Origin of the sequence: Pseudomonas tolaasii NCPPB 2192 (assembly GCF_002813445.1) — a bacterium.
GTDB classification, from domain to species: Bacteria; Pseudomonadota; Gammaproteobacteria; order Pseudomonadales; family Pseudomonadaceae; genus Aquipseudomonas; species Aquipseudomonas tolaasii.
This window is the reverse complement of record NZ_PHHD01000001.1, coordinates 6,351,485-6,405,462: the sequence shown is the minus strand read 5'-3', so window position 1 is coordinate 6,405,462 and position 53,978 is coordinate 6,351,485. Positions and strand designations below refer to the sequence as shown.

Sequence of the window (53,978 nt, the reverse complement as noted above, 5' to 3'; positions counted from 1 at the left end):
TGTTTGGCTTGATCTTCGCCTTGTTCAGCGCCTGCTCGCACAGCGCAACGCTGACCGAATCATAGTTGGGCTTGCCGTTGCCGCCGCGCAATACCACGTGGCCGTAGTTGTTGCCCTTGGTGGTGACGATGGACACGCCACCTTCCTGGTTGATACCCAGAAAGCGATGCGGGCTCGAGACCGATTGCAGTGCGTTGATCGCAACCGTCAGGCCGCCATCGGTACCGTTCTTGAAACCCACCGCCGAAGACAGGCCGGAGGCCATTTCGCGGTGAGTCTGGGATTCGGTGGTGCGCGCACCGATGGCCGACCAACTGATCAGGTCCTGCAGGTACTGCGGAGAGATCGGGTCGAGCGCTTCGGTCGCGGTTGGCAGGCCCATTTCGGCCAGGTCCAGTAGCAATTGACGACCGATGTGCAGGCCATCCTGAATCTTGAACGAGTCGTCCAGATACGGGTCGTTGATCAAGCCTTTCCAGCCGACCGTGGTACGCGGCTTCTCGAAATACACACGCATCACCAGGTACAGGGTGTCGGACACTTCCGCCGCCAGTACTTTCAGACGCTCGGCGTATTCGTGGGCAGCCTTGAGGTCGTGGATCGAGCATGGGCCGATCACTACGAAGAGGCGGTGGTCGGTGCCGTCGAGGATGTCACGGATGACTTCGCGGCCCTTGGTGACGGTCTGCAGGGCAGCGTCGCTCAAGGGGATTTCGCGTTTGAGCTGATCGGGCGTGATCAGGGTCTCGTTGGATTCGACGTTAAGGTCGTTGATCGGTAAATCAGCCATCGTGTTACTCGTCAGGGTCACGGGTGCCGGCCGCCAGCCATCCCCGTGCGGCGGGCACAGCATGATTTGAATGCAGGGGGGAGGAACCTTAGCGCGTAACACGGGCCGGCGACAATGGGCAAAGCCGGGTTTAATCCAGCGCCGGCTGCACAAACGTCTCATGGGCGAACTCGCCGGCATGGCGTGAAACCCACTCGCGAGCCAGGGTTTCGAGTTGCGCAGGGGTTGGCTCAGTGTGTTCATGCAGGCGGCAGTAGCGTTCGATCTGGCACACTTGTTCGCCCATCCGCGCGCCAAACAAGGCGTGTTCATCGGTAAACGAGATGCCGATGCGGTAGCCGTTTTCCACCTTGCGGCACCAGGCCACATAGCCCGGATAGCGGGCGCTGGCGCCCAGGGTCGGGATACGCAGGTCCACGGCAGTCCCCTGGCGCCACGCACGCGGGCAATTGCAGGCGACGCCGCCCAGGCCGATAGTGTGCAGGCGTTGGCGGGGAATGGCGGGAGCGGGACGTTGGATTAACTCGACAGCGACATCATCAGGGTGAGGTAAAAAACGACCCATGTACACGGACTCCGAGCACCGTCCAGTTGACGGCGGTGGCAGCAGTATAGTGAAGGAACTGGAATTGACCGACCTGGATATTGACCAGCAATTGCTGGGATTGCCAGGTATTTCGCTGCTGGTGTTCACAGGCGCAGGCTGTTCGAGTTGCCGCTGGGCACGCCAACAGTTGCCGGGCTGGCCTTTGCCGGTGGACCGCGTGTGCTGGGTCGATGCCGGGCACAATGGCGGGGCGGTCGAGCGCTACGAGATCTTTCATTTGCCCGCGTTGTTCCTCGTGTGCGAGGGTCAGTTTCTCGGGCAATTACACACGCGTCTTGTTAAAACCGACCTTACCGACGCGATTGATCACGCACTGACCCGCACACCAGAGGATTTGCCATGACCGCAGTTGCACCCCAGTCGCCACGCATTGGCATTATCGGCACCGGCGCCATCGGCGGTTTTTACGGCGTGATGCTGGCGCGCGCCGGGTTTGATGTGCACTTTTTATTGCGCAGCGAATATGCCGCGGTCAGCGAACACGGCCTGCGCCTGAACAGCAAACTACACGGCCAATTGCACCTGCACCCGGTGCAGGCTTACGCCAGTGCCGCAGATATGCCGCCGTGTGACTGGCTGCTGGTGGGCACCAAATCCACCGGCAACGTGGACCTTGCCCCCACTATCGCCCAGGTCGCTGCGCCGGACGCCAAAGTGGTGCTCCTGCAAAACGGCCTCGACGTCGAAGACAGCCTGCGCGAACACTTGCCGCCCTCGCTGCACCTGCTGGGCGGTCTCTGCTACATCGGTGTGCACCGTTCTGCGCCGGGCGTTGTCGAGCATCAGGCGCTGGGGCGGGTCAACCTGGGCTACCACAGTGGTACTGCGGGCACTGATGAGGCGCGCCAGCAAGCCATCGTCGAAGAGGGCGCCGCGCTGTTTCACAAGGCCGGTATCGACTCCCAGGCCATGGCCAACGTGCATCAGGCGCGCTGGCACAAGCTGGTGTGGAATGTGCCTTACAACGGTCTGTCCGTATTGCTCGGCACCGGCACCACGGCGATGATGGCCGACGAGTCGAGCCGCGAATTGATCCAGGCATTGATGGCCGAAGTGGTGAAAGGCGCCCACGCGTGTGGCCATGACATTCCCGCCAGCTACGCCGGGCAGATGTTCGCCATGACCGAAACCATGGACGACTACCTGCCCAGCATGTACCACGACCATGTGCACAAACGCCCGCTGGAACTGGCGGCGATCTACGCCCGCCCGCTTGCGGCTGCCAAGGCGGCAGGTTGCGAGTTGCCACGCATGCAGGCGCTGTATCAGGCCTTGAGCTTCATTGACCGGCACAATCGTTGATTCGGCGTGGATTGACGCGCAGACACCGGGGGAAACACCATGGCAAAGGGATTGGGCGACAAACTGGTGCTGGCGATTTCATCGCGGGCGCTGTTTGACCTGAGTGACAGCCACAAGGTCTATGAGGCTGAAGGGGTTGAGGCGTATCGCAAGTACCAGATCGAACACGAGGAAGAGATCCTCGAACCTGGCGATGCGTTTGCGCTGGTCAAAAAACTTTTAAGCCTCAACGCCAGCCTCGGCCGGGCGCGAGTCGAGGTGGTGCTGGTGTCACGCAACAGCGCGGACACCGGCCTGCGCGTGTTCAATTCGATCCAGCATTACGGGCTGGATATTTCCCGCGCGGCCTTCGTGGGCGGGCGTAGTCCATACCCTTATTTGGCCGCTTTTGGCTGTCATCTGTTTCTCTCCACCCATGCCGAAGATGTGCGTAGCGCCCTCGATGCCGGTTTTGCCGCCGCGACAATCTTGTCGGGCGGCGCGCGGCGGGCCTCGAGTGAGGAATTGCGCATCGCGTTTGATGGCGATGCGGTGCTGTTTTCCGATGAGTCGGAGCGGGTTTACCAGTCCGGCGGCCTTGAGGCGTTTCAGGCCAGCGAGCGCGAGTCGGCACGCCAGCCGCTGCACGGCGGCCCGTTCAAAGGCTTCCTCGCGGCGCTTAATTTGTTGCAGCGCGAGTTTGTCGACGATGGGTGCCCGATCCGCACGGCGCTGGTCACCGCGCGCTCGGCGCCGTCCCACGAGCGGGTGATCCGCACCTTGCGTGAGTGGGATATTCGCCTCGACGAATCGCTGTTTCTCGGGGGGCTGGAGAAATCCGCGTTCCTGGAGGCCTTCGCCGCCGATGTGTTTTTCGATGACCAGGCCGGGCATTGCGAGAAGGCCCGGGAAGTGGTCGCCACCGGGCACGTGCCCCATGGCATCAGTAACGAATTGAAAATCCAGACCGGGAGCTGAGCCGGACTGCCCAAGGCGCTGCTAAGCTGATTCAATCTCCGCCATCCTGGCTGACCAGGAGGTTCTATGATCCGTTCGATGCTGTACGCCACGGACCTCGGTCTGTATGCGCCTTACGTGATGCAACATGCGCTGGCACTGGCCCGAACGTTCAAGGCGGATTTGTACGTGATTCACGTGGTGGAGCCGATCGGGCTGTTCGCCGAATCGGTGTTGCAGAGCTACCTTGATGAGAAGGCCTTGAATGAGTGGCAGAGCCAGGGGCTGACCACCGTGATGGCGACGATTGAACAGCGGGTGCTGGACAGTTTTCGCGAGGAGTTGGGGGAAGGGGAGCAGGACCTGCAATTGATTCGCTCGGTGCGGGTGATCCAGGGGGACCCGTGCGAGGTGATTCTCGACCAGTTGCGCAAACTTTCCGTCGACCTGTTGATCGTAGGAAGTCATAGCCATGCAACCGCAGCGGCCACACCGCTCGGACGCACCGCTGCACGGGTGTTGCAACTGTCTACGGTACCGGTTTATCTGGTGCCCTCTTTGCAGCGGCGACGCAGCGATGACATATGACGGGTAGAAAACGATAAAAAGTTCTAGATTTATCCGTATAACCTTTAATATAGTTATATACCGTCGCTGATACCCGTGGCGTCTATCTGCTTTGAGGGACACATATGAAGCTTCAACAACTGCGCTACATCTGGGAAGTGGCGCACCACGACCTCAACGTTTCCGCTACTGCTCAAAGCCTCTACACCTCGCAACCCGGTATCAGCAAGCAGATCCGCCTGCTCGAAGACGAGCTGGGCGTCGAGGTGTTCGCGCGCAGCGGCAAGCACCTGACCCGCGTCACCCCGGCCGGCGAGCGGATCATCACCACGGCTGGCGAGATTCTGCGCAAGGTCGAAAGCATCAAGCAGATCGCCCAGGAATTCTCCAACGAGAAAAAAGGCACCCTGTCGATCGCCACCACTCACACTCAGGCACGTTACGCACTGCCGCCGGTGATCCGCGATTTCATCAAACAATACCCCGATGTGGCGCTGCACATGCACCAGGGCTCGCCGATGCAGATCGCCGAGATGGCCGCTGACGGCACCGTCGACTTCGCCATCGCCACTGAAGCGCTGGAGCTGTTCGGCGATCTGGTGATGATGCCGTGCTATCGCTGGAACCGTTGCGTGGTTGTGCCTCAAGGCCACCCGCTGGCCAAGCTGCCCAAGCTGACTCTGGAAGCCTTGGCCGAATACCCGATTGTGACTTACGTGTTCGGTTTCACCGGCCGTTCCAAGCTCGACGAAGCCTTCAGCCACCGTGGCCTCACGCCAAAAGTGGTGTTCACCGCCGCCGACGCCGACGTGATCAAGACTTACGTGCGTCTGGGCCTGGGCGTCGGCATCGTCGCCAAGATGGCCGTGGACACGGCACTGGACAAAGATCTGGTCGTGCTCGACGCCAGCGAGCTGTTCGAATCCAGCGTCACCAAGATCGGTTTCCGTCGCGGCACTTTCCTGCGTGGCTTCATGTGCGACTTCATCGAAAAATTCGCACCGCACCTGACCCGCGAAGTCATGGCCAAGGCGATCCAGTGCCACAACAAGCAGGAACTGGAAGAGTTGTTTGACGGCGTGGAACTGCCTGTCCACTGATATTGCATAGCTGTGCAGGCTAGCTTGTTGTGGCGAGGGAGCAAGCTCCCTCGCCATAAAAGCGCTTCGGCTATTTGGCCTCGGTAACCGTAAAATGTTGCCGGGCGCCGGCCACCAGAATCTCCACCTCATCACCCTCAAACTTGCCCAGCAGGCTTTTGCCCAGCGGTGAGCGCGGGGTGATGACGGTCACCGGTTGTCCCACCACGTCCACCTTCAAGCCCGCCGCATCCGGCGCCAGAAACAGCCACTGCTGGCGACCGTTCTCGTCTTCCAGCCCCAGCAATGCACCCACTTCTATACCCCGCTGATCATCATAGGCACGCAGCGGCATGCCGTTGCACAGCGCCAGCGCCTGTTTGATCTCCTCGACGCGCCTGGCTTGCCCGGCCGCCAGATAAGAAGCCTCCAGCCCTAACGTGTCGTATTTGTTTTCCGCGATGTTTTCTTCGTGGGTCGCGGTTTCATAAGCGGTTTGCGCAGCACGTTGGGCGATCTCGAGGTCGGCGCAGAGCTTTTCCAGGATCAACAGGTGGACGGCGTGTTTATTCATGGTCATCAATCACAGAATTGCAGGACATTGGCCCGGGTCTTTTCGTTGGGCGCGTTCTGGTCCTGTTGCAGCCAGAACTGGCACTTGGGGTTGGACAGGTTGCGCGCATTGCTTCGAGCCTGATCCAGAGATTGCTGTTGCTCCTGTTTGCGCAGGTTGTCGGTGTACTGCTCAAACATCCGGTTGGGCGGCTCCGGCGCAACGGCAGCCGGTTTGCCCAACTGCTGAACGGCTTGTGCCACAGGCGCCAGGCTTTGCGGGAACAAATAGCGAGAGGCCAGCCAGGTGGTCAGCACAATGGCGATAAACCCCAGCCAAAGGCCGAACGCGATGGCAACACACAGTTTGAACAGTGACAGCGGACGATCCGGCATGGTGGCCTCCTGGCAGGCATTGGCGGGCTGGCGGCGATTGTCGCACAGCCACTGTGCAGAATAATCGCGATCAAGCCTTCTGCATCGGCGCATTTATGCGGACAATCGAGCCTTTGAGTGGTGGAGCCCGGAATGAAAGCCCGCTGGGATATTTTTTGCAGCGTCGTCGATAACTATGGCGACATCGGCGTGACCTGGCGCCTGGCCCGTCAATTGGTGGTGGAACACGCCTGCGACGTGCGTTTGTGGGTCGATGACCTGCGGGCCTTTGAGCGCATGTGCCCTGAGATTGATGTGCAGCTCGGCCAGCAGTGGCAAGAAGGTGTCGAAGTCCGTCATTGGCCGGTCGAATGGCCACCTACCGAGCCCGCCGACGTAGTCATTGCCGCTTTCGCCTGCCAACTCCCGCCGGATTACATGGAAGCCATGGCCGCGCGCGAAGCTGCGCCGTTGTGGATGAACCTGGATTACCTGAGCGCCGAAGACTGGGTGGTGGGCTGCCATCGATTGCCATCGGTGAAGTTCAAGGGCGTGCAGAAGTACTTCTTTTTTCCGGGGTTTCGTGAAGGAACCGGCGGTTTATTGCGTGAGAAGGGATTGCTGCAGCAGCGTCAGGCGTTTCAGCAGGACGCCGTTGCGCAGCGGCAATTCCTGCACGGCCTGGGGATTTTTCCTGCGGTGGGCGCACGGCTAATGTCGCTGTTTGCCTACGAAAATGCCGGGCTCGCCAGTTGGCTCGACGTGTTGGCAGCGGACGGGCGCGCCACCCATCTGCTGGTGCCGGAAGGGCGGATCCTGGGCGATGTGCAGCGTTGGCTGGGTGTGGAAGGGCTGGTCGCGGGGGACGTCCACGAGCGCGAAGCGCTGACCGTGCAGGTCATTGCGTTTGTGCGTCAGGAGCAATATGACCGCTTTTTGTGGTGCTGTGACTTCAACGCCGTGCGTGGCGAAGACTCGTTCGTGCGCGCTCAATGGGCCGGGCGACCGCTGTTATGGCACATCTACAGGCAGGATGAAGACATCCATCTGGACAAGCTCGATGCGTTCCTGGAGCTGTACACCGCAGGCTTGTCTGCGGCGGCAAAGGCGGCGGTGATCACGCTTTGGCAAGCCTGGAATACGGATGGCGATATGACACAACCGTGGAAAATGCTGCTGGAGCACTGGCCCGAAGTCAGCCAGCACGCGCAGGCATGGTGTCTGGAACAAGGCTTGCAGGCCGATCTTGCGACGGCGCTGGTACAGTTTTATGAAAGTTGGATATGATACGCCACCTTGATTTTTGTAAATCCCATCCAAATTTCGGATATATGCAATGAAAACTGGTAAAGAACTGAAACCCGGTACAGTGATCCGTCTCGAAAACGACCCTTGGCTGGTTCAGAAAGCTGAGTTCACCAAGTCTGGTCGTAACAGCGCAATCATGAAGACCAAGCTGAAGAACCTGCTGACCGGTTACAAGACCGAGATCGTTTACAGCGCCGACGACAAACTGGACGACGTGATCCTGGACCGCAAGGAAGCGACTCTGTCCTTCATCAGCGGTGACACCTACACGTTCATGGACACCACCGACTACACCATGTACGAGCTGAACGCCGAAGATATCGAAGCCGTTCTGCCGTTCATCGAAGAAGGCATGGAAGACGTCTGCGAAGCCATTTTCTTCGAAGAGCGCCTGGTTTCCGTAGAGCTGCCGACCACCATCGTGCGTAAAGTGGCCTACACCGAAGGTTCCGCTCGCGGTGACACTTCGGGCAAGGTGATGAAGCCTGCCAAACTGAGCAACGGTACCGAACTGCAAGTGGCCGATTTCATCGAAATCGACGACCTGATCGAGATCGACACCCGCGAAGGTGGTTCGTACAAAGGTCGCGCCAAGAAGTAATTCTGGCCAAACCGTACGAATGAAAAAGCCCGACCATGCGTCGGGCTTTTTTGTGGGCGCTGCGTTTTACTTCAAGTGTTGTTTCAGTTCCTGCGACGCTTGCAACAAGGCCGAACGCACTTCGGGGACCTGGCTGACCACGTTGAGCAAACCGTAGTCGTGAATCATGCCGTTGTAGCGCACGGCGGTCACCGGTACGCCGGCGGCATCCAGCTTGCGGGCATACGCCTCGCCTTCGTCGCGCAGTACGTCGGCACCGGCGGTCTGAATCAGTGCCGGCGGCAAGCCTTTCAACTGATCGGTGGTGGCCCGCAGCGGTGAGGCGTAGACCTCGGCGCGTTGTTTGGCGTCGGTGGTGTAGTTGTCCCAGAACCACTTCATCATGTTTTTGGTGAGGAAGTGCCCTTCGGCGAACTGGTTGTAGGACGCCGTTTCGAAGTTCGCATCAGTCACCGGCCACAGCAGCAGCTGGAATTTGATCGCCGGTGTGCCTTTGTCCTTGGCCATCAGGCTGACCACTGCCGCCATATTGCCGCCGACGCTGTTGCCTGCGACCGCCAGGCGCTTGCCATCCACGTTGATTTCCTGGCCATGCTCGGCCACCCATTGTGTCGCGCCGTAAGCCTGGTTGATTGCGACCGGGTAATGCGCTTCCGGCGAAGGGGTGTAGTTGACGAACACCGCGGCAGCCCCCGAACCCACCACCAAGTCCCGTACCAGACGTTCATGGGTCGGGTAATCCCCCAGCACCCAGCCGCCACCGTGGAAGAACATGAACACCGGCAATGTGCCTTTGACTCCGGCTGGCCGCACGATGGTCAGGTTCAGCGGCTTGCCATCAACCTCGATGGTTTTCTGGCTCACATCCGCTGCGGGCAGGGTCAGCTTCACGCTGGCTTGCGGGCCGGTCAACACCGCGCGGGCGTCCTTCGGTGTCAGTTGCTCCATCGGTTTGCCGGTGCCTGCGTTCAACACATCCAGAAAAGCCTGGGTGGTGTGCTCGACATCGCCGGTAGCGGCGAAGGCGTTGCTGATGGACAGGGCGAGCAGGGTGCCGGTGAGCGCTTTACCAATTGTGTTCATTGTTTTCTCCAGGGGCGGCCGAGGTCATTTTCAGACGGTCACGTGCAGGCGTACATCAACGTTGCCACGGGTGGCGTTGGAGTACGGGCAGACTTGATGGGCAGCTTCGACCAGGCTTTGCGCGTCGTCCTGGGCCAGGCCGGGCAGGTTGATGTTCAGGTCGATGTCCAGACCGAAACCGCCGGGGATCTGGCCGATGCCGACGTGGGCAGTGATCGAAGCGTCATCCGGGATTTTGCGCTTGGTCTGGCTGGCGACGAATTTCAGTGCGCCGATAAAGCAGGCCGAGTAACCGGCAGCGAACAGTTGTTCCGGGTTGGTCGCCTGACCACCGGCCCCACCGAGCTCTTTGGGGGTGGAGAGTTTGACGTCGAGGATGTTGTCGCTGGAAACAGCACGGCCGTCACGGCCGCCGGTGGCGGTGGCTACTGCGGTATAGAGAGTTTGCATGGCTTTTTCCTCTTGGTTTTGGCGCGAAATTTTTGCGCGCTAAGTAGTTGGTGAGGCAAATGTATAGCGCTAATATTTATCGCGCAAGATAAATTTACAAAAATTTTAGTCATCACCCAAAAAATGTGGGAGCTGGCTTGCTTGCGATAGGGGTGTGTCAGTCGATGCGTTCATCGCTGATGTACCGTCATCGCAGGCAAGCCAGCTCCCACATTAGCCATCCGGGCCGGTCTACCGCGTCAGACGTTGGCCTGCAGGTTACTGCGCAGCGCGACCAGGTCGCTCTGGAGCTTGCGCAACTGCTCCAATTGCAGGCCACTGGCCCCCAGGATGCACTGGGGAATGCCCATCGCCTTGTCCTGCAAGGCACGACCCGCGTCGGTCAGTTCCACCACCACCACCCGTTCATCCTCACGGCTGCGGGTACGGCTGAGCAGGCCTTCGGCTTCGAGGCGCTTGAGCAGGGGCGTCAGTGAGCCGGGGTCGGTGAGCAGGCGGCTGCTGATTTCGCCTACCGTCAAACCATCCTCTTCCCACAGCACCATCATGGCCAGGTATTGCGGATAGGTCAGGCCAAGGGCTTGCAGCAAGGGCTTGTAGACCTTGGTCATCAGCAACGAGGTGGAGTGCAGGGCGAAGCACAGCTGGTTGTCCAGCATCAGGGATTCGCACGGATCAGGGTTCTTGCTCATGGCGGTGCCTTAAAAAACGTGTCTGGGCTGGAATCTAGCGGGCAAATCTTTAATGCGCCAGACAATTCTGGCCGGGTGGTCAGACCAACCCACTTTGCAGCGCCAGATCCCATGGCGGCACCGGGCTGAAACGTGACTTCAAGTATTCCAGAAGCAGACGGCTGCGGGCGCTGGCCTGTTGTTCCAGGCGCAGCGCGTAGATGCCGGTGGTTTCCGGGCTGGGCAGGCCGTTTTCGCAAAACAGTGGCAACAGTTCGCCGCGCACCAAGTATTCGCTGGCCAGCCAGGTAGGCAGATGTGCAATCCCCAGCCCGGCGAGGGCACCCGAAAGCAGCGCTTCGGCGTTGTTGGCACCCATGCGGATGCGGCGTGGCCGGTACGTAGCGCGCCGGCCGTCCATTTCGAAACGCCAGGCGAAGGTTGGCGCCAGGCCGTCCCAATCCAGGCCGTCGTGCTCGCTCAGTTCGCTCGGATGAGTGGGCGTGCCACGGCTTTTCAGGTAGGCCGGGCTCGCACAGGCGATCCGTACAATGCTGGCCAGCGGTGTCGCAATCAGCCGCGTGTCCACAATATGCCCGGCGCGCAGCACCAGATCGACCTTGCCCAAGTGCGTGCCCTGCATATCGACGAAACTGTCGATCAAGTGCAGGTGCACATCCAGCCCCGGGTACACGTTCAGAAAGTCGGCAATTACCGGCGCCAAATGCCGGCGACCAAACGCGGCTGGGGCATCGACACGAATCAGGCCTTCCGGCGCATGGCTGAGGGACACGGCTTCGGCGCGCGCCAGCTGCAACTCACTGACTATTCGCCGCGCCCGCTCGGCAAACGCCAACCCGGCAGGCGTCGGCACCACGGCGTGGGTGCTGCGCTGAAACAAACGGCTGCCTACCGAGGCTTCCAGGCTATCGATACGCCGGGCCACCGCCGAAGGCGTCAGTGGATGACGGCGGGCGGCGGCGGAGAAGCTGCCGGTTTCCAGCACATCCAGAAACAGGCCGAGTTGATCGGTGAGGGTATTGGGGTTCATGGGCAGGCGCTTATGCGAAGTTGGCATAGCCATTGTGCGTTGCTGTGCGTTTCCGCGCCAGAGGCGACTGCGTAGCATGCGAGGCCTGGGCTTTTGGAGTGGCGAGCGGTGTTGGATTTAGCGATGTATCTGGTATTGGGCGCGGCCCTCGGTACGGTGGGCGGCCTGTTTGGCATTGGTGGCGGGCTGATCGCGATTCCGGTGCTGGGCGTGTTGTTCGGCCTCGATCAGCAAATTGCCCAAGGCACGGCGCTGGTCATGGTGGTGCCCAACGTGATGCTGGCCCTGTGGCGTTATCACCAGCGCAACCGCATCGAACTGCGCCACGCGTTGCCGTTGGGCGTGATGGGTTTCAGCTTTGCCTGGCTCGGCTCGATCTGGGCGGTAGGCCTGGACGCCGGGGCGATGCGCGTCGGTTTTATCGCCTTTCTGCTCACACTGGCGGCCTACAACCTGCTGCGCATGTTTACCCGCAATGCGCCGCCGACTGCCGAGATGCGCTACTCATGGCCATGGCTCGGCGTGCTCGGCGCCGCTTCCGGCTCGATGGGCGGCCTGTTTGGTGTCGGTGGCGCGGTGGTGGCCACGCCGGTGCTGACCAGCCTGTTCGGCACGACACAAGTGGTCGCACAAGGGCTTTCCCTGGCGCTGGCATTGCCCAGCACCAGTGTGACGCTGGTGACCTACGCCTGGCACCATGAAGTGGACTGGGCAATCGGCGTGCCCCTGGCTGTCGGTGGCCTGCTGAGCATCAGTTGGGGCGTGAAAGTCGCCCATGCATTGCCGGAGCGTATATTGCGCGGGCTGTTCTGCGGCTTTCTGGCCGTGTGCGCGGTGATGCTGACCTTTAAAGTCTGAAGCCTTCGAGGATGTATTCCGCCAGGCAGTCGGTGATCGGCGAGGTCATCGCCGGGTTGCGCAGCAAGCGCAGGTTCATCGACGGCAGCGGCGGAAAACCTTCCTCGCTGCCGAGCACGCGCAGGTCTTCGGTCACCAGGCTTTCCATGCTGACCATCACCGCCAACCCTGAACTGACCACGGCCTGAATCGCGGCCACGTTGGAACTGTGGTACGCCAGGCGATAGTCGCGCCCAGCGGCATCCAGCGCCGCGCGGGTCCACTGGGTGCAGAAGCTGTCGAGGCCGGAAATCGCCAGGGGCAGGGCTTCATGCTCGTCCCAACAAAAGCACGGCGACGCCGCCCACACCATGCGCTCGGTGCGCAACAACTCGCCGAGCTCATTGCCGGGCTCGCGGCTGATCACGGTCAAGGCCAGGTCCCGGCGCTGCATCAGTACGTGCGACGACTCGCAGTGCATCTCGATTTGAATCAGCGGGTAAGCCTTGGAAAACCGTTTGAGAATGCCCGGCAGGAAGCGCATCACGTAGTCATCCGGCGTGCCGATGCGCACCAGCCCCACCATATGCGGCTCGCGCAGGGTGTTGAACACCTCGCTGTGCAGTTTCAGGATGCGCCGCGCATACCCCAGCAACACCTGACCTTCGGGCGTGAGGCGAACCTGACGACCGTCGCGCTCGAACAGCTTGCGTTGCAGCACGTCTTCTTCCAAACGCTTCATCTGCATGCTCACCGCCGACTGGGTGCGGTTGACCTGTTCGCCGGCACGGGTAAAACCGCCCTGGTCGGCGATGGCGACAAAGGTGCGCAACACGTCGGTATCGATGCTGGGGTAGCCTGACATTCATGAATCTCTGAGATGTATTGCATAAGAAACATTCGTTGGATTGATCATAAGCCCAGGCACACACTTGCGTCATCCCCACTGGAGGGCGAGAAGATGAAAGGTCAGAAAGGTTTTGTGTTGATGACGAAACGTCCGTTTTCCGGGCTGTTTCACACGCTGGCGCGTTGGCAGACGCTGCATCATGAGCGTCAATTGCTGGCGAGTCTGAGCGACGAGGCGCTCAAGGATATCGGACTCAACCGTGGTGATGTCGAGCAGGAGCGCCACCTGCATTTCTGGCAAGACCCGCTGCGAAAATGAGCCGCGATGGGGTAGGGTGGTCGGCGCACCCTTGATGGAGAAACCCATGCCCGCCGATCTGTCTTTTTCACTTAAGCAAGCACGACGCATGGCGCTGGCGGCCCAGGGTTTTTCCGGGCGCCAGCCGCCTGCATTGATCAAGGCTGCGCACCTCAACCGGTTGATTGATCGCCTGGGCGTGCTGCAAATCGATTCGGTCAACGCCGTGGTGCGCTCCCACTACTTGCCGCTGTTTTCCCGCTTGGGCAATTACTCGCCGTTGATCCTTGAACACGCAGCGTGGAGCCAGGGCCGTCGGCGTTCATTGTTCGAATACTGGGGCCACGAGGCGTCATTACTGCCGATGGCGTTGTACCCGTTGATGCGGTGGCGCATGGAGCGGGCCAGGCAGGGGCAGGGGATTTATTCGCAAATGGCGCGTTTTGGCCGCGAGCAACAGGCCACGATTCAGCGGGTATTGCAGACCGTCGAGCGCCAGGGCGCATTGGGGGCTGGCAGTTTGTCGACGCGCGAGGAGCGCGCCGGGCCCTGGTGGGACTGGAGTGATGAAAAGCATGCGCTGGAATGGCTATTTGCCGCCGGACTGGTGACCGTCGCCGGTCGGCGCGGGTTTGAGCGGCTGTATGACTTGCCGGAACGGGTTATCCCGGGCGAAATCCTTCAACAAACGACGTTAAGCGAAGCCGAGGCCCAGCGCGGCTTGCTGCTGCACAGCGCTACCGCGCTGGGCGTGGGCACGGAAAAAGACCTGCGCGACTATTTCCGTCTCGACCCTGCCGACAGCCGCAATCGCCTGGCTGAACTGGTCGAAGACGGCCAATTGCTGACCTGCCGGGTTCAAGGCTGGAAAGCCCTGGCGTTCTGCCTGCCCGATCCCAAAGTGCCGCGCAAAGTACCCGCCAGCGCCTTGTTGTCGCCTTTTGATTCATTGATCTGGGAGCGTGCGCGCACCGAGCGCTTGTTCGATTTCCGTTACCGCCTGGAGATCTACACGCCGCAAGACAAGCGGGTGTACGGCTATTACGTGTTGCCCTTCCTGCACAACGAACGCATCGCCGCGCGCGTGGATTTGCGCGCCGAACGCGCCAACGGGCGGCTGGCGGTGCACGCGGTGCACGAGGAAGAGCCGGGGCTGGATGAGGAGGGGATGCTGGCGCTGGCGTTGAATTTGCGACAGATGGCTGACTGGTTGGGGTTGGAGCAGGTGCAGCTCAACTGTCTGCGGCCGAGTGCTGACCGTTTGAGGGTGGCCATGGCAAATATCGGTGTTGGTTTGTAGGGCTTCATCGCGGGCAAGCCCGACTCCCACAGAGGAATGCATTTTCAATGTGGGAGTCGGGCTTGCCCGCGATGGCGTCAGCCCTGGCGACTAGGGTCTCAACGTTTGACCTGTTTCAACGTCTCGGCAATCAGAAACGCCAGCTCCAGCGACTGATCGGCATTCATCCGCGGGTCGCAGTGAGTGTGATAACGGTCCGACAAACCGTCTTCAGTAATGGGCCGCGCGCCGCCGATGCACTCGGTGACATTCTGCCCGGTCATCTCGATATGAATCCCGCCGGCATAGCTGCCTTCGGCCTGATGCACCTGGAAGAAGTCTTTCACCTCGCCAAGAATCTGCGCAAAGTCGCGGGTCTTGTAACCGCTGCTGGCCTTGATGGTGTTGCCGTGCATCGGGTCGGAACTCCACAGCACCTGCTTGCCTTCGCGCTGCACCGCGCGGATCAGGCCGGGCAAGTGGTCGCCGACTTTCCCCGCGCCCATGCGCGCGATCAGGTTGAGGCGGCCGGGGTCGTTGTCCGGGTTGAGAATGTCGATCAGGCGGATCAGGTCCTCGGGGTTCATGCTCGGGCCGACTTTCACGCCGATCGGGTTGTTCACCCCGCGCAGGAATTCCACATGGGCGCCGTCGAGTTGACGGGTGCGGTCGCCGATCCAGAGCATGTGGGCCGAGCAGTCGTAGTAGTCGTTGGTCAGGCTGTCGCGGCGCACGAAGGCTTGTTCGTAGTTCAACAGCAGAGCTTCGTGGGCGGTAAAAAAGCTGGTTTCGCGCAGTTGCGGCGAGTCGTCCATGCCGCAGGCGCGCATGAACGCCAGGGTTTCGTCGATGCGGTCGGCCAGTTGGCTGTACTTTTCGGCCAGGGCAGAGTTGGCGATGAAGTCCAGGTTCCACTTGTGCACCTGGTGCAGGTCGGCGAAACCGCCCTGGGCAAAGGCGCGCAGCAGGTTGAGGGTGGCGGTGGACTGGTGGTAGGACTGCAGCAAACGGTCCGGGTCCGGCACGCGGCTTTTTTCGTCGAAGCCGATACCGTTGACGATATCGCCCCGGTAGGCGGGCAGGGTGATGCCGTCGATCGTTTCATCATTGGCCGAGCGCGGCTTGGCGAACTGGCCCGCCATGCGTCCGACTTTCACCACCGGGCAGCCGGCGGCGAAGGTCATCACGATGGCCATTTGCAGCAGCACCTTAAAGGTGTCGCGGATTTTCGCGGCGGAGAACTCGGCGAAGCTTTCGGCGCAGTCGCCGCCCTGCAGCAGGAAGGCGCGGCCCTGGGTCACTTCGGCGAACTGACGGCGCAACTCGCGGGCTTCCCCGGCAAACACCAGTGGCGGGTAGCTGGCCAGGTTCTGCTCCACTTGCAGCAAGTGCGCAGCGTCCGGGTACCGGGGTTGTTGCTGGATTGGCAGGGCGCGCCAGCTGTCGGGGCTCCAGGGTTGGCTCATCATGAACTCGATAGGTTGATTGACGGTAGGGCGCCAATGTTATCAGCAATTAGTGCGTGACCTGTTGCCGCCGCTTGGCCGACAATCGCGCCTTTGCCTTGCGCCGAACCGTTTAGGAGTACTGATGACCGAAGAGCGTGTCGAGCGCCTGCTGGCCGAGGTCCACGATGACTTCGGCATGATCCGTGTGCTCGAAGTGGCCGATTACCGTTTTCTCGAATTTGGCGACGCCATCGAGCAAAGTTGCGTCTTCACCGCCGACCCGAGCTGGCTGGAATACGACTACACCCGTGCCATGCTGATTGGCGCGCTGTGCCATGAACAGGCGGAAAGCGCGCTGTTTTTGGGGTTGGGCGCCGGCACGTTGACCCAGGCATGTCTCAAGTTTCTGTCGCTGGAAGACGTCGAGGCCATCGAACTGCGCCCCGACGTGCCGCGCCTGGCCATTGAGTACCTCGGGCTGGATGACGACCCGCGCTTGTACATTCGCATTGGCGACGCCTTGCAATTGCTGGATACCGCCGAGTCGGCCGACTTGATTTTCGTCGACCTGTACACCGATGTCGGCCCTGGCGTGGGGCACCTCGCCTGGACCTTCCTGGAAAACTGCCAGAAAAAACTCAACCCCGGCGGCTGGCTGGTGATCAATCAGTGGGCGACCGATGATGGCAAACCGCTGGGCGCGGCGTTGTTGCGCGGGTTGTACCACCGGCATTATTGGGAGCTGCCGGTGAAGGAGGGCAATGTGATTCTGCTGGTGCCGTCCGATCTGGATCAGGAACTGGATGTGCCGGCGCTGTCGGCCCGTGCCGAAGCCTTGGCGCCGCGCCTGGGCTATTCGTTGCAGTCGCTGATCAAGGCGATTCGGCCGGCAACTTGATTGTCTGGGCGGACGCCTTCGCGGGCAAGCCCGCTCCCACAGTTGAACTGTGAATACATTCAAGGGTGGGAGCGGGCTTGCCCGCGAAGAGGCCCTGCCAGCCGACTCATATGCCTTTGAACACCCCGGGCCGTTTCTCGAGCATCGCCCGTACACCTTCCTTGGCATCCTCACTGTCCAGCAGCTGCTCTACGACAGGCTGCAACGCCGCCGCCGCGACGGCCTCACCTTCCATGCGCGCCAATCGCGCCGACATCAAGGTAGCCTGCACCCCCAGCGGTGCCTGGCGCGCAATGCGGTTGGCCAGCTCGAGGGCGCGGGGCAGCAAGTCTTCGCTGGCCATTACTTCCTGCACCAGGCCCAGGCGCAGGGCTTCATGGGCGTCGAACTCGTCACCGGTCAGCAGCCAGCGCATGGCATTGCCCCAGCCGGCTATTTGATGAAAGCGTAATGTCGCGCCGCCAAACGGAAAGATCCCACGCTGCACTTCCATCTGCGCGAAGCGGGTGTTGCTGGCGCAGAGGTTGATATCGGCTGCCAGCATCAGCTCGATGCCGATGGTCAGGCAGTAACCCTGTGCGGCGACGATCACCGGTTTGTTGACCCTGGGGCCGGCGAACACGCCCCAAGGGTCGCAACCGCCCAACGGCGGTTGCCATCCTCCGGCCATCACGCCGCTGACGCTGGCCAGGTCCAGCCCGGCGGTGAAGTGGTCGCCATGGGCAAACACCACGGCGACCCGCGCATCGTCATTTCGATCAAATTCGCCATAAGCCAGGCTCAGTTCATTGAGCAAATCCAGGTCGAAGGCGTTGCGTTTGGCAACCCGGTCCAGGCCCAACAGCAGGACATGGCCTTGCAATTCACGGCTGACGCGACTGCTACTGGCTTGATTCATCAGGTGGGCTCTCGGGCTGGATCAGGGTTTTCGGACCAAAGGTATCGGTCAGCGGGTGAAACGTTTAAGCGTGATGACCCGCAGGGCCGGGCCTTTGAAAAATAGACCTTGCCGGCGTTCTCTGCAAAGGCGGTGACGCAGCGCGGTTTATCGGCGGTTTCCGATAAAAAAAGCTCCCTTTTTCAGGTATTTCCGGTATAGTGCGCGCCGGCCTTTAACCGGGCCGCGTTTAGGTAGCGCAATTCCCCGAAGCCAGCTTCGGCTGCGCGTCCGCACAGCGGACTCTTCCTTGACGAATCTTTTTTCATTCATTCGTTTTCGCAAATCCCCGCCGACAAAGCAGCCAGGGCGACTCTTGAGTCTCAACACGGCATGCGCAGCTTTGGAGCATGGGTCTTTGCGGATGCACTTAGAGGCAGACCCATGACCCAGGAAACCGGCGGCTTCGCCGCTTTTAATCTGAACCCGAATATTCTTGCAGCCGTCGCAGCGACTGGCTACGAAGAGCCTTCGGCGATTCAGCAGCAGTCGATCCCGATCATCATGGCCGGCAAGGACATGATTGGCCAGGCGCAAACCGGTACCGGCAAAACTGCCGCGTTCGCTTTGCCTATCCTGCAGTGCATCGATCCTGCCAAGCGCGAACCGCAAGCCCTGATCCTGGCGCCAACCCGTGAGTTGGCGCTGCAAGTAGCAACCGCTTTCGAAACCTACGCCAAGCAAATGCCGGGCGTAACCGTTGTGGCCGTTTACGGCGGCGCGCCTATGGGCCCACAACTCAAAGCAATCCGTAATGGCGCACAAATCGTTGTCGCCACCCCGGGCCGTCTGTGCGACCACCTGCGTCGCGACGAAAAAGTGCTGTCGACCGTGAACCACCTGGTTCTCGACGAAGCTGACGAAATGTTGAAGCTGGGCTTCATGGATGACCTGGAAGTCATCTTCAAGGCGCTGCCACCGACCCGTCAGACCGTACTGTTCTCGGCCACACTGCCACAGTCGATCCGTGCCATTGCCGAGCGTCACCTGCGTGACCCGGAACACGTGAAGATCCAGACCAAGACCCAGACCGTTACCGCGATCGAACAGGCTCACCTGTTGGTTCACGCTGACCAGAAGACCTCGGCTGTATTGAGCTTGCTGGAAGTCGAAGACTTCGACGCCCTGATCATGTTCGTGCGCACCAAGCAAGCGACCCTGGACCTGGCCAGCGCCCTGGAAGCCAAAGGCTACAAAGCCGCTGCGCTGAACGGTGACATCGCCCAGAACCAGCGTGAGCGCGTGATCGACTCCCTCAAGGATGGCCGTCTGGACATCGTTGTGGCGACCGACGTTGCTGCCCGTGGCCTTGACGTTCCACGTATCACCCACGTGTTCAACGTTGACATGCCGTACGACCCGGAATCCTACGTTCACCGTATCGGCCGTACTGGCCGTGCCGGTCGCGAAGGCCGTGCCCTGCTGCTGGTGACGCCACGCGAGCGCCGCATGCTGCAAGTGATCGAGCGTGTAACCGGTCAGAAAGTCGCTGAAGTCCGCCTGCCGGATGCCCAGGCCGTTCTCGATGCCCGCATCAAGAAACTGACCAACAGCCTGTCGCCGCTGGTGGCTGACGCTGAATCGACCCACGGCGACCTGCTGGACCGCCTGACCGCCGATATCGGTTGCACCCCGCGTGCCCTGGCTGCAGCACTGCTGCGCAAAGCCACCAACGGTCAGGCCCTGACCCTGGCGGCCATCGAAAAAGAACGTCCACTGGTTCCGAACAGCGCGCCACGCGGTGATCGTCCAGAGCGTTCCGGCGACCGCCCGGACCGTGGTGATCGTGAGCGTCGCGCTCCGGTTCCCTTGGCTGAAGGCCGTGCGCGTTGCCGTACCGCGCTGGGCGCGCGTGATGGTATCGCTGCCAAAAACCTGCTGGGCGCTATCCTCAATGAGGGTGGCCTGGCCCGTGAAGCGATCGGTCGCATCCAGGTGCGTGACAGCTTCTCCCTGGTGGAGCTGCCGGAAGATGGCCTGGAAAAACTGCTGGCCAAGCTGAAAGACACGCGCGTTGCCGGCAAGCAGTTGAAGCTGCGTCGCTATCGCGAAGATTGATCCGCCTTTGGGCTGATTGATCGCACAAAAAAAATCCCCGACCTGTTCGGGGATTTTTTTGCCTGCTCAATTCAGGATCAACCTCAATCAAGTGTGGGAGCTGGCTTGCCTGCGATAGGATCACCCTGGTCTGCCTGACACAACGAGGTGCCTGCATCGCAGGCAAGCCAGCTCCCACACACGCCCGTTTGCATCATTGGATTTGCGTTAGCCGAAGCGGTAGATGTCCATGCCCAGTGCGCCCATGGTAAAGCCTTGGTGCGCAACACTGAACTCGCCCCCCGCACCACGCGCAAAGTACAACGGCAGCAAATGCTCATCGCTGGGATGACTGCGCACGGCGTGCGGCGCCTGGCGACGATAGTCGTGCAGCGCGGTTTCATCGTTGGCTGCGAGTTTGTCTACCACCCAGTCGCGGAAGTCGCGTGCCCAGGGCTCGATCGCTTCAGGCCCGGCACGCCAGTTCAGTTCGCCCAGGTTATGGGTGATGCTGCCAGAGCCGATCAGCAGTACGTCTCGCTCGCGCAGGCCGGTCAGGGCATGCCCGACGCGCGTCTGCAGAGCCGGCCCCATGCGACTGGGCAGGGAGACCTGCACCACCGGAATATCCGCCGCCGGGTACATCAACGACAGCGGCACCCAGGTGCCGTGGTCGAACGGGCGGCGTTCATCCACGCGCGCGCTCAAGCCCTCGGCGTGCAGCAGCCCGACGATTTCACTGGCCAGTTGCGGATCACCTGGCGCCGGGTACTGCACGGCAAACAGCTCGCGCGGAAAGCCGCCAAAGTCGTGCCAGGTTTCGGGTGCGGGACTTGCGCTGACCAGTAACTCTTGGCTTTCCCAGTGGGCCGACACCACTACAATCGCTTGTGGGCGTGGCAGTTCGGCGGCCAGGCGTTGCAATGCCGGGCCGCTGGCGCCGGGTTGCAGGGCCAGCATCGGCGAACCGTGGGAGATAAACAGGCTGGGGAACATAATGGGGTCCTTAGCGTTAAGATGGCCCATCTTCAATCAGATCATTGATCTAAATCTAATATAAGTTTTAGCCCTTTTTGATCGAATTTTCAGGGTGTTTTATGGAACCCAAGTTTTGGCAAGAGCGCTGGGCGCGCAATCAGATTGGCTTTCATTTGCCCGAAGTTAACCCCTACCTGCAACGGCACTGGTCTCAGCTGGAATTGGCGCAAGGCTCGAAGGTATTGGTGCCGTTGTGCGGTAAAAGTCTGGATCTGGTCTGGCTGGCGAGTGCAGGCTATCGGGTGATGGGCGTCGAGTTGTCGGAGCAGGCTGTACAGGCGTTTTTCGATGAGCAGGGGCTCGTGCCGCGGATCCGCCAGCAGGGCGCTTTCAAGGTCTACCAGACGGAGCAGATCGAGCTGTGGTGCGGTGATTTCTTTGCGCTGGACGCCGATGCGGTGGCCGACTGCACGGCGCTCTACGATCGTGCCGCGTTGATCGCCTTGCCGCCGCTGATGCGTGCGCAGTACGTAGAGCATCTCAATAGTCTGCTGGGTTCCCGTTGCCGGGGGCTGTTGATCACCCTCGACTATGACCAGGCACAAAAAGCCGGCCCGCCGTTTGCGGTGACGGATGATGAGGTGAGGTTGTTATTCGGGGGGCGATGGACGCTGGATGTGTTGGAGGAACAGGACATTCTGGGCGAGAGCTGGAAGTTTGTGCAGGATGGCGTTACCCGGCTGGAAGAGCGCGTGTACCGGCTGACACGGTGAGCCTGCCATCGCCATCGCGGGCAAGCCTGCTCCTACAGTAGACCGAGTTTCCCTGTGGGAGCGGGCTTGCCCGCGATGGCGATTCCAGCGGCCACAAAAAAGGGGCGATCATATCGCCCCTTTTTTGTGTCACTGGCCCGCTATCAACCGCGACGACGCAGCGCGTCAATGCGCTCCTCAAGCGGCGGGTGGCTCATGAACAGGCGAGCCATGCCTTGCTTGATGCCGCCGTTGATGCCGAAGGCGGTCAGGCTGTCCGGCATGTGCACCGGCAGGCCCTGTTCGGAGCGCAGGTGTTGCAGCGCCGCGATCATGGCGCCGGTGCCGGCCAGGCGCGCACCGGCTTCGTCAGCACGGAATTCGCGTCTGCGCGAGAACCACATGGTGATCGCACTGGCCAGGAAGCCCAGCACCACTTCGGCGAAGAGGGTGGCCACGAAGTAGGCGATGCCGCGGCCTTCATCGTTCTTGAAGATGACCTTGTCGACGAAGTTGCCGATGATCCGCGCGAAGAACATCACGAAGGTGTTCACCACGCCCTGTACCAGCGCCAGGGTGACCATGTCACCGTTGGCTACGTGGCCGATCTCATGGGCCAGCACAGCCTTCACTTCATCGTAGGAGAAGCGTTCGAGCATGCCCTGGCTCACCGCAACGAGCGCGTCGTTCTTGTTCCAGCCCGTGGCAAAGGCATTCGCTTCATACGCCGGGAAGATCCCGACCTCGGGCATTTTGATGCCAGCCTCGCGGGACAGCTGCTCAACGGTCTGCAACAACCATTGCTCGTGACGGGTGCGTGGCTGGGTGATGACCTGGGTGCTGGTGCTCATCTTCGCCATCCACTTGGAGATGAACAGCGAGAACAGCGAGCCGGCAAAACCAAAGACCGCACAGAAAACCAGCAGCTGATTGAGGTTCAGGTCAACCCCGTTGGCCGCCATGAACCCGTTGAAGCCGAAAAGGCTCAGGGTGATGCTGGCAATCAGCACGACCGCCAGGTTGGTGGCCAAGAACAGCAGGATGCGCATCATGGTTGTAGGGTTCTCCTCATGCTTAATATGTCGCGTACTGCGGGGTATATAAGGTGCGCCTTGGGGTGATTCAACCGAGCGACTATTTCAAACTGTGTCCTACAGCCTGAATGTAGAGCCTTGAAGGGCTTTTCCGAGCGCTAAAGCCGACAGACGTCAGCGATTTTTCGTCTTGCCGCCCCGTAATCATGGGGGCTGACCGATCCGTGGCGTGCCGTGGCAGGGAAGTGGGGGAGAACGGCAAAGAAGTGTTGCCAGATACGCGCTGTACGACCGAATGCCGGTCGCACAGCGCCACATCCTTACTGGCTATAGGACTTGAGGAAGTTGCCGATGCGACCAATGGCCATGTCCAGGTCATCCACGCGCGGCAGGGTCACCACGCGGAAGTGATCCGGCCACGGCCAGTTGAACGCGGTTCCCTGCACCACCAGCAGCTTTTCCGACAGCAACAGGTCGAGCACGAACTTTTCGTCGTTGAGAATCGGGCAGACTTTAGGGTCGATTCGCGGGAAGGCATACAGCGCGCCCATGGGTTTCACGCAGCTGACCCCCGGGATTGCGTTGAGCAGTTCCCACGTGCGGTTGCGCTGCTCCAGCAAGCGGCCTTGCGGCAAGACCAGGTCGTTGATGCTCTGGTAGCCACCGAGGGCGGTCTGAATGGCGTGCTGGCTCGGCACGTTGGCGCACAGGCGCATGTTGGCCAGCATGTCGATGCCTTCGATGTAGCTCTGGGCATTGTGCTTGGGGCCGGAGATGGCGATCCAGCCGGAGCGGAAGCCCGCCACGCGGTAGGACTTGGACAAGCCGTTGAAGGTCAGGCACAGCAGGTCCGGCGCCAGGGAGGCGGTGCACACGTGCACGGCGTCATCGTAGAGGATCTTGTCGTAGATCTCGTCGGAGAACACCACCAGGTTGTGCTGGCGCGCCAGTTCGAGCATGCCCAGCAGCACTTCCTTGGAATACACGGCGCCCGTCGGGTTGTTCGGGTTGATAATCACCAGGGCCTTGGTGTTCGGGGTGATCTTGGCCTTGATGTCGGCCAGGTCCGGGAACCAGTCGGCGCCTTCGTCACACAGGTAGTGCACCGGATGGCCACCGGCCAGGGTCACGGCCGCGGTCCACAGCGGGTAGTCCGGAGCCGGCACCAGCACTTCGTCGCCATTGTTGAGCAGGGCCTGCATGGACATCACGATCAGCTCGGACACGCCATTGCCCAGGTAGATGTCTTCGATGCCGACACCTTCGACCTGCTTCTGCTGGTAGTACTGCATCACGGCTTTACGCGCGCTGAACAGGCCTTTGGAATCGCTGTAGCCCTGGGCGGTCGGCAGGTTGCGGATCACGTCCTGGAGGATTTCATCCGGCGCTTCGAAACCAAAAGGTGCCGGGTTGCCGATGTTCAGCTTGAGGATGCGATGGCCTTCCTCTTCCAGGCGTTTGGCGTGCTTGAGCACCGGGCCGCGAATGTCGTAGCAGACGTTGGCGAGCTTGTTCGATTTGCTGACCTGCATGGCGATGTGATCCTGAAAATGAACGATCCAGACGGTGTGGGCACTACCGTACTGCGAAATCTGCGGGGCCCGCACCCATAAATACGTTTGAATGCCGGTAGCGCGGGTGCCAGACTGGCGTTTTGAAGAGGCGCAATCATACGTGCCGCCTGATCCATGGAAAAGACACAGATCAGGGTTTTTCAGTTGCCGAGGTGTACCGATGGAAAAGTTGGATAAAACGCTGGAGGAGTGGCGGGAAATGCTCGACCCCGCTCAATATCAAGTCTGTCGGCTGAAGGGCACCGAGCGCCCGTTTTCCGGCAAGTACAACGCCACCAAGACCGACGGCGTGTACCACTGCATTTGCTGCCATGAAGCGCTGTTCGATTCGTCGACCAAGTTTGATTCCGGCTGCGGTTGGCCGAGTTTTTATGCGCCGATTGCCGACAGCGCCATGATCGAGATCCGTGACGTCAGCCACGGCATGATCCGCACCGAAGTCACCTGCGCCAAGTGCGATGCGCATCTGGGGCACGTGTTCCCAGACGGCCCGCCGCCGACGGGGCTGCGTTATTGCATCAATTCGGTGTGCCTGGACCTCGTGCCGCGCTAAGGCAGAGGGCGTGTGTGGGTGCTGGCTTGCCTGCATCGCGGGCAAGCCCGGCTCCCACATTTGCACCCATTACGGCTTATCACGGCGATCAATTAAATTGCACGCAATTGAATCGCAAGCTATGTTTTGCCCTTCTTCCTTTAGCGTCGAGGCACTGCCATGAGCGACAAACTGCTGAGCATCCCGTGCACCACCATCAAGGGCGAGCAAAAGACCCTGGCCGACTTCTCCGGCAAGGCCATCCTTGTGGTCAACACCGCCAGCAAATGTGGCTTCACCCCGCAGTACAAAGGGCTGGAGCAACTCTGGCAGCAGTACAAGGACCAGGGCCTGGTGGTGCTGGGCTTCCCTTGCAACCAGTTCGGCAAGCAGGAACCCGGCAACGAAGGGGCGATTTCCGAGTTCTGTGAGCTGAACTACGGCGTCAGCTTCCCGCTGTTCAAGAAGATCGACGTCAACGGCGACGCCGCCCACCCGCTGTTCGTGCAGCTTAAAAAACAAGCGCCGGGCCTGTTGGGCTCCAAGGGCATCAAATGGAATTTCACCAAGTTCCTGATCGGCCGTGATGGCCAGGTGGTCAAGCGCTTCGCCCCCACCACCAAGCCGCAGGACCTGACCCAAGAGATCGAAGCACTGCTCAAATGACCAACGCTCCCACCGTGTCACTGGCCCTGGACGACCAGCTGTGCTTCAAGCTCTACGCCGCCTCGCGGGCGGTCACACGCGCCTACAAGCCGATGCTCGATCAACTGGGCCTGACCTATCCGCAATACGTGGCGATGCTGGTGCTGTGGGAATGGCACGCCACAAAGCCTGCGCAACCCACGGTCAAGGCCTTGGGTGAGCGCCTGATGCTCGACTCGGGCACCCTGACGCCGCTGCTCAAGCGTCTTGAACAACTGGGGTTGGTCAGGCGTCAGCGCAGTGCTATGGATGAGCGTGAAGTGCATCTGGGGTTGAGCGAGGCGGGCGCCAGGTTGCACGACGAAGCCCACAGCCTGAAAACCCGCTTGCTGTGTGACAGCGGCGTCGACCTGAACCAGGCCGATGCCTTGCGCAAGGGCCTGGATCAGTTACTGGCGCAGATCAAAGGCTTGTCGTCCTGGGCACCCACAGGTCCAGCAAGGCATTGAGCTCTTCGCGGCGAAATGGCTTGGCCAGGTAATCGTCCATGCCCGCGGCGCGGCATCGCTCGCGCTCTTCCGACAAAGCGTTGGCGGTCAAGGCGACGATGGGCAGGTCCGGCCAGCGCCCGCTGCGGCGAATCTGCCGGCTGGCTTCGTAGCCGTCCATCACCGGCATATTGCAGTCCATCAACACCATGTCGAAGCGCTGCTCTTCAAGCAGCTTGAGCGCTTCACCGCCATGGGCGGCCACGATGACCTCGCAGCCGAGCTTGCTGAGCATGCCCTTGGCCACCAGTTGGTTGACCGGGTTGTCCTCCACCAGCAGGATGCGCGCGCGGTGCACGAGGGGCGCGGCCTCCATTTGAAGGGTATCGAGGATCAACTGTTCATCGCTGCGCAGGTTGCGCTGCAGAATCTGATACAGCGCATTGCGGCTTAACGGGCGGGCCTGTTGTTGCAACGGCCCGAGGGCGGCGACTTCTTCGCTGGGCATGAAATTGCCATACGCGGTGACCAGCAGGATCGGCGCGCTGATCGTGGGGCGCAGGCGGAACAGGCATTGCGGGCAGTCAGTGATCAACAGGTCAGGCGTTTGCCCGCTCAAGTCGGCATCCAGGGGATAGCAGCGAGGCGTAAGCCCCCAATGAGGCAGCAGGGTGGTCAACAGCTCGGTCAGGCCGCTGTCGGTGTTGGTCATCGCGATGACTTCGCCGGCCAATGGCGCCTGGCGGGCCGCCGGCAAATGAGGGGGCAATGGCAGTTCGGCGCAGAACTGGCTGCCGAAGCCGACCTCCGAGCTGATACTCAGGCGACCTTTCATGGCTTCGCACAGGTTATGCGTCAACGCCAGGCCCAGGCCCGTGCCGCCAAACTGGCGAGTGATACCGGCGCCGGCCTGGGTGAAGGGTTGAAAAATCTTCACCTGTGCATCCTGCGCAATGCCGATGCCGGTGTCGCAGACCTCGATTTTCACCCCGCCCTGGTGGGCGCTCAGGCGCACGTCGACGCGGCCGAAACGCGTGAATTTCAAGGCGTTGGACAGCAGGTTGCTGACGATTTGCCGCACGCGGGTCGGGTCGCCGACCACCTGGGCGGGGAACAGCGGGTCGATCAGGCAGGTCAGCTCCACGCTCGGCGCGGCGTTTTGCGACAACAGGTTGGCGGTGTCTTCCACCAGTGAGCCGAGGTCGAACGGGATCGTTTCCAGTTCCAGCTGGCCGGCGTCGAATTTGGACAAATCCAGAATGTCGTTCAGCAGTTCCACCAGCACCTTGCCCGAATCGTGGGCGATCGACAGTTGCTGGCGTTGCTCGGCATTGAGCGGGCTGTCCAGCGACAGTGCGATCATCCCCAGCAGGCCGTTGAGCGGTGTGCGGATTTCATGACTCATGTTGGCCAAAAAGGCCGCCCGCGCCTGGGCCATGCCCAGGGCGGTCATTTTCGCGGCCTCCAGCTCATCGTTCGATTGGCTCAGCCGTTGGTTGCTGGCCTTGAGCTCAAGGGTGCGCGCGGACACGATATCTTCCAGTTGCCCCAGGTATTCGGTGAGGCGGTCTTCGGCGTGACGGCGTTGCTGGATTTCGGTCTCCATGTTTTCGAATTGCTGGTTGGCAACGCTGACCAGCACGCCGATTTCGTCGTGCTCATGCCCCGGCGGGCAGTCCAGATGAGTCTGCTTGCTGGTGCTGAGTGCGCGGATGATGCGCACCAGCGGCTGGGTCAGCATCACGTAGAACAGGCCCAGCAGAATGCCAGTCAGCAGCAGGCTGCGGGCGAAGCCGTTGAGCAGGGTGATCTCGGCGCGGTGCAGGAATCGGCTGCCGAAGGCGTAGGTATCGACGTCCAGGCGCAGTAGGCCTAGGGCGTCGTTGGGCATGTGGCTGAGGAACAGGCGGTCTTCAAACTGGCGGTTGGCGCCAAACAGAAAGTCGCTGATGGGCCGATAGGTGCTTTCCTTGCGCGGGCGGTTGACGTCGGCCAGTACCACGCCATTGTTGTCGATCAACTGCGCGCGAATGATCGCCGGTGAATGCAACAGGCCCAGGGTCAGCTCCTGGGCGAGCTCGGCGTCGATGTTATAGGCGATACGTGAGGCGGGGTTGTGGCTGATTTCGATCAGCGAGCGTATTTCACGGTTGATGGATGCGTCTTCACTGGCATAATCAATGCCGATTTGGATCAGACTGAGCAAGGTTCCCAAGACGAAACCGACCAGCACAGTCAATCTGGCTTGTTTATAAGACAAGCGGTGGGCGAACTTGATATCCATCGGGTGTTGAACCACTTCACGTTTCCCTTCGCCCGGCAAGCATAGCTGAACATCCACAGGCTCTGGCTTGCCCGGCACGAATCGATTTTTTTACGCAGCCTCGTGCGGTCTGCCGCAGGGTTGCCAATACGCCATCTTTTGCAAGAACTTGCCAGAGGAATAATCGTGGATTCTCGATTGAATGCCTTTCTTGAGCGTGCCGACGCGGTGCTTGCTCGCTTGGAACCCTTGTTGCCCGCGCTGCGCCCGGCCATCGACTGGAACCAGTGCCTGGCCGCCCGCTGGCAGCGTGAAGGCCGCACGGGCTTTTTGCTGCCGCTGGAAGTCAGCCTGGACATGCGCCTGTCCGACCTGATCGGCGTGGACAAACAGCGCGAAACACTGGCGCGCAATACTCAGCAGTTTCTTGATGGCCTGCCTGCCAACCACGCGCTGCTGTGGGGCTCGCGGGGCACCGGCAAATCGTCGATGGTGCGCGCGTTGCTCGCCCAACACGCCAAGGCCGGTTTGCGTCTGATCGAGATCGAGCGTGACCACCTGGCCGACCTGCCGCGCGTGGTCGAGCAACTGCTCAAGCTGCCGCAGCGGTTTATCCTGTTTTGCGACGACCTGTCGTTTGAAGCGGGCGAGGGCGACTACCGGGTGCTCAAAAGCGTGCTGGACGGCTCCCTGGAGCAGGCGCCGGAAAACGTGCTGCTGTATGCCACTTCCAACCGTCGCCATCTCGTACCGGAAAACCAGAGCGACAACGATAACTGGAAGCGCGTGGACGGCGAACTGCACCCCAGCGAAGCGGTGGAAGACAAGATTGCCCTGTCGGACCGCTTTGGCTTGTGGCTGTCGTTCTACCCGTTCACCCAGGAACACTTCCTGGACGTGGTGGAGCACTGGATCGGCGAACTGGCGGCCAAGGCCGGTCTGGAGTGGCAGCGCGACGAACAACTCGACATCCTGGCCGTGCGCTGGGCCACCGGGCGCGGCAACCGCAATGGCCGCTGTGCCTATCAATTCGCCCGTTACTGGGTGGGCCTCAAACTGCTGGAGCGTCAAGCATGATCGATTTACAACACGCCGCTACGGGCCTGGAGGGTTACGCCATGCTGTGTGCGCAGTTGGAGTCTTTGCTGGCCGATGAGCGGGATTTCATTGCCAACAGTGCCCAGTTCTCGGCCTTTCTGTTCAATCAGCTGGATGACCTGAATTGGGCGGGTTTCTACCTTAATCGCGATGAAGAACTGGTGCTCGGCCCGTTCCAGGGGCAGATCGCCTGCGTGCGCATTCCATTCGGTCGCGGCGTGTGCGGCGCAGCGGCGGCTTCGCGGCAAACCCAGCGCGTCGAAGATGTGCACGCGTTTGCCGGGCATATCGCGTGTGACAGCGCCTCCAACAGCGAGCTGGTGGTGCCGCTGATCAAGGGCGACAAGCTGGTGGGCGTCCTCGACCTGGACAGCCCGTTGCTGGCCCGCTTCACCCCGCAGGATCAAGCGGGTATCGAGCAATTGGCGGCGATTTTCCTGCGTTTGACCGACTGCTGATCGGCTGTTGCAGGGGCGAATGGCCACATTCGCTCCTGACTACAGCGTCGCCTCCATGTCATTGAGGCGCATCTGCAGCATCCTCTCCAGTTCAAGCATGCATTTTTCCAGGGTCTTGATGCCGGTGTCGATGGCCGTCTCGTCAACGCCTCGCACGCATGCCTGTTCCAGCGCTTCACAGGCACCGGCCAGTCCCTCTGCCTGCACGATGCGGGCGGCACCCTTGATCTTGTGCGCCTGGTCAATGATGTCCTGCGGGCAGGCTTTGCGCGTCAGCATCGCCAATAATGCCTGGCGATCATGGCAACTGCTGCTCAACAGTTCTTCAAGCAGGCGCCGGCTCAGCAGTGGATCACCGCCCGTCAGCGCGTCCAGGCCGCTCAAGTCCAGCCGTGTGCTGCACGCCTGCGGTTTGATCTGCGCCAGTTGGCGTTCCAGCGCGGTGAGGCTGATGGGTTTGAACAGGCAGTCGTTCATTCCGGCTTCGGCGCAACGCAGTTTTTCCTCGGGTTGCGCATTGGCGGTGAAACCCAGTACCACACAGGGCGGCAGCTGTTCACGCTGCTCGTATTCGCGGATCGAGCGGCACAATTCGTAGCCATTCATGATCGGCATGTTGCAGTCGGCAATCACCAGGTCAAAGCGCTCCTGGCGCCACGCATGGAAGCCTGCGGCGCCATGCTGGGCCGCCGTGAATTGGTGACCCAGGTACCCCAGTTGCTGGCACATCAACAAGCGGTTTGCTGGGTGGTCGTCCACGACCAGCACATTGAGGACCGGGGCGAGGGCGGGCGTCATCGGCTTGAGTTCCTGCACGGGCTGCACCTGCGGCAGGCACGTCATTGTCAGGTTGACGTGCACCTGTGTGCCGACCAAGGGCACACTGCTCAGGCTCAGTTGCCCGCCCATCATTTCGCACAGGTTGCGGCAGATGACCAGGCCCAGACCCGCGCCACTGCGGGCGAGGTGGCCGGAGTTGTCGGCCTGGGCAAAGGGCTCGAACAGGCGCAACTGGTCCTCGCGGCTGATGCCGATGCCGGTGTCTTCCACCACCAGTTTCATCTCGACTTGCTGTGACAGTTCGGTGGGCTGCACGTCGACCCGGATCTTCACCACGCCGCGCTCGGTGAATTTGATGGCGTTGCTCACCAGGTTGGACAGCACCTGCTTGAAGCGCAGCGGGTCGATGAGCACGTCGGTGTCGTTCAGCTCCGGTGTGAACTCCAGCAGCAGGCTGAGGGTTTTCTGGCGCGCCAGACCATCAAATACGCGCACCACCGACTCGATGACTTCCCGCAGGTTCACGCGCTCCGGCGCAAGGCTCAGGCGCCCGGATTCGATACGCGCGATGTCCAGAATGTCGCCGATCAACTCCAGCAGGTCCTTGGCCGAGTGGTAGGCCACTTCAATCGCGGGACGGTCGAGGTGGCCCTGGTCGGCGCGCTTGAGGGTCAACTCGAGCATGCCGATCACCGCATTCATCGGCGTACGGATTTCATGGCTCATGGTGGCCAGAAACGTACTTTTGGCGCGGTTGGCTTCGTCGGCGCGCTCCTTGGCGGCGCGCAACTTGTCGAACAGTTGGCGGCGCTCACTGATATCGATCCAGCCACCGATGATGCCCTGGACCTCACCGACGGAGTCCCGGTACGGCAGGATCCAGTGATAGATCGTCAGTTTTTTCCCGTGGATATGCAGGGTTCGATCGAGAATAAGCGGGTTACCTTCGGCGACGACCCGTTGGTAGTCGGCATGGTATTGCGCGGCTTCCGATTCGAGCGCCATGTCCATCTGGACCACGCTCTTGCCGATCACGTCTTCGCGCTTGACGTCGAACACCTGCAGGTAACTGTCGTTGCAGGTCTGCAGCAGCCCCCGGCGATCACGCACATAGATGGGGTGCGGGGTTTCGTTGACCAGTGCACGCATGAACTCGAATTGGTCGTTAAGGGCGCGCTCAGCCATTTTCCGGTGCTTGATCTGGCGGCGCATGTAGGCGTTCCAGGTCAGTGAAATCACCAATAGCAAACCGGTACCGACAATGATTTGTGCGATCAATTGATGGTAATTGCGCCAGTAACTATCGGAAGCTGCGGTGTAGCCGCGCCAACGACTGTTGATGATGCCCAGTTCATCGGGAGCAATGCTGAGCAGCGCCTTGTCGAGAATTGAGCTCAATTCGGTTGCACGGCGCGAGGTCGCCAGGGAAAACGTGGCCGGCAGCGTGCTCACGCTGCTGCTGATCTGCAATTTGTCCTGGAACACTTGTGAGGACAGAAAGTAGTTGGCGATGACCAGCGAATTCACCGCGCCGTCCACATTGCCCTGAGCCAATAGCTCCGATGCCTTGAACGTATCGCTGGTTTCCACCAGTTGAATCCGGGGGAACTCTTCTTTCAGGAGAGCGTTCAGCGGGTTGCCCTGGGTGATCGCCAAACGCTTGCCGGCCATTTGCTCCAGGTTTGAGGGGGCGCCGGGTTCCTTGCGAGTCAACAGCACATAGGAGTTTTCCAGATAAGGGCGGCTGAAATTCAGTTGTGCTTCGCGTTCGGCGCTGGGCGCGATCGCCCCGATGATGTCGACATGGCCGTTGTCGACCTGCTCGATCATCGAACTGACATCACGGCCGCGCAGGATCTCGAAACGCAGGCCGGTGCGCAGACGGATCAATTCCAGCAGGTCGGCGGTAATGCCGCGAAAATTGCCATCTCCATCGAAAAACGTCAGCGGCGCGAAGGTTTCATTGACGATCACCTTGACCACGGGGTGTTCGCTCAACCAGCGCTCTTCGCGTTGGCTCAACTGCAGCTTCTGATCCGACAGCAAAATGTCGCTGCCGGCACTCCAGCGCTTGGCGATGCTGTCGCGTTTATTGGTGGGCACTCCGGCAAGCACTGCATCGACAATACCCAACAGCATGCGCTGGTCCTGACGCAGGGCAAAGCTGAACCCGTAGGCTTCGTGCTTGCCGAAATTGGCCATGCGGATGTTCTTCAGGTAGCCCTTGTTGATCATGTAATGGGTGGAAATGGTATCGCCAAGGAAAACATCGGCCTGATCGAACGCAACCGCATTCAACGCATTTTGATAGGACGGATAGGCGCGGATGATCGCGTGCGGGTACAACTTCTCCACTTCATTGAGCGGCAGGTAGTGGTAGACGAGGCTGACGCGCAGCCCGGCCAGGCCGTCTGCGAGGCTGCGTGTTTCGCCTTCGCGGGTGACCAGTACCGGTTGGTCCACGGCATAAGGTGCAGACAGCGTGAGATTGGGGTTGGCCGCCTCAAACCCGTTGGAGGAGCCCAGCAGGTCTATTTCACCCGCTTCAAGGGCATGAATCGCTGCATCACGGGAAGGATAGCGCAGCACTTTTATCGGCAGTGCCAGGGCCTTGGCCAGCAGCCCGGCATAGTCGGCGGTAAGGCCTTCGTAGTCATGCCCGCTGGAGGTGAGGTCGAAGGGCGGATAATCGGGCGCCGCCGTGCCCAGCACCAGTTCGCGTTTGTTTTGCAGCCACTGGCGTTGAGCCTTGTCCAGTTGAATGTCCAGCTGAACGGCACTCGCACGGCTGAGCAGGGCGAAGTGTTCCGGGCCGGTCGGTGGAGCAGCGGGCGCGGTTGTGCTGATGCACAGGCCGGCAATCAATGTAATCAAATAGTCCTTTATACGGCTGGGCATCCGCTTTCTCACACTAGCGCGTTTCGTTTTGCCATCTCGATAAGTTCTACCAAGGATTTGGCTTTTAATTTTTGCATAAGTCTTTTTTGTAAGTGCTGACGGTTTTATTACTTAGAAACATACCCTTGGCGATTTCCTTGTTGGTGCGACCTTGTGCAAAAAGTTGCAGGACCATCAACTCCCGATCATTCACGGTTTTAAATAGTTCCAGCTCTTCGGAGTTGCCTTCCGCGCCACTGCTGTTCAATGCCTGGCTGGGAAAATAGTTGTAGCCGGACAATACGGCACGAATGGCACTGAGCAATTCACTCAGGTCGCCTTCCTTGCACACATAGCCGTCCGCGCCAGAGCGCATGCAGCGTGTAGCGAACAAGGTCGGGCATTGCGCCGTCAGGATGAGGGTTTTCATGGGCGTGTTCATGGCGTTGAACCGGCAGAGCACTTCAAGGCCGTCCAACTTCGGAATGCTGATGTCCAGAATAATCAGGTCCGGCAGGCACTCGCGAACCATTTGAATCGCGTCGCAACCATTGTCCGTTTCGCCAACGACTTTATAACCTTCGTGTTCCAACAACATTCTGATTGCCAGCCTGATAACGGGATGGTCATCAATGATAAAAACCGTGTTCATAATCACATTCCATGCAAGTGCAAATAAAGCGGGCACATTAGCTCAGAAGTTGAGGCAGGAGCATGAGTGATGGGGGGAGTAGATATAGAACAGGAGAAATCCTACGAAAAAAAAGGTAACTGCCTACCGGCTGATAAGGCATTGCGACGATAGTTGTAAGGAGTTTTTTATCGCTTGGAATTTACAGGTGTGAGCATTCGCCCGGGGTTTTGGTCAATTTTCCTGGGATTGTTTACTTGAATTCCTACATTTTTATCACTGGGCTATCGGTGTGATCAGTTTGCACAGTTCATCGTTATTCAGGGGTTTGGACAAATAGCCCAGCAGCGGCAGGCCACGCCGCAGAGCCTGGCGGGTCAGACTGGCCAACTCCGTCGGGGGCAGACCGCTCAGTAAAATGGCGCCGCGGATGAACTGTCGGCGATGAGCAATTTCAATCAACTCCAGACCCGGTAAATCCGGCAGGCATTGGTCACACAGCAAGAGGTCAAAAGGCGCCTGGGACTGGCACATCGCATGGACCGCCTGCTCGGCATTTTCTGCAGGGGTCAGTTGGTCGAAACCGAAGCGTTTAAGCAGGCACTGGGTGGCCAGGAGTTGAAAGGGGTGATCCTCCACCAACAGGATGCGAATGGGGCGTTTGGACATATAAGGCACGCGAGTCAGTCAAGCATCGATAGGGGCGTAGGAATTGCTCGCCAAGTCCGCCAGAAGCGTGCGTGATTATTCTTTGAATGACTGTGCGAATTCGATCAGGCCGCTCTGTTCCCTTCGTAGGCAGATTCTGCGGGGCAACAGGCGGCGTGACCGGTTTCGTCATTGCGGGCTTGAGCGCCCGGTCATCTCCCGTGCCATTTCGGTGGCGTAGCTGTCGGTCATCCCGGCGATGAAGTCGATCATGCGCAGGAACGAAGCATGCAGCGACCACGACGGGTCCGGCGCGCTGTTGCCCAGCAGGTCGAGGATGCGCCGGTTCTTGAATGACGGCGTGCGCCCGCCATGCTGTTCCAGGGCGGCACCGCAAAACGCGTTCAACAGGATTTCCAGGGTGGTGTAAGCACCGATTTCATGCAGGGTCTTGCGCTTGTCCTGGAAGATTTTCTTGCGCGCCATGCCCTTGGCATCCAATACGCAACGTTTGGCCGGGCCGTGCATGTGTTCCACCAGGTCACCGGGCAGCGTTCCGGCGAGCAAGGCGTCCTGCTGTTCGACAAAGGCTCGCGCGGCGGCGTTGGTCAGATGCTCGATGGCCTTGCCGCGCAGGATCGCCAGCTTGCGGCGGCGCGAGTCTTGCGGACCCAACTGTCGATAGGTTTGCGGCAAGTCATCGCCCACCAGGTCGAGCAGCAACGACTCGACTTCGGCATATTCCAGCAGCGCCATTTCCAGGCCGTCCTCGAGGTCGATCAAGGCATAGCAGATGTCGTCCGCTGCCTCCATCAGGTAGACCAGCGGGTGCCGGGCCCAGCGTTGCTCTTCCAGTTGTGGCAGACCGAGTTTGTTGGCGATCTGCTCCAGAATCGGCAATTCGCTCTGATAACAGCCGAACTTGTGTTTTTTGTAGCCCAGGGAGTCGGCGTGGCGGGCGGTCCAGGGGTACTTCAGGTAGGTGCCCAGCATGGCGTAGGTCAACCGCGTGCCGCCGTCGAACTGGTGATACTCAAGCTGGGTGAGCACACGAAAGCCCTGGGCGTTGCCTTCGAAATTGAGGAAGTCATTACGCTCGGCGCTGCTCATGTCATCCAGCCAGCCACGCCCGGCCGCCTGTTGGAACCAGTGGCGGATGGCATCTTCGCCGGAATGCCCGAATGGCGGGTTACCGATGTCGTGGGCCAGGCAGGCCGACTGCACCACCATGCCCAGATCGCTCGGGTCGCACCAGTCTGGCAGGGCGCTGCGCAAGGTTTCGCCGACGCGCATGCCAAGGGAGCGGCCCACGCAACTGACTTCCAGGGAGTGGGTCAGGCGGGTGTGGATATGGTCGTTGCTCGAAACCGGGTGCACTTGAGTCTTGCGGCCCAGCCGGCGGAACGCGCCGGAGAAAATAATGCGGTCGTGGTCTTTGTGAAACGGGCTGCGGCCCAACTCTTCAGGGCTGTGCAGCGGCTTTCCAAGACGTTCGCGGGTAAGCAGGGTGGGCCAATCCAAGGCGAGTACTCTCCGTGCAGTGAATGACACCCGCCAGCTTCCCGGTTCCTTCCGGGCGGGGCAAGCGAAAATCTACAGACCGGCTGCATCAATATCGATTAACAGCAAACGCTGACCGTTATCGAAGAATTGTCCTGCGGTCAGGCAATATTGATTCGTTGTGGCATCACGGTAAGTCGAGGACAGGATCAGGCGCCGTTCCTCCCAACCTTCGGCGAGCAGGTGATAAAAGTACGGCCGCCATGACCAGTTATGCCCCAAGTAGCGGCTATCGGTCTGCCAGGCGTCGTGGCGCCATTCGAAGTTGGGCGTCAGTTGGGTGCCGTGGCGGTCGCACTGATAAAAGCGCAGCAGCCAGGGGAAATCCGGCAGTTGGGGCAATTGGTCAAGCGGGGGCTGGCCCAGCGCCCAGGTATGCAGAATCTTCATCAATTCGACCAATTGCAGGCGCAGGTGCATGACGCGCCCGCGTTCAGCAAGTTTTTGCTGGACGTAACCCGTACGCAACCCGGCAAACCGCGGCACGAATGCATCGGCTGCAAACCAGTCGAGTTGGGCCTGTGCAAACAGATATCCCTGCACATAACGCGCCCCGCATTCGAGGGCAAAGCTCAATTGCGCCTCGGTTTCAACGCCTTCGGCAATGATCCAGCAGCCGGTTTTTTCGGCCATCTGCGCCAGCGCGCGCACCACTTCACTGCTGGGCCCGCCGCGGGCAGCTTCCTGAAACAGGCGCATGTCCAGCTTGAGAATGTCCGGCTGCAGCGCCAGCACGCGGTCAAGTTGGGAATACCCGGCGCCGAAGTCATCGATGGCAATACGCGCTCCGGCCTCGCGGTAACGTGCCACGACCTCGGCCAGCCGCTGGATATTGCCGCCCAGTTCGGTGATCTCGAACACGATGCGCTGCGGGTCGACGCCATGGGCGTGCACTTGCCTGAGGCTCGGCAACGCCTGGCCGGGACGCAGACGGTTGATCCAGCGGGGCGAGATATTCAGGCTGAGAAACCAGTCATCGGGCGCTTCATGCAGGCGGCTCAAGGCGTTGTCGCGAATTTGCCGGTCGAGGCGGCGCAAGCTGACACCTGGTGTGCGTGGGTCAGCGAACAGCGGGCCCACGGACAGCAAGCGGCCGTCGGCCTGGCGCAGGCGGCCCAAGGCTTCCACGCCGGCAATGCGTCCGGTGGCGGTGTCTATAAAGGGCTGAAAGCAGGCGAGCGGTTGCCCGTCGATCACGGAGCCTCCTTGGAATTCTCGGCGAAAAAAAAGGCCCGGCCCTCAATAACGAGGGCCGGGCCGGTTCTGTTTGCAAGAATGCAGCCAGCAGCGCCTGGCTAGCCCTTGCGACCCGCCATCGCCAATTTGATCAGCGGGATCAAACCGGCACCCAGTCGCACCAGACGCGTCAGGCTGCTGATACCGCCGCCCTTGGCGCCTTTGCCGGTGAAAAAGCCCATCAGTGTCACCGCCGCCACGCCCCACAGTGGCGCGTGCTTGATGCCCAGGCTGTCCTGCCAGTTGCTGCCCATATTGCGCACCTTGTGCAGCGGCGCCATCAATTGCTGAGACTCGTGGCGAATCTCCTGGCGGTGCATTTCCATGCGCAGGCGGATCAACGCCTTGCGCATTTCCCGGCGCGAGGTGGTTTGCGGAACTTCAGTCAGGCTCATGGCAGCAGGCGCTCCCGGTCATTGGCCAATTCTTCGAGGGTGGCATGGAAGGGCGTGGACTCATCGAACACGGCCGCTTTCAAGCGCACACCGCAGAAGGCGGCGGCCAGGCTGTAGAACACGCAGAGGCAGATGATCCCGGTCAGGCGGTAGCCGGTGTCCCACACCAGGATCATCACCAGCGTCGACAGCCCCACCAATAACAGCAGGGCAAACACCAACGCCAAGCCTGCAAACAACAGCAGGCTGACGGTGCGGGCCTTCTGCTCCTGCAATTCGATGCCAAACAACTCGACGTGGCTGTGCAGCAAGCCCAGCACCGCTGCACCCAAACGTCTTGAGGTAGAGCCCGTGGTCGAGCCGGATTCGCCGATAGACATGATTTAGCGCCTTGTAGCCAGCAGACCGATCAAAAAGCCCACGCCGGCAGCGATACCCACGGACTGCCAAGGGTTGGCCTGCACATAATCTTCGGTAGCGGTCACTGCCGCCTGGCCGCGTTCGCGCAGGGAGTCTTCGGTCAGTTGCAGGGTTTCGCGCGCCTTGAGCAGGCTGTCGTGAATCTTGGTGCGCAGCTCGTCTGCCTGGTCACCGGCCAGCACGGCGGTGTCGTCCAGCAGCTTTTCGGTGTCACTCACCAGGGTTTGAAAATCTGCCAACAGGATTTCTTGAGCAGTCTTTGCTGTTTTTCTGGCCATGGTTGTCTCCGTGAGTGGCTGATGTGTGCGTGAACAAGTAGGTGTGATTTCGAGTCACCGGCATCGGTGAAGGTTCAGTGCAATTGTGTGGTACAGCTTTTGCTTTGCCTTGGTGCGCATGCCTCAAGGCCTGCGCTGAATCTGGGCGGTTGGGGCTAAAACCTTGAAAAACCTTACCCTAAATAACTGAAACTCGCGGAAAAACCCTGTCGGCAACGGCCTGTTGTGTTGATCGCTGCGCTAAAGCGGTTCACGCCCTCTGAAGAGGGGCGGGGCCGGTGGTGCCAATTTAGTGCGCGAAAACTCGGCCTGAACCGCTTTGGTGCTTTTTGCCTTGAATGCAGGCCTGCCAACCTCCATGGAAAATTTGCAAAGCGCGGTGGACACCCTTGTCCACAGTTCCAACACCCTGTTTATCCTGATCGGCGCGGTCATGGTTTTGGCCATGCACGCCGGTTTTGCGTTCCTGGAAGTCGGTACCGTGCGCCAGAAAAACCAGGTCAACGCGCTGTCGAAAATCCTCAGCGACTTTGCCATCTCCACCCTGGCTTATTTCTTTATAGGCTATTGGATCTCCTACGGCGTGAGCTTCCTGCAACCAGCGGCGGTGATCAGCGCCGATCACGGCTACGGGCTGGTGAAGTTCTTCTTCCTGCTGACCTTTGCCGCCGCGATCCCGGCGATCATTTCCGGCGGGATTGCCGAGCGTGCAAAGTTCGCCCCGCAACTGTGCGCCACCGCGTTGATCGTGGCGTTCATCTATCCGTTTTTTGAAGGCGTGGTGTGGAACGGCAATTTCGGTCTGCAAGCCTGGCTGCTGGCGACTTTTGGCGCCAGCTTCCATGACTTCGCCGGTTCCGTGGTGGTGCACGCCATGGGCGGCTGGCTGGCGCTGGCCGCGGTGCTGCTGCTCGGGCCGCGCAACGGGCGCTACCGGGAAGGGCGCCTGGTGGCTTTCGCGCCATCGAGCATTCCGTTTCTGGCGCTGGGCTCATGGATTCTGATCGTCGGCTGGTTCGGCTTCAACGTGATGAGCGCGCAAACCCTGAACGGCGTCAGCGGCCTGGTGGCGGTCAACTCGCTGATGGCCATGGTGGGCGGCACGGTTGCGGCATTGATCATTGGGCGCAATGACCCGGGTTTCCTGCACAACGGCCCATTGGCCGGGCTGGTGGCCATTTGCGCCGGTTCCGACCTGATGCACCCCGTCGGCGCATTGGTCACCGGCGCGGTGGCGGGCGGGTCGTTTGTGTGGTTTTTCATCGCTGCCCAGGACCGCTGGAAAATCGACGACGTGCTGGGTGTGTGGCCATTGCACGGCCTGTGCGGCGTGTGGGGCGGCATCGCCTGCGGGATTTTCGGCCAGACCGCATTGGGCGGCCTGGGGGGCGTCAGCCTGATCAGCCAGTTGATCGGCACCGCGCTCGGCGTTGGGGTGGCGCTGGCCGGCGGCTTGCTGGTGTATGGCGTGATCAAACGCGTTCACGGGCTGCGCCTGAGCCAGGAGCAGGAGTATTACGGCGCGGACTTGTCGATCCACAAGATTGGGGCCGTCAGCCAGGACTGACCGGCTCGCCAGCGGGATGGGGCAGGCTTAGAATGACGAACTCCGTCTGATCAGGTTTTTTTGCCATGCCTCCTGAATGCCAGTTGTTCGGCACCCTGGGCTGCCATCTTTGCGAAGTGGCGGAAGCCGTTCTGATGCCGTTGGTCGAACACGGGTTGTTGGTGGAACTGGTGGATATCACCGACCCCGATGACCTGACCGAAGCCTACGGCCTGCGGATTCCGGTGCTTCGCCGGGTGGACACGGGGGCCGAACTGGACTGGCCCTTCGACGCCGAACAGGTGGTTGCCTTCCTCCGTTAGGCTTTATCCGATAGCGGGTTTCCAAATATTACGTTACTGTATGTTTGTACAGCGATTGAATAGAGGGAACGCCCGTGGTGAATGTTGAACAACTGAAAAGCAGCGTCAATCGCATGTCCGCCGATGTCGTGCGCGACGCGGTGAACGAGCTGCGCCTCGACGGCCTGGTCACGGAAGGCAAGACGCCATTTAACAAAGTGCATTTCAATACCTGCTTCGCTGAAATCGAGGCCTTGTTTCAGCGCGCCGGCTATCACAAACAGCTGGATGTAGTGGGTTATCAGGGCCTGTTGTACGCCTTGTACGACCCGGCGCGCTGGGAAGCGGTGGACGTGTTGCGCTGGCTCAAGGAATTCACCGAAGCGGCCAGCGCCTCGCCGATTCTGCGCGCGGAATTGGCCAAGGCCTGAGATCCGCCCTAGGCTGCGTCCCGCTTGATGCGGGATAATACCCGCCTGTTTTTCAGGCCTCGAGCATTTCATGTCCACATCCGGTTTTTGCGCAGCCCAACACCAAGCCAGCACGCTGTATTTGCCCCCTGGCCCTTGGGCGACGGTGCTGGAGTGCCTGTGCGAGCACTTTGCGGCCATCAGCCGCGAACAGTGGCTGGACCGGGTTGCGCGTGGCCGCGTGCTGGACATCAACGGTAACCCGATCGCCCTGGACCTGGCCTACAAGGAAGGCCTGTGCATCTATTATTTTCGCGAAGTGCCGAATGAGAAGGTGATCCCGGTGCAGGAAACCATCCTGTACGCCGATGAACACCTGGTGGTCGCCGACAAACCGCATTTTCTGCCGGTCACGCCTGCCGGTGAATACGTCGAACAAACCCTGCTGCGCCGGCTGATCCGCCGCCTCGACAACCCCTCTTTGGTGCCCTTGCACCGTATCGACCGGCACACCGCGGGCCTGGTGCTGTTCTCGGCCAACCCCCACAGCCGCTCGGCTTATCAGCAGCTGTTTCCCACGCGGCGCATCGACAAGTTCTACGAAGCCATCGCCCCGGCCTTGCCGCAGCTGGCGTTTCCGCTGATTCACAAAAGCCGCCTGGTGGATGGCGAACCGTTCTTCCGCATGCAGGAAGGCCCCGGTGCCAGCAACACCGAAACCGCTGTGGAAGTCCGCGAAAAAAACGGTGATTTATGGCGCTACGGCTTGTTCCCGGTGACCGGCAAAAAACATCAGTTGCGCGTGCACATGACCGCATTGGGCGCGAGCATCTGCAATGACCCGTTCTACCCCGACGTGCTCAAGGACGCCGAAGACGACTACGCCAACCCGCTCAAACTACTGGCCCAGGGCGTGCGTTTTATCGACCCGGTCACCGGTGAAGAACGCAGTTTTCGCAGCCAAATCACCCTCGACTGGTAACCCCGGAAACGACAAGGCCCGCGCGGGGCGGGCCTTGTGGGTCTTGCGTCAAGACTTACAGGTCTTTAACGGTGCGAACCTGGTCTTTGTTGATGCGGGTCTGCTTGCCGTCAAGTTGTTCGAACTCGTAGAAGCCCGACGCCTTGTCGTATTTAGGGGTGTCGACGGCCTGGATTTCGCGACCGTCATTCAGGGTGATCACTGTAGGCGAAGCGCAACCGGCGAGAGTAGCCAGGCCCAGTGCAAGCATGAGAGCGGCGATGGTCCGTTGAGTCATGAGTTTGTCTCCGAGAGAATACTTTTTGAAGTGCTGACTCTGTGACGCGCACGGCGTCGACAAAGTTCCTTGTGCGAGGTTCATTCTGACACGCCAGACCCCGGGTGTAACAGCTCAGGTGTGTTCAGGTTTATAAAGCGCGGGTCATTCGCCGGGCATTCCAGCCCCGTGCCCCCCAGTTTCATGAAGATTTTGCGCGGGCTGCGTTCGCCGGCTTCCCAGGCCAGTTCCACCTCGGCCCGCAGGCGGGTGGGGATAATGCAGAGTAAGGGCTCCCAGAATTCGCCATGGCGCACCATCAAGGGCAACAGCGGGTGACGCTGCGCCGTCGCGCGCAGCTCGGCCAGCAGGTGTGTATCGATCTGCGGCACGTCGCAGGGCAATATCAATAAATGCTCGTGCCGTGCAGCCGCCAACCCGGCGCGAATGCCTGCCAGCGGGCCGGGAAAGTCCGGGCTGTCGTCGCTGACCAACTGGTCGGCATAGGGCGCGTAAATGTCATGGTTGCGGTTGCACGAGATGATCAAGTCATCCGTCAACGGCCGGGCCAGGCGGTGCAAATGCGCGATCAAAGGCTCGCCCCGCCAGGGCAGCAGGCCTTTATCCTGGCCTCCCATGCGCTGGCCACGACCACCGGCCAGCAGCAAAATCGAACAAGGCAAAAGCGAAGAATCGAGGGACATGACGGTTCCGCAGCGGCAGCTAAACGAGGCCCTGTGATATAACATCGGGCTGTTCCTTCGACAACCGGACCGTGCCATGAAAGCCAAGGCAGATGCGCCCTTCGTACCCCTGAACATTGCTGTACTGACCGTCAGCGACACCCGCACCCTCGACACCGATACTTCCGGTCAGACCTTCGTCGACCGCCTCACTGCCGCCGGCCACAACCTCGCCGAGCGCGTGCTGCTCAAGGACGACCTCTATAAAATCCGCGCCCAGGTGGCCCACTGGATCGCCGAAGACGTCGTGCAAGTGGTGCTGATCACTGGCGGCACCGGCTTTACCGGCCGCGACAGCACGCCCGAAGCCGTGAGCTGCCTGCTGGACAAACAGGTCGATGGCTTTGGTGAACTGTTCCGCCAGATTTCCGTGGCCGACATCGGCACCTCCACCGTGCAATCCCGCGCGCTGGCCGGCCTGGCCAATGGCACCCTGGTGTGCTGCCTGCCGGGCTCCACCAACGCCGTGCGCACGGGTTGGGACGGTATCCTCGCCGAGCAGCTCGACAACCGCCATCGTCCGTGCAATTTCGTGCCCCACTTGAAGCAGGCCGAACCCTGCGCATCCCGTGGATAAGCCGGGCAAAACCGGCGCGCTGATGCCGGTCGAGCAAGCGCTCCAGCAACTGCTGGACATGGCCGCCGCCGCGCCGATCCGCGAACAGGAAACCCTGGCGCTGGCCGACTGCGATGGCCGTGTGTTGGCGCAGGATCTGGTCTCGACCCTCGACCTGCCGCCCTGGCCCAACAGCGCCATGGACGGGTACGCCTTGCGCCTGGCCGACTGGACCGGCGAGCCGCTGCCCGTGAGCCAGCGGATTTTCGCCGGCCAGGCGCCGCAGCCGCTGGCAGCCGGCACTTGCGCGCGGATTTTTACCGGCGCGCCGGTGCCCGAAGGCGCTGATTGCGTGGAAATGCAGGAAAACGCGGTGGTCCATGCCGACCAGCGTGTGAGTTTCACCGAGCCGTTGCAGGTCGATCAGAACATTCGCCCCCAGGGCCAGGAAACCACCGTCGGCGAATTGGTCTTGAAGGCGGGCACCCGCCTGGGCCCGATCGAATTGGGCCTCGCGGCCTCCCTCGGGCACGACCGTCTGAATGTGGTGCGTCGCGTGCGCGTGGCGGTGTTGTCGACCGGCGATGAGCTGATCGAGCCCGGTTTGCCGCTGGGGCCGGGGCAGATCTACAACAGCAACCGCCGCGTGCTTTGTTCATGGCTGCTGCGCATGGGCTGTGACGTGATCGATGCGGGCATTCTGCCGGATGACCTGGAAAAGACTCGTACACGTCTGGCGGGCCTGGGCGATGCCGACCTGATCCTGTCCACCGGCGGTGTGTCGGTGGGCGAGGCGGACTTCCTCGGCATCGCCCTGCGTGAAGAGGGCGAGCTGGCCTTGTGGAAGCTGGCGATCAAGCCCGGCAAACCCCTGACGTTCGGCCACTTTCGCGGCGTGCCAGTGATTGGCCTGCCCGGCAACCCGGCTTCCACGCTGGTGACTTTTGCGCTGCTCGCGCGGCCGTATCTGCTGCGCCGCCAGGGTGTGGCGCAGGTGGAACCGCTGCGTTTCGAGGTGCCGGTGGGGTTCGTCTGGCCCAGGGCCGGCAACCGCCGCGAGTACCTGCGCGGGCGAATCGAGAATGGCAAGGCGATCATCTACCGCAACCAGAGCTCCGGCGTGCTGCGCAGCGCGGCGTGGGCGCAAGGGTTTGTGGAGGTGTTGGAGGGCACGACGCTCGATATTGGCGACCGAGTCAATTTCATCCCGCTCAGTGAAGTCCTGAACTGACCAATGAGATGGATCGTTCCCACGCTCCGCGTGGGAATGCATCTTGTGACGCTCCGCGTCGCTGGCGTGCGAGGCGTGTCGGGTATTGGGACGCGGAGCGTCCCTGGCTGCATTCCCACGCAGAGCATGGGAACGAGCGTCCTTCAGTAATCGTCGCCACGCTCGGTGATATCCCGCTCCATCGGCTCGGCATTCGGGTCATACCCCACCGGGAACTTGCCCTTGAGCGTCCACGCAAACGCGATAATCTCCGCCACCGTGCGGTACAACTCCTCCGGAATACTGTCCCCCAATTCCATGCGCGCCAGCAGCTTCACCAGCTCGGCGTTTTCATAGATCGGTACTTCATTTTCCCGTGCCAACTTCAATATGGCCTCGGCCAGGGCATCGTCGCCCTTGGCAGTCAGGGTGGGCGCTTGCTGGCCGTCGTATTTGAGGGCGATGGCCTGGCGCGGCGGGCTTTGGTTTTTCATGCGGTTTCATCCACCCACCGTTGTTCCAGGCCGGTTCGCGGCCCGCGCGGCGGGGTGCCGAGGTGGCAATCCAGGTCGCCGACGTTGATGCCCGAAGTCACCAAGCGTTCGCGCAGGCTGCCCAGGTGGCTTTCGATCAGGCTGGCGGTGAACGCTCGCGTGGCCCATAGCTGGCTGGACAGTTTGCCCTGGGTCAGTTGCGCCTGAACCTGCAATGGCCCCAGCGGCTCCATGTCGAAGGCCAGTTCGACACGCCACAGCATCTGTTTGGGGTCTTTTGGGGTTTTGCGCTCGGGCTGGTCCTTGTCCGGCGCCGGTTCTTCACGCTGGAACTTGACCTGCAACGGTACGATGTCCTGCAAGGTGCGCATGGGGATTTCCAATTGCCAGGTGGTTTGCAGGCGCCCGTCGGCGGTGGTGCCGGTTTGTTCGAGGCTCGACAACTGGTGGCTTTGCAGGCGCGAAATCGCGGCGGCGGCCAGGCGCAGCAGGTTTTCCAGGTCGCCTTCGCCATCGAGTTTTGCCATCAGCCGGTCGGGCAGCGGAAAGCCTGCGGGCGCCTGGCGGGCACTGATCTGGCCCAATGTGCTCAACGGGTTACGCACGAAGTTGGGCAGCACCTGAGCCAGGGTGTTGGCGGCGAGAATGGCATTCAGATTGGTGCCGGCGGGCAGGGCGGGCAGCAAGTCTGCGACCAGCCGCAGCAAGGCGCCTTTCATGTCCAGTGGCGGGATTTGCGGGTTTTGCCCGGCGAGCAACCTGGCTTCCAGAAATGCACCGCTGTTCTGGATCACCTGCGCCAGCACCTTTGGGTTACTCACCTGCGCCAGGTCGGGCAGCGCAGCCAGCAGTCGGTCGGCGGCGGCGCGCAGGTCGGCGGAGGTGGTGCTGTCGGCGGGCAGGTTCTGGATGGCGGTAAACACGGCGTCCAGCGAACCCTGGCGACTTTGCTGGGTGGCCAACTGCTGGCTGACAGCCAATTGATCCTGGCGGCCGCTCAACGGCACGAAATTCAGGGTCTGCGCATTCTGCACCACGGCGCTGAGCAAGCTGCCGACGCGCAAGGGTTGCGGGCTTTCGACGGTCAGCGTCGCACCGGCCATGGCGTTGGTCAGCACGGTCACCAGTGAGCGGTAAATTGCAGGCTGCGTGGTGCCCTGAGGCAGCATCTGGGTGGTCAGCACCTTGGCTTGCAACAGCGTGCCCACCGGCATTTGCGTGGTATCGATGCGGGTGAGGGCGGCCACATTGGCGCTCAAGGCTTGCTGCAGGCTGATGGTCAGGTTGCCGGTGGGCGTCTGGCTGACTTCCACATTGCTGCCCAGCGGCAAAGGCTGGGCGCTGCTGGCTTGCACCAGCGTCTGGCGACCCCCTTCAAGGGTTAATTTGAGTAACAACTGAAAGGCATCGCCGCCCTGTTTAAGCGCGATGACCTCGGCGTTCACGGTTTTTCCCGGGTCGATCAGGCCTGTCTGCGGCTCCAGCAGTTTGAGCAACTCGCCGGTCGGCGGCAGCGGGGCAGGCCCGGGTGCCGGGGCGGGTGGCAGCGTAGGAAGGTTGATCTCACCGGTCATCGTGCGCGTCGTCTCGGGGGAAATTGCCCTCTTTAGAGTAGGGCATCGCATGTATAATGCCGCCCGTCTGCAAAGAGAGCGGTAAAAACCTCACAACTATTTGATCCAGCTCTCTAAAATCGGTCGCCAAAGCCGTTATTGTGCTTTTCTCTATAACGGCCGCTGCACCGCCGACTTGAACCGTAAAGGCCCGCGATCTTTTGACCAGCCCTCTTCTTGAAGCCGTAGCGCTCTCCTGTGAACGCGACCTGCGCCTGCTGTTCGAGCACCTCGACCTGCGGCTGACGGGCGGCGACATGGTGCAGGTCAGCGGCCCCAACGGCAGCGGCAAGACCAGTTTGCTGCGCCTGCTGGCCGGGTTGATGCAACCCACTGCCGGCGAAATACGGCTCAACGGCAAGCCCCTCACTGAACAACGCACCGAGCTTGCACGCAACCTGATCTGGATCGGCCACGCCGCCGGCATCAAGGACGTGCTCACGCCGGAAGAGAACCTCAGCTGGCTCAGCGCCCTGCATCACCCGGCTTCCCGTGATGCCATCTGGCAAGCACTGACTGCGGTTGGCCTCAAGGGCTTTGAAGACGTTCTCTGCCACACCCTGTCCGCCGGCCAACAGCGCCGCGTGGCCCTGGCGCGTTTGTACCTGCCTGGCCCGCCGCTGTGGATTCTCGACGAACCCTTCACCGCCCTCGACAAACAAGGCGTGGCCCAGCTTGAAGAACACCTGGCCCGGCACTGCGAAAAGGGCGGCCTGGTTGTGCTCACCACTCACCATAGCCTCACGCGCCTGCCCGCCGGTTACCGCGACCTGGATTTGGGGCGGTGGTCGGCATGAGCGTATTCGCCCTGTTGGTCGCCCGCGAAGCGCGGCTGCTGTGCCGTCGCCCGGCCGAACTGGCCAACCCGCTGGTATTTTTCGCGATTGTCATCGCACTGTTTCCGCTGGCGGTCGGCCCCGAGACTAAACTGTTGCAAACCTTGTCCCCGGGACTGGTGTGGGTGGCCGCGCTTTTAGCGGTTCTGCTCTCGCTGGACGGGCTGTTTCGCAGTGATTTCGAAGACGGTTCCCTTGAACAGTGGGTCCTTTCGTCGCACCCTTTGCCACTTTTGGTGTTGGCCAAGGTGCTGGCACACTGGGTTTTTTCCGGCTTGGCGCTAGTCTTGCTTTCGCCGCTGTTGGCAATGATGCTGGGCTTGCCGTTTGAATGCCTGCCTGTATTGCTGCTGTCCTTGTTGCTCGGTACGCCGGTGCTCAGCCTGTTGGGGGCGGTGGGCGCAGCGTTGACCGTCGGTTTGAAGCGGGGCGGCCTGTTGCTGGCCCTGCTGATTCTACCTTTGTATATCCCGGTGTTGATCCTGGGCAGCGGCGCCTTGCAGGCCGCGCTCATGGGCATGCCGGCGACCGGTTACCTCCTGTGGCTTGGCAGCCTGACCGCCCTGGCGGTAACCCTGACACCCTTTGCTATAGCGGCTGGCCTGAAGATCAGCGTCGGCGAATAATGAGGTCTGGTTAAGCGTTATACCCTTGACCAGTAAAGACCCTGAGCCTCCCGCAATGACGGGAGGCCACCGTGATGGAAACAGCAATGAACTGGACCTGGTTTCACAAGCTCGGCTCGCCCAAATGGTTTTACGGCATCAGCGGCAAGCTGCTGCCATGGCTGAGCATCGCCGCCATTTTGCTGATCGGCATCGGCCTGGTCTGGGGCCTGGCCTTTGCGCCGCCGGACTACCAGCAAGGCAACAGCTTTCGCATCATCTATATCCACGTGCCCGCCGCCATGCTGGCCCAGTCCTGCTACGTGATGATGGCCGTGTGCGGCATCGTCGGCCTGGTGTGGAAGATGAAACTCGCCGACGTGGCCCTGCAATGCGCCGCGCCCATCGGCGCGTGGATGACCGCCGTGGCGCTGGTCACCGGCGCGATCTGGGGCAAACCCACCTGGGGTTCGTGGTGGGTGTGGGACGCGCGGCTCACTTCCATGCTGATCCTGCTGTTCCTGTACTTCGGTCTGATCGCGCTGGGCAATGCCATCAGCAACCGCGACAGCGCCGCCAAGGCCTGCGCCGTGCTGGCGATTGTCGGCGTGATCAACATCCCGATCATCAAATACTCGGTGGAATGGTGGAACACCCTGCACCAGGGCGCCACTTTTACGCTCACCGAAAAACCGGCCATGCCCGTGGAAATGTGGGCGCCGTTGCTGCTGATGGTGCTGGGGTTCTACTGCTTCTTCGGCGCCGTGCTGCTGATGCGCATGCGCCTCGAAGTACTCAAGCGTGAAGCCCGCGCCAGTTGGGTCAAGGCCGAAGTGCAAACCTGCCTGGGAGCCCGTGGATGAGCTTTGCGTCGTTCAGTGATTTTCTCGCCATGGGCCATCACGGCCTGTATGTCTGGACGGCCTACGGCATCTGCCTGACGGTGCTGGCCCTCAACGTCGCCGCGCCGATCCTGGCCCGCAAGCGTTACCTGCAACAAGAGGCGCGACGTTTGCGCCGGGAGACCGATAAGTGAATCCGCTGCGTAGAAAGCGTCTGTTGATCATTCTGGCCATTCTGGCCGGTGTGAGTATTGCCGTGGCCCTGGCGATGAGCGCCCTGCGGGAGAACATCAACCTGTTCTACACCCCGACCCAGATCGCCAATGGCGAAGCCCCGGTGGACACGCGCATCCGCGCCGGCGGCATGGTGGAGAAGGGGTCGCTGAAACGGTCTTCGGACTCCCTCGACGTGACCTTCGTGGTCACCGACTTCAACAAAGCCGTAACCATCACCTACCGCGGCATCCTCCCGGACCTGTTCCGCGAAGGCCAGGGCATCGTCGCCCTGGGCAAACTCAACGCCGACGGCGTGGTGGTGGCCGACGAAGTGCTGGCCAAGCACGATGAAAAATACATGCCGCCGGAAGTCACCAAGGCCCTCAAAGACAGCGGCCAGTCCGCACCTGCCACCCCGGCCAAGGAGGGTTGAGCCATGACGTCCGCACTGTTTATTCCGGAGCTCGGCCAGTTGGCGATGATCCTCGCCCTGTGCTTTGCCGTCGTGCAGGCCGTGGTGCCGTTGCTCGGCGCCTGGCACGGCGACCGCCTGTGGATGAGCCTGGCGCAGCCGGCCGCCTGGGGCCAGTTTGCGTTTCTGCTGTTCGCCTTCGGCTGCCTGACCTACGCCTTCATGACCGACGATTTTTCCGTCGCCTATGTGGCCAATAACTCCAACAGCGCGCTGCCCTGGTACTACAAGTTCAGCGCCGTTTGGGGCGCCCACGAAGGCTCACTGTTGCTATGGGCCTTGATCCTCGGCGGCTGGACCTTCGCCGTGTCGGTGTTCTCGCGCCAACTGCCGCAAGTGATGCTGGCTCGCGTGCTGGCGGTGATGGGCATGATCAGCATCGGCTTCCTGCTGTTCTTGATCATGACCTCCAACCCCTTCACCCGCATCCTGCCGCAAATCCCGGCGGACGGGCACGACCTCAACCCGTTGCTGCAAGACATCGGCCTGATCGTGCACCCGCCGATGCTCTACATGGGCTACGTCGGTTTCTCAGTGGCCTTCGCCTTCGCCATCGCCGCCTTGCTTGGCGGGCGTCTCGATGCGGCTTGGGCGCGCTGGTCGCGGCCATGGACCATCGTCGCCTGGGCCTTCCTCGGCATCGGCATCACCCTGGGTTCGTGGTGGGCCTACTACGAACTCGGCTGGGGCGGCTGGTGGTTCTGGGACCCGGTGGAAAACGCCTCGTTCATGCCCTGGCTGGTCGGCACCGCGCTGATTCACTCTCTGGCCGTCACCGAAAAACGTGGTGTGTTCAAAAGCTGGACCGTGTTGCTGGCGATTGCGGCGTTTTCCCTCAGCCTGCTCGGCACTTTCCTCGTGCGTTCGGGGGTTCTGACGTCGGTGCATGCGTTTGCATCCGACCCGGCGCGCGGCATTTTCATTCTGATCTTCCTGCTGTTTGTGGTCGGTGGCTCACTCACCTTGTTCGCCCTGCGCGCGCCGGTGGTCAAGAGCCAGGTCGGTTTCAACCTGTGGTCGCGGGAAACCCTGTTGCTGGGCAATAACCTGGTGCTGGTGGTGGCCGCGTCGATGATTCTGCTCGGCACGTTGTACCCGTTGGTGCTGGACGCCCTCAGCGGCGCCAAGCTGTCCGTCGGCCCGCCGTACTTCAACGCGTTGTTCATCCCGTTGATGGGCCTGTTGATGGTGGTGATGGCCATTGGCGTACTGGTGCGCTGGAAGGACACCCCGGTGAAATGGCTGGCGGGCATGCTGATGCCCGTGCTACTGGGCAGCGTGGCGCTGGCAGTGATCGCCGGGCTGGCTTACGGCGATTTCAACTGGGCCGTGCTCGCCACCTTCCTGCTCGCCGCCTGGGTGTTGCTGGCCGGCGTGCGCGACATCTTCGACAAAACCCGCCACAAAGGCTTGATCAAAGGCCTGCCAAGCCTGACCCGCAGCTACTGGGGCATGCAAATCGCCCACATCGGCATTGCCGTGTGCGCCCTGGGCGTGGTGCTCTCCAGCCAGAACAGCGCCGAGCGCGACCTGCGCCTGGCACCGGGCGAGTCCATGGACCTGGCCGGTTACCACTTCATTTTCGAGGGCGCCAGGCACTTCGAAGGCCCGAACTTCACCTCGGACAAAGGCACTGTGCGCGTCGTGCGCAACGGCAAGGAAGTGGCGGTGCTGCATCCGGAAAAACGCCTGTATACCGTGCAAAGTTCGATGATGACCGAAGCCGGGATCGACGCCGGTTTCACCCGTGACCTCTATGTGGCACTGGGTGAACCGCTGGGCGACGGCGCCTGGGCCGTACGCGTGCATGTGAAGCCGTTTGTGCGCTGGATCTGGTTCGGCGGCCTGCTCACCGGTTTCGGTGGTTTGCTGGCTGCGCTGGACCGGCGTTATCGGGTCAAGGTGAAAAGCCGGGTGCGCGAAGCCCTCGGCCTGCAAGGAGCGGCGGTATGAAGCGTTGGTTGATGGTGTTGCCGCTGGCGGCGTTTCTGGTGGTGGCAGTGTTCCTGTATCGCGGCTTGTACCTGGACCCGGCCGAGTTGCCCTCGGCAATGATCGGCAAGCAATTCCCGGCCTTCAGCCTGCCAACGGTGCAGGGCGACAAGACCCTGACCCAGGCTGATTTGCTGGGCAAGCCGGCGCTGGTCAACGTGTGGGGAACCTGGTGCATTTCCTGCCGCGTTGAACACCCGGTGTTGAACAAGCTGGCCGAGAAGGGCGTGGTGATTTACGGCATCAACTACAAGGATGACAATGCCGCGGCGCTGAAATGGCTGGCGGAGTTCCATAACCCGTATCAGTTGGATATCCGCGACGAAGACGGCAACCTCGGCCTGAACCTCGGCGTGTATGGCGCCCCGGAAACCTTCTTCATCGACGCTAAAGGCGTGATCCGCGACAAGTACGTCGGCGTGATCGACGAAGTGGTCTGGCGTGAGCAACTGGCCGCCAAGTACCAGGCGCTGGTCGATGAGGCCAAGCCATGAAGCGTCTGTTAGCCGCCGCAGTCCTGGCGCTGGGTTTGGCCGGGGTAGCCCACGCCGCCATCGACACCTACGAGTTCGCCAAGGACGGTGACCGCGAGCGTTTCCGCGACCTGACCAAGGAACTGCGCTGTCCCAAGTGCCAGAATCAGGACATTGCCGACTCCAACGCGCCCATCGCCGCCGACCTGCGCAAAGAGATCTTCCGCATGTTGGGAGAGGGCAAGGACAACCAGCAGATCATCGACTTCATGGTCGACCGCTACGGTGATTTCGTGCGCTACAAACCGGCCCTCACCGGCAAGACCGCGCTGCTCTGGTTCGGCCCCGCCGGGCTGTTGCTGGCCGGTGTGGTGGTGATGGCCGTGATCGTACGCCGCCGCCGCGCCGCGCCGATTGACGGCACCGACGCGCTGTCCCCTGAAGAACGCAAACGCCTCGACCAATTGCTGGACACCAAGACTGATGATTGATTTCTGGCTCGCAGCAGGGTTGCTGCTCCTGATTGCCCTGAGTTTTCTGTTGATTCCTGTGTTGCGCGACCGTCGTGCCCAGCGTGAGGAAGACCGCACCGCGCTGAACGTGGCGCTGTATCAGGAACGCGTGGCCGAGCTGCAGGTGCAGCAGGACGAAGGCGTGCTGAACCCCGCGCAACTCGACACCGGCCGCGCTGAAGCGGCCCGCGAATTGCTCGCCGATACCGAAGGTGTGGAAACGCCCCGCGAGTCGCGTCTGGGCAAACCGTTGCCCTTGTTGGCGGCGTTTCTGGTGCCGGTGTTGGGCGTGGTGCTGTACCTGCATTACGGCGCCAGCGACAAGGTCGAACTGACCCGCGAATTCTCCCAGCCGCCGGTGTCCATGGAAGACATGACCCGCCGCCTGGAACGCGCCGCCGTCGCCCAGCCGGATTCGCCGGAAGGCCTGTATTTCCTCGGTCGCGCCTATATGGCTCAAGACCGTTCCGCCGATGCCGCCAAAATCTTCGAACGCACCGTGGCCCTGGCCGGTCGCCAGCCGGAACTGCTCGGCCAGTGGGCCCAGGCCCAGTACTTTGCCGACAACAAACAGTGGTCGCCCAAAGTGCAGGCGCTGACGGACGAAGCGTTGAAGCTGGATCCGAAGGAAGTTACCAGCCTCGGCTTGCTCGGTATCGCCGCCTTTGAAGGGCAGCGTTACCAGGAAGCGATCGACTACTGGAACCGCCTGCTGGCCCAACTGCCACCGGACGACAACTCCCGCGCAGCCCTGCAAGGCGGTATCGACCGCGCGGCCGAGAAGCTCAAGGAAAGTGGCGGCACCGTCGCACCTCAAAAATCCGCGATGAACGTGCGTGTGGACCTGAGCGCTGACGTGAAAGCCAAGGCCTTGCCGAGCGACAGCGTGTTCATCTTCGCCCGGGCGGTGAACGGCCCACCGGCACCGCTGGCGGCCAAACGCGTCACCGTCGCCCAGCTGCCGATCACCGTCGAACTGAGCGACAGCGATGCAATGATGCCGCAGTTGAAACTGTCGAACTTCCCCGAAGTCCAACTGGTTGCGCGCATATCCCGGGCCGGTCAGCCGACCACTGGCGAGTGGATCGGCCGCAGCCAACCTTTGGCCAGCAGCACCACTGCGCTGCAGCAGCTGACCATCGACAGTCCGGATAAGTAATTTGAGGAAACGCCCATGACCGCACTTGCACGCATTACCCTGCTCAGCCTGGTACTCGGCCTGAGCGCTTGTGCGGTCCACCGGCCACCTCCCGGGCCCACCGGCCCGACCATCCCGCCGTCAGGCCCGTCGACCCAGCCAAGCACCAAACCGTCCG

60 protein-coding genes and 1 pseudogene (2 of these 61 running past the window's edge) are annotated in these 53,978 nt (G+C 61.2%); 34 read left to right on the top strand and 27 right to left on the bottom strand.

Going from position 1 to position 53,978, the window contains the following annotated elements:
* A protein-coding gene (locus tag ATI14_RS29215; protein WP_016972346.1) for a 3-deoxy-7-phosphoheptulonate synthase crosses the window boundary here: on the bottom strand, positions 1 to 790 show its 5' portion. It extends 287 nt beyond the left edge of the window; the window shows 790 of its 1,077 coding nt (coding positions 1-790); the start codon lies at positions 788 to 790; its stop codon lies beyond the left edge, outside the window.
* A 130-nt stretch (positions 791 to 920) separates the two neighbouring features.
* Entirely contained in the window at positions 921 to 1,355 is a 435-nt protein-coding gene (locus ATI14_RS29210) for a PilZ domain-containing protein (RefSeq protein WP_016972345.1), read from the bottom strand.
* Between ATI14_RS29210 and ATI14_RS29205 the strand changes: the two genes are divergently transcribed.
* The 5 genes from ATI14_RS29205 to cysB all read left to right on the top strand — a co-directional run bounded on the left by ATI14_RS29205 (position 1,354) and on the right by cysB (position 5,302).
* A complete protein-coding gene (locus tag ATI14_RS29205; RefSeq protein ID WP_016972344.1) occupies positions 1,354 to 1,740 on the top strand; it encodes a YbbN family protein in 387 nt (128 codons plus the stop codon). The two genes, ATI14_RS29210 and ATI14_RS29205, sit on opposite strands and share 2 nt — an antisense overlap.
* Positions 1,737 to 2,699 (top strand): putative 2-dehydropantoate 2-reductase, encoded by a 963-nt coding sequence (locus ATI14_RS29200; protein ID WP_016972343.1) that lies wholly within the window; start codon positions 1,737 to 1,739, stop codon positions 2,697 to 2,699. The genes ATI14_RS29205 and ATI14_RS29200 overlap by 4 nt, the downstream gene beginning before the upstream one ends.
* Before the next feature lie 39 nt (positions 2,700 to 2,738).
* Positions 2,739 to 3,656 carry a 5'-nucleotidase gene (locus tag ATI14_RS29195; RefSeq protein ID WP_016972342.1) on the top strand — a complete coding sequence of 306 codons (918 nt, stop codon included), beginning with the start codon at positions 2,739 to 2,741 and terminating at the stop codon, positions 3,654 to 3,656.
* A gap of 66 nt (positions 3,657 to 3,722) precedes the next feature.
* On the top strand, positions 3,723 to 4,223 hold the full coding sequence (locus ATI14_RS29190; protein ID WP_016972341.1) for a universal stress protein: 501 nt from the start codon (positions 3,723 to 3,725) through the stop codon (positions 4,221 to 4,223).
* A 104-nt stretch (positions 4,224 to 4,327) separates the two neighbouring features.
* Positions 4,328 to 5,302 carry an HTH-type transcriptional regulator CysB gene (gene cysB / locus ATI14_RS29185; protein WP_012722988.1) on the top strand — a complete coding sequence of 325 codons (975 nt, stop codon included), beginning with the start codon at positions 4,328 to 4,330 and terminating at the stop codon, positions 5,300 to 5,302.
* Between the two features lie 70 nt (positions 5,303 to 5,372).
* Here cysB and ATI14_RS29180 read toward each other — a convergent pair whose 3' ends face one another.
* Both ATI14_RS29180 and ATI14_RS29175 read right to left on the bottom strand, forming a co-directional pair.
* Positions 5,373 to 5,855 (bottom strand): GreA/GreB family elongation factor, encoded by a 483-nt coding sequence (locus ATI14_RS29180; protein ID WP_031320072.1) that lies wholly within the window; start codon positions 5,853 to 5,855, stop codon positions 5,373 to 5,375.
* A 5-nt stretch (positions 5,856 to 5,860) separates the two neighbouring features.
* Positions 5,861 to 6,229, bottom strand: a complete 369-nt coding sequence (locus tag ATI14_RS29175) for an alpha-amylase family protein (RefSeq protein WP_026082957.1) — start codon at positions 6,227 to 6,229, stop codon at positions 5,861 to 5,863.
* Positions 6,230 to 6,361: 132 nt separating this feature from the next.
* Between ATI14_RS29175 and earP the strand changes: the two genes are divergently transcribed.
* Positions 6,362 to 7,495 carry an elongation factor P maturation arginine rhamnosyltransferase EarP gene (gene earP, locus ATI14_RS29170; protein ID WP_016972338.1) on the top strand — a complete coding sequence of 378 codons (1,134 nt, stop codon included), beginning with the start codon at positions 6,362 to 6,364 and terminating at the stop codon, positions 7,493 to 7,495.
* Positions 7,496 to 7,544: 49 nt separating this feature from the next.
* On the top strand, positions 7,545 to 8,117 hold the full coding sequence (locus ATI14_RS29165; protein WP_003172723.1) for an elongation factor P: 573 nt from the start codon (positions 7,545 to 7,547) through the stop codon (positions 8,115 to 8,117).
* A 66-nt stretch (positions 8,118 to 8,183) separates the two neighbouring features.
* Here ATI14_RS29165 and ATI14_RS29160 read toward each other — a convergent pair whose 3' ends face one another.
* The 4 genes from ATI14_RS29160 to ATI14_RS29145 form a co-directional block, all read right to left on the bottom strand.
* Positions 8,184 to 9,200, bottom strand: coding sequence for an alpha/beta hydrolase (locus ATI14_RS29160; RefSeq protein WP_016972337.1), 1,017 nt, complete (start codon positions 9,198 to 9,200; stop codon positions 8,184 to 8,186).
* A gap of 30 nt (positions 9,201 to 9,230) precedes the next feature.
* Complete coding sequence (locus ATI14_RS29155) at positions 9,231 to 9,650, bottom strand: organic hydroperoxide resistance protein (RefSeq protein ID WP_016972336.1); 420 nt, start codon at positions 9,648 to 9,650, stop codon at positions 9,231 to 9,233.
* A gap of 239 nt (positions 9,651 to 9,889) precedes the next feature.
* Positions 9,890 to 10,342 (bottom strand): MarR family winged helix-turn-helix transcriptional regulator, encoded by a 453-nt coding sequence (locus ATI14_RS29150; protein WP_017253864.1) that lies wholly within the window; start codon positions 10,340 to 10,342, stop codon positions 9,890 to 9,892.
* Between the two features lie 79 nt (positions 10,343 to 10,421).
* On the bottom strand, positions 10,422 to 11,372 hold the full coding sequence (locus tag ATI14_RS29145) for a LysR family transcriptional regulator (protein WP_016972334.1): 951 nt from the start codon (positions 11,370 to 11,372) through the stop codon (positions 10,422 to 10,424).
* Between the two features lie 108 nt (positions 11,373 to 11,480).
* Between ATI14_RS29145 and ATI14_RS29140 the strand changes: the two genes are divergently transcribed.
* Complete coding sequence (locus ATI14_RS29140; RefSeq protein WP_016972333.1) at positions 11,481 to 12,230, top strand: sulfite exporter TauE/SafE family protein; 750 nt, start codon at positions 11,481 to 11,483, stop codon at positions 12,228 to 12,230.
* Here the strand turns inward: ATI14_RS29140 and ATI14_RS29135 are convergent.
* A complete protein-coding gene (locus tag ATI14_RS29135) occupies positions 12,220 to 13,074 on the bottom strand; it encodes a LysR family transcriptional regulator (protein WP_016972332.1) in 855 nt (284 codons plus the stop codon). The genes ATI14_RS29140 and ATI14_RS29135 overlap by 11 nt on opposite strands.
* A 96-nt stretch (positions 13,075 to 13,170) precedes the next feature.
* Between ATI14_RS29135 and ATI14_RS29130 the strand changes: the two genes are divergently transcribed.
* Both ATI14_RS29130 and ATI14_RS29125 read left to right on the top strand, forming a co-directional pair.
* A complete protein-coding gene (locus ATI14_RS29130; RefSeq protein ID WP_026082958.1) occupies positions 13,171 to 13,377 on the top strand; it encodes a DUF1127 domain-containing protein in 207 nt (68 codons plus the stop codon).
* 46 nt (positions 13,378 to 13,423) lie between these two features.
* Positions 13,424 to 14,656 (top strand): winged helix-turn-helix domain-containing protein, encoded by a 1,233-nt coding sequence (locus tag ATI14_RS29125; protein WP_016972330.1) that lies wholly within the window; start codon positions 13,424 to 13,426, stop codon positions 14,654 to 14,656.
* 98 nt (positions 14,657 to 14,754) lie between these two features.
* Here ATI14_RS29125 and ATI14_RS29120 read toward each other — a convergent pair whose 3' ends face one another.
* Positions 14,755 to 16,101 carry a class II 3-deoxy-7-phosphoheptulonate synthase gene (locus ATI14_RS29120; protein ID WP_016972329.1) on the bottom strand — a complete coding sequence of 449 codons (1,347 nt, stop codon included), beginning with the start codon at positions 16,099 to 16,101 and terminating at the stop codon, positions 14,755 to 14,757.
* A 124-nt stretch (positions 16,102 to 16,225) separates the two neighbouring features.
* Here ATI14_RS29120 and ATI14_RS29115 point away from each other — a divergent pair, with 124 nt between their 5' ends.
* A complete protein-coding gene (locus tag ATI14_RS29115) occupies positions 16,226 to 16,981 on the top strand; it encodes a spermidine synthase (protein ID WP_016972328.1) in 756 nt (251 codons plus the stop codon).
* Positions 16,982 to 17,087: 106 nt separating this feature from the next.
* Here the strand turns inward: ATI14_RS29115 and ATI14_RS29110 are convergent, their stop codons facing one another.
* Positions 17,088 to 17,879: a crotonase/enoyl-CoA hydratase family protein gene (locus ATI14_RS29110; RefSeq protein WP_016972327.1), complete on the bottom strand. Its 792-nt coding sequence runs from the start codon at positions 17,877 to 17,879 to the stop codon at positions 17,088 to 17,090.
* A 423-nt stretch (positions 17,880 to 18,302) separates the two neighbouring features.
* Here ATI14_RS29110 and ATI14_RS29100 point away from each other — a divergent pair, with 423 nt between their 5' ends.
* Complete coding sequence (locus ATI14_RS29100) at positions 18,303 to 19,976, top strand: DEAD/DEAH box helicase (RefSeq protein WP_016972326.1); 1,674 nt, start codon at positions 18,303 to 18,305, stop codon at positions 19,974 to 19,976.
* Between the two features lie 207 nt (positions 19,977 to 20,183).
* Here the strand turns inward: ATI14_RS29100 and ATI14_RS29095 are convergent, their stop codons facing one another.
* Positions 20,184 to 20,951 (bottom strand): DODA-type extradiol aromatic ring-opening family dioxygenase, encoded by a 768-nt coding sequence (locus ATI14_RS29095; protein WP_016972325.1) that lies wholly within the window; start codon positions 20,949 to 20,951, stop codon positions 20,184 to 20,186.
* Positions 20,952 to 21,052: 101 nt separating this feature from the next.
* Here ATI14_RS29095 and ATI14_RS29090 point away from each other — a divergent pair, with 101 nt between their 5' ends.
* Positions 21,053 to 21,706: a thiopurine S-methyltransferase gene (locus ATI14_RS29090; protein ID WP_016972324.1), complete on the top strand. Its 654-nt coding sequence runs from the start codon at positions 21,053 to 21,055 to the stop codon at positions 21,704 to 21,706.
* Between the two features lie 143 nt (positions 21,707 to 21,849).
* Here ATI14_RS29090 and htpX read toward each other — a convergent pair whose 3' ends face one another.
* Both htpX and ATI14_RS29080 read right to left on the bottom strand, forming a co-directional pair.
* Positions 21,850 to 22,737, bottom strand: coding sequence for a protease HtpX (gene htpX, locus ATI14_RS29085; RefSeq protein ID WP_016972323.1), 888 nt, complete (start codon positions 22,735 to 22,737; stop codon positions 21,850 to 21,852).
* Positions 22,738 to 23,039: 302 nt separating this feature from the next.
* The gene (locus ATI14_RS29080; protein ID WP_016972322.1) at positions 23,040 to 24,251 is read right to left on the bottom strand and encodes a pyridoxal phosphate-dependent aminotransferase; all 1,212 of its coding nucleotides are present in this window, start codon (positions 24,249 to 24,251) and stop codon (positions 23,040 to 23,042) included.
* A 202-nt stretch (positions 24,252 to 24,453) separates the two neighbouring features.
* On the opposite strand from ATI14_RS29080, the gene msrB reads away from it, so the two are divergent.
* The 3 genes from msrB to ATI14_RS29065 all read left to right on the top strand — a co-directional run bounded on the left by msrB (position 24,454) and on the right by ATI14_RS29065 (position 25,979).
* Positions 24,454 to 24,846 carry a peptide-methionine (R)-S-oxide reductase MsrB gene (msrB, locus tag ATI14_RS29075; protein ID WP_016972321.1) on the top strand — a complete coding sequence of 131 codons (393 nt, stop codon included), beginning with the start codon at positions 24,454 to 24,456 and terminating at the stop codon, positions 24,844 to 24,846.
* A 159-nt stretch (positions 24,847 to 25,005) separates the two neighbouring features.
* Positions 25,006 to 25,491, top strand: a complete 486-nt coding sequence (locus ATI14_RS29070) for a glutathione peroxidase (protein ID WP_016972320.1) — start codon at positions 25,006 to 25,008, stop codon at positions 25,489 to 25,491.
* Entirely contained in the window at positions 25,488 to 25,979 is a 492-nt protein-coding gene (locus ATI14_RS29065) for a MarR family winged helix-turn-helix transcriptional regulator (RefSeq protein ID WP_016972319.1), read from the top strand. Before ATI14_RS29070 ends, ATI14_RS29065 begins: the two co-directional genes overlap by 4 nt.
* Here the strand turns inward: ATI14_RS29065 and ATI14_RS29060 are convergent.
* A complete protein-coding gene (locus tag ATI14_RS29060) occupies positions 25,933 to 28,242 on the bottom strand; it encodes a hybrid sensor histidine kinase/response regulator (protein WP_031320070.1) in 2,310 nt (769 codons plus the stop codon). The two genes, ATI14_RS29065 and ATI14_RS29060, sit on opposite strands and share 47 nt — an antisense overlap.
* A gap of 165 nt (positions 28,243 to 28,407) precedes the next feature.
* Here ATI14_RS29060 and ATI14_RS29055 point away from each other — a divergent pair, with 165 nt between their 5' ends.
* Complete coding sequence (locus tag ATI14_RS29055) at positions 28,408 to 29,298, top strand: ATP-binding protein (protein WP_016972317.1); 891 nt, start codon at positions 28,408 to 28,410, stop codon at positions 29,296 to 29,298.
* Positions 29,295 to 29,777, top strand: a complete 483-nt coding sequence (locus tag ATI14_RS29050; RefSeq protein WP_016972316.1) for a GAF domain-containing protein — start codon at positions 29,295 to 29,297, stop codon at positions 29,775 to 29,777. The genes ATI14_RS29055 and ATI14_RS29050 overlap by 4 nt, the downstream gene beginning before the upstream one ends.
* A 39-nt stretch (positions 29,778 to 29,816) precedes the next feature.
* Here ATI14_RS29050 and ATI14_RS29045 read toward each other — a convergent pair whose 3' ends face one another.
* From ATI14_RS29045 to ATI14_RS29010, 8 genes and pseudogenes are all read right to left on the bottom strand, one after another.
* Positions 29,817 to 33,455, bottom strand: coding sequence for a transporter substrate-binding domain-containing protein (locus ATI14_RS29045; RefSeq protein WP_031320068.1), 3,639 nt, complete (start codon positions 33,453 to 33,455; stop codon positions 29,817 to 29,819).
* An 8-nt stretch (positions 33,456 to 33,463) separates the two neighbouring features.
* Positions 33,464 to 34,086 (bottom strand): annotated as a pseudogene (locus ATI14_RS29040) (response regulator).
* 255 nt (positions 34,087 to 34,341) lie between these two features.
* Positions 34,342 to 34,734: a response regulator gene (locus ATI14_RS29035; RefSeq protein WP_016972091.1), complete on the bottom strand. Its 393-nt coding sequence runs from the start codon at positions 34,732 to 34,734 to the stop codon at positions 34,342 to 34,344.
* Positions 34,735 to 34,902: 168 nt separating this feature from the next.
* The gene (locus tag ATI14_RS29030; protein ID WP_080519884.1) at positions 34,903 to 36,234 is read right to left on the bottom strand and encodes a deoxyguanosinetriphosphate triphosphohydrolase; all 1,332 of its coding nucleotides are present in this window, start codon (positions 36,232 to 36,234) and stop codon (positions 34,903 to 34,905) included.
* A gap of 72 nt (positions 36,235 to 36,306) precedes the next feature.
* Positions 36,307 to 37,470, bottom strand: a complete 1,164-nt coding sequence (locus ATI14_RS29025; RefSeq protein WP_016972093.1) for an EAL domain-containing protein — start codon at positions 37,468 to 37,470, stop codon at positions 36,307 to 36,309.
* A gap of 98 nt (positions 37,471 to 37,568) precedes the next feature.
* Complete coding sequence (locus ATI14_RS29020; protein ID WP_016972094.1) at positions 37,569 to 37,904, bottom strand: hypothetical protein; 336 nt, start codon at positions 37,902 to 37,904, stop codon at positions 37,569 to 37,571.
* Positions 37,901 to 38,284, bottom strand: a complete 384-nt coding sequence (locus ATI14_RS29015; RefSeq protein WP_016972095.1) for a phage holin family protein — start codon at positions 38,282 to 38,284, stop codon at positions 37,901 to 37,903. The genes ATI14_RS29020 and ATI14_RS29015 overlap by 4 nt, the downstream gene beginning before the upstream one ends.
* A gap of 3 nt (positions 38,285 to 38,287) precedes the next feature.
* Complete coding sequence (locus ATI14_RS29010) at positions 38,288 to 38,602, bottom strand: ElaB/YgaM/YqjD family protein (protein WP_016972096.1); 315 nt, start codon at positions 38,600 to 38,602, stop codon at positions 38,288 to 38,290.
* Between the two features lie 358 nt (positions 38,603 to 38,960).
* On the opposite strand from ATI14_RS29010, the gene ATI14_RS29000 reads away from it, so the two are divergent.
* The 4 genes from ATI14_RS29000 (at position 38,961) to ATI14_RS28985 (ending at position 41,842) form a co-directional block, all read left to right on the top strand.
* Entirely contained in the window at positions 38,961 to 40,169 is a 1,209-nt protein-coding gene (locus tag ATI14_RS29000; RefSeq protein WP_031320028.1) for an ammonium transporter, read from the top strand.
* 65 nt (positions 40,170 to 40,234) lie between these two features.
* A complete protein-coding gene (locus tag ATI14_RS28995) occupies positions 40,235 to 40,471 on the top strand; it encodes a glutaredoxin family protein (protein ID WP_016972098.1) in 237 nt (78 codons plus the stop codon).
* A gap of 74 nt (positions 40,472 to 40,545) precedes the next feature.
* Positions 40,546 to 40,881, top strand: a complete 336-nt coding sequence (locus ATI14_RS28990) for a hypothetical protein (RefSeq protein ID WP_016972099.1) — start codon at positions 40,546 to 40,548, stop codon at positions 40,879 to 40,881.
* 70 nt (positions 40,882 to 40,951) lie between these two features.
* Positions 40,952 to 41,842, top strand: a complete 891-nt coding sequence (locus ATI14_RS28985; RefSeq protein WP_016972100.1) for a pseudouridine synthase — start codon at positions 40,952 to 40,954, stop codon at positions 41,840 to 41,842.
* 55 nt (positions 41,843 to 41,897) lie between these two features.
* Here ATI14_RS28985 and ATI14_RS28980 read toward each other — a convergent pair whose 3' ends face one another.
* Together ATI14_RS28980 and mobA are read right to left on the bottom strand one after the other, a co-directional pair.
* On the bottom strand, positions 41,898 to 42,119 hold the full coding sequence (locus tag ATI14_RS28980) for a YgdI/YgdR family lipoprotein (RefSeq protein WP_017136187.1): 222 nt from the start codon (positions 42,117 to 42,119) through the stop codon (positions 41,898 to 41,900).
* 80 nt (positions 42,120 to 42,199) lie between these two features.
* Positions 42,200 to 42,802 (bottom strand): molybdenum cofactor guanylyltransferase MobA, encoded by a 603-nt coding sequence (gene mobA, locus ATI14_RS28975; RefSeq protein ID WP_016972102.1) that lies wholly within the window; start codon positions 42,800 to 42,802, stop codon positions 42,200 to 42,202.
* Between the two features lie 76 nt (positions 42,803 to 42,878).
* Between mobA and moaB the strand changes: the two genes are divergently transcribed.
* Together moaB and ATI14_RS28965 are read left to right on the top strand one after the other, a co-directional pair.
* On the top strand, positions 42,879 to 43,418 hold the full coding sequence (moaB, locus tag ATI14_RS28970) for a molybdenum cofactor biosynthesis protein B (protein WP_016972103.1): 540 nt from the start codon (positions 42,879 to 42,881) through the stop codon (positions 43,416 to 43,418).
* 22 nt (positions 43,419 to 43,440) lie between these two features.
* A complete protein-coding gene (locus ATI14_RS28965) occupies positions 43,441 to 44,628 on the top strand; it encodes a molybdopterin molybdotransferase MoeA (RefSeq protein WP_050555167.1) in 1,188 nt (395 codons plus the stop codon).
* 143 nt (positions 44,629 to 44,771) lie between these two features.
* Here the strand turns inward: ATI14_RS28965 and ATI14_RS28960 are convergent, their stop codons facing one another.
* The gene (locus ATI14_RS28960; protein ID WP_016972105.1) at positions 44,772 to 45,101 is read right to left on the bottom strand and encodes an EscU/YscU/HrcU family type III secretion system export apparatus switch protein; all 330 of its coding nucleotides are present in this window, start codon (positions 45,099 to 45,101) and stop codon (positions 44,772 to 44,774) included.
* Positions 45,098 to 46,675, bottom strand: coding sequence for a flagellar hook-length control protein FliK (fliK, locus tag ATI14_RS28955; RefSeq protein WP_080519882.1), 1,578 nt, complete (start codon positions 46,673 to 46,675; stop codon positions 45,098 to 45,100). Before fliK ends, ATI14_RS28960 begins: the two co-directional genes overlap by 4 nt.
* Positions 46,676 to 46,875: 200 nt before the next feature.
* On the opposite strand from fliK, the gene ccmA reads away from it, so the two are divergent.
* The 10 genes from ccmA to ATI14_RS28905 form a co-directional block, all read left to right on the top strand.
* A complete protein-coding gene (gene ccmA, locus ATI14_RS28950) occupies positions 46,876 to 47,511 on the top strand; it encodes a cytochrome c biogenesis heme-transporting ATPase CcmA (protein WP_016972107.1) in 636 nt (211 codons plus the stop codon).
* The gene (ccmB, locus tag ATI14_RS28945) at positions 47,508 to 48,176 is read left to right on the top strand and encodes a heme exporter protein CcmB (RefSeq protein ID WP_026082993.1); all 669 of its coding nucleotides are present in this window, start codon (positions 47,508 to 47,510) and stop codon (positions 48,174 to 48,176) included. The genes ccmA and ccmB overlap by 4 nt, the downstream gene beginning before the upstream one ends.
* An 86-nt stretch (positions 48,177 to 48,262) precedes the next feature.
* Positions 48,263 to 49,018: a heme ABC transporter permease gene (locus tag ATI14_RS28940; RefSeq protein ID WP_016972109.1), complete on the top strand. Its 756-nt coding sequence runs from the start codon at positions 48,263 to 48,265 to the stop codon at positions 49,016 to 49,018.
* On the top strand, positions 49,015 to 49,191 hold the full coding sequence (ccmD, locus tag ATI14_RS28935; protein WP_016972110.1) for a heme exporter protein CcmD: 177 nt from the start codon (positions 49,015 to 49,017) through the stop codon (positions 49,189 to 49,191). Before ATI14_RS28940 ends, ccmD begins: the two co-directional genes overlap by 4 nt.
* Entirely contained in the window at positions 49,188 to 49,646 is a 459-nt protein-coding gene (gene ccmE / locus ATI14_RS28930; RefSeq protein WP_016972111.1) for a cytochrome c maturation protein CcmE, read from the top strand. Before ccmD ends, ccmE begins: the two co-directional genes overlap by 4 nt.
* A gap of 3 nt (positions 49,647 to 49,649) precedes the next feature.
* A complete protein-coding gene (locus ATI14_RS28925; RefSeq protein WP_016972112.1) occupies positions 49,650 to 51,638 on the top strand; it encodes a heme lyase CcmF/NrfE family subunit in 1,989 nt (662 codons plus the stop codon).
* Positions 51,635 to 52,171, top strand: coding sequence for a DsbE family thiol:disulfide interchange protein (locus ATI14_RS28920; RefSeq protein WP_016972113.1), 537 nt, complete (start codon positions 51,635 to 51,637; stop codon positions 52,169 to 52,171). Before ATI14_RS28925 ends, ATI14_RS28920 begins: the two co-directional genes overlap by 4 nt.
* Positions 52,168 to 52,641, top strand: a complete 474-nt coding sequence (locus ATI14_RS28915; protein WP_016972114.1) for a cytochrome c-type biogenesis protein — start codon at positions 52,168 to 52,170, stop codon at positions 52,639 to 52,641. Before ATI14_RS28920 ends, ATI14_RS28915 begins: the two co-directional genes overlap by 4 nt.
* The gene (ccmI, locus tag ATI14_RS28910) at positions 52,634 to 53,821 is read left to right on the top strand and encodes a c-type cytochrome biogenesis protein CcmI (protein WP_016972115.1); all 1,188 of its coding nucleotides are present in this window, start codon (positions 52,634 to 52,636) and stop codon (positions 53,819 to 53,821) included. The genes ATI14_RS28915 and ccmI overlap by 8 nt, the downstream gene beginning before the upstream one ends.
* A gap of 15 nt (positions 53,822 to 53,836) precedes the next feature.
* Positions 53,837 to 53,978: the 5' end (the start) of a hypothetical protein gene (locus ATI14_RS28905; protein ID WP_016972116.1), read on the top strand. Its footprint extends 251 nt past the window's final position; 142 of the gene's 393 nt are visible here — the first part of the coding sequence; it begins with the start codon at positions 53,837 to 53,839; the stop codon falls past the right edge of the window.

Bases quoted from the DNA above. Each gene is read 5' to 3' on its own strand.
- ATI14_RS29050 (WP_016972316.1), top strand. From the start codon at position 29,295: ATGATCGATTTACAACACGCCGCTACGGGCCTGGAGGGTTACGCCATG.
- msrB (WP_016972321.1), top strand. From the start codon at position 24,454: ATGGAAAAGTTGGATAAAACGCTGGAGGAGTGGCGGGAAATGCTCGAC.
- ccmI (WP_016972115.1), top strand. From the start codon at position 52,634: ATGATTGATTTCTGGCTCGCAGCAGGGTTGCTGCTCCTGATTGCCCTG.
- ATI14_RS28960 (WP_016972105.1), bottom strand. From the start codon at position 45,101: ATGAAAAACCAAAGCCCGCCGCGCCAGGCCATCGCCCTCAAATACGAC.
- ATI14_RS29095 (WP_016972325.1), bottom strand. From the start codon at position 20,951: ATGTTCCCCAGCCTGTTTATCTCCCACGGTTCGCCGATGCTGGCCCTG.
- ATI14_RS29180 (WP_031320072.1), bottom strand. From the start codon at position 5,855: ATGAATAAACACGCCGTCCACCTGTTGATCCTGGAAAAGCTCTGCGCC.
- ATI14_RS29205 (WP_016972344.1), top strand. From the start codon at position 1,354: ATGTACACGGACTCCGAGCACCGTCCAGTTGACGGCGGTGGCAGCAGT.
- ATI14_RS28925 (WP_016972112.1), top strand. From the start codon at position 49,650: ATGACGTCCGCACTGTTTATTCCGGAGCTCGGCCAGTTGGCGATGATC.
- ATI14_RS29195 (WP_016972342.1), top strand. From the start codon at position 2,739: ATGGCAAAGGGATTGGGCGACAAACTGGTGCTGGCGATTTCATCGCGG.
- ATI14_RS29015 (WP_016972095.1), bottom strand. From the start codon at position 38,284: ATGTCTATCGGCGAATCCGGCTCGACCACGGGCTCTACCTCAAGACGT.
- ATI14_RS29175 (WP_026082957.1), bottom strand. From the start codon at position 6,229: ATGCCGGATCGTCCGCTGTCACTGTTCAAACTGTGTGTTGCCATCGCG.
- ATI14_RS29070 (WP_016972320.1), top strand. From the start codon at position 25,006: ATGAGCGACAAACTGCTGAGCATCCCGTGCACCACCATCAAGGGCGAG.
- fliK (WP_080519882.1), bottom strand. From the start codon at position 46,675: ATGACCGGTGAGATCAACCTTCCTACGCTGCCACCCGCCCCGGCACCC.
- ATI14_RS29200 (WP_016972343.1), top strand. From the start codon at position 1,737: ATGACCGCAGTTGCACCCCAGTCGCCACGCATTGGCATTATCGGCACC.
- ATI14_RS29135 (WP_016972332.1), bottom strand. From the start codon at position 13,074: ATGTCAGGCTACCCCAGCATCGATACCGACGTGTTGCGCACCTTTGTC.
- ATI14_RS29110 (WP_016972327.1), bottom strand. From the start codon at position 17,879: ATGAATCAAGCCAGTAGCAGTCGCGTCAGCCGTGAATTGCAAGGCCAT.
- ATI14_RS29080 (WP_016972322.1), bottom strand. From the start codon at position 24,251: ATGCAGGTCAGCAAATCGAACAAGCTCGCCAACGTCTGCTACGACATT.
- ATI14_RS29160 (WP_016972337.1), bottom strand. From the start codon at position 9,200: ATGAACACAATTGGTAAAGCGCTCACCGGCACCCTGCTCGCCCTGTCC.
- ATI14_RS29090 (WP_016972324.1), top strand. From the start codon at position 21,053: ATGGAACCCAAGTTTTGGCAAGAGCGCTGGGCGCGCAATCAGATTGGC.
- ATI14_RS29210 (WP_016972345.1), bottom strand. From the start codon at position 1,355: ATGGGTCGTTTTTTACCTCACCCTGATGATGTCGCTGTCGAGTTAATC.
- ATI14_RS29100 (WP_016972326.1), top strand. From the start codon at position 18,303: ATGACCCAGGAAACCGGCGGCTTCGCCGCTTTTAATCTGAACCCGAAT.
- ATI14_RS29155 (WP_016972336.1), bottom strand. From the start codon at position 9,650: ATGCAAACTCTCTATACCGCAGTAGCCACCGCCACCGGCGGCCGTGAC.
- ATI14_RS28915 (WP_016972114.1), top strand. From the start codon at position 52,168: ATGAAGCGTCTGTTAGCCGCCGCAGTCCTGGCGCTGGGTTTGGCCGGG.
- moaB (WP_016972103.1), top strand. From the start codon at position 42,879: ATGAAAGCCAAGGCAGATGCGCCCTTCGTACCCCTGAACATTGCTGTA.
- ccmD (WP_016972110.1), top strand. From the start codon at position 49,015: ATGAGCTTTGCGTCGTTCAGTGATTTTCTCGCCATGGGCCATCACGGC.
- ATI14_RS28920 (WP_016972113.1), top strand. From the start codon at position 51,635: ATGAAGCGTTGGTTGATGGTGTTGCCGCTGGCGGCGTTTCTGGTGGTG.
- ATI14_RS29130 (WP_026082958.1), top strand. From the start codon at position 13,171: ATGAAAGGTCAGAAAGGTTTTGTGTTGATGACGAAACGTCCGTTTTCC.
- earP (WP_016972338.1), top strand. From the start codon at position 6,362: ATGAAAGCCCGCTGGGATATTTTTTGCAGCGTCGTCGATAACTATGGC.
- ATI14_RS29115 (WP_016972328.1), top strand. From the start codon at position 16,226: ATGACCGAAGAGCGTGTCGAGCGCCTGCTGGCCGAGGTCCACGATGAC.
- ATI14_RS28995 (WP_016972098.1), top strand. From the start codon at position 40,235: ATGCCTCCTGAATGCCAGTTGTTCGGCACCCTGGGCTGCCATCTTTGC.
- ATI14_RS29120 (WP_016972329.1), bottom strand. From the start codon at position 16,101: ATGAGCCAACCCTGGAGCCCCGACAGCTGGCGCGCCCTGCCAATCCAG.
- cysB (WP_012722988.1), top strand. From the start codon at position 4,328: ATGAAGCTTCAACAACTGCGCTACATCTGGGAAGTGGCGCACCACGAC.
- ATI14_RS29150 (WP_017253864.1), bottom strand. From the start codon at position 10,342: ATGAGCAAGAACCCTGATCCGTGCGAATCCCTGATGCTGGACAACCAG.
- ATI14_RS29060 (WP_031320070.1), bottom strand. From the start codon at position 28,242: ATGGATATCAAGTTCGCCCACCGCTTGTCTTATAAACAAGCCAGATTG.
- ATI14_RS29020 (WP_016972094.1), bottom strand. From the start codon at position 37,904: ATGAGCCTGACTGAAGTTCCGCAAACCACCTCGCGCCGGGAAATGCGC.
- ATI14_RS28940 (WP_016972109.1), top strand. From the start codon at position 48,263: ATGAACTGGACCTGGTTTCACAAGCTCGGCTCGCCCAAATGGTTTTAC.
- ATI14_RS29000 (WP_031320028.1), top strand. From the start codon at position 38,961: ATGGAAAATTTGCAAAGCGCGGTGGACACCCTTGTCCACAGTTCCAAC.
- ATI14_RS29065 (WP_016972319.1), top strand. From the start codon at position 25,488: ATGACCAACGCTCCCACCGTGTCACTGGCCCTGGACGACCAGCTGTGC.
- mobA (WP_016972102.1), bottom strand. From the start codon at position 42,802: ATGTCCCTCGATTCTTCGCTTTTGCCTTGTTCGATTTTGCTGCTGGCC.
- ATI14_RS28980 (WP_017136187.1), bottom strand. From the start codon at position 42,119: ATGACTCAACGGACCATCGCCGCTCTCATGCTTGCACTGGGCCTGGCT.
- ATI14_RS29190 (WP_016972341.1), top strand. From the start codon at position 3,723: ATGATCCGTTCGATGCTGTACGCCACGGACCTCGGTCTGTATGCGCCT.
- ccmB (WP_026082993.1), top strand. From the start codon at position 47,508: ATGAGCGTATTCGCCCTGTTGGTCGCCCGCGAAGCGCGGCTGCTGTGC.
- ATI14_RS29045 (WP_031320068.1), bottom strand. From the start codon at position 33,455: ATGCCCAGCCGTATAAAGGACTATTTGATTACATTGATTGCCGGCCTG.
- ATI14_RS28985 (WP_016972100.1), top strand. From the start codon at position 40,952: ATGTCCACATCCGGTTTTTGCGCAGCCCAACACCAAGCCAGCACGCTG.
- ATI14_RS28965 (WP_050555167.1), top strand. From the start codon at position 43,441: ATGCCGGTCGAGCAAGCGCTCCAGCAACTGCTGGACATGGCCGCCGCC.
- ATI14_RS29010 (WP_016972096.1), bottom strand. From the start codon at position 38,602: ATGGCCAGAAAAACAGCAAAGACTGCTCAAGAAATCCTGTTGGCAGAT.
- ATI14_RS29035 (WP_016972091.1), bottom strand. From the start codon at position 34,734: ATGTCCAAACGCCCCATTCGCATCCTGTTGGTGGAGGATCACCCCTTT.
- ATI14_RS29145 (WP_016972334.1), bottom strand. From the start codon at position 11,372: ATGAACCCCAATACCCTCACCGATCAACTCGGCCTGTTTCTGGATGTG.
- ATI14_RS29125 (WP_016972330.1), top strand. From the start codon at position 13,424: ATGCCCGCCGATCTGTCTTTTTCACTTAAGCAAGCACGACGCATGGCG.
- ATI14_RS29165 (WP_003172723.1), top strand. From the start codon at position 7,545: ATGAAAACTGGTAAAGAACTGAAACCCGGTACAGTGATCCGTCTCGAA.
- htpX (WP_016972323.1), bottom strand. From the start codon at position 22,737: ATGATGCGCATCCTGCTGTTCTTGGCCACCAACCTGGCGGTCGTGCTG.